The organism is Shewanella basaltis, assembly GCF_023283885.1.
Classification (GTDB): Bacteria; Pseudomonadota; Gammaproteobacteria; order Enterobacterales; family Shewanellaceae; genus Shewanella; species Shewanella basaltis.
The window spans coordinates 230687-288357 of sequence record NZ_JAKILA010000003.1 but is presented as its reverse complement, the minus strand read 5'-3'; the positions used below and the strand labels follow the sequence as shown (position 1 = coordinate 288357).

The following is a 57671-nucleotide window of genomic DNA, read 5'->3' as shown; positions in this document are numbered from 1 at the left end:
TTGCGCCTAAATTAGCCGCATTTACGTTCTGGGGTTGGCAGGCAGTTATTATTGCAGCTGCAATTACTCTTCCAATGGGTTTCACCCAGGGTAAAGAGTACGCAGAATTAGAATGGCCAATTGACATCGCTATTGCGGTGATTTGGGTCAGCTATGCAATTGTTTTCTTTGGCACAATCGCTAAAAGAACTACTTCACATATTTATGTGGCTAACTGGTTCTTTGGTGCCTTCATTATCACTGTTGCGGTACTTCACATTGTTAACTCAATGGCTGTTCCAGTAAGCTTGTTTAAGTCTTACTCACTGTATTCTGGTGCCGTCGATGCGATGGTTCAGTGGTGGTACGGTCATAATGCTGTAGGCTTCTTACTTACTGCTGGTTTCTTAGGGATGATGTATTACTTCGTACCTAAGCAAGCTGGTCGTCCTGTTTATTCTTACCGTTTATCGATTGTTCACTTTTGGGCATTGATTGCGTTGTATATTTGGGCCGGTCCTCACCACTTACATTACACTGCCCTTCCTGACTGGACACAGTCTTTAGGTATGGTGATGTCATTAATTTTATTCGCGCCATCTTGGGGCGGTATGATTAACGGTATTATGACCCTATCTGGTGCTTGGCATAAGCTGCGCACAGACCCAGTATTGCGTTTCTTAGTTGTTTCATTGTCTTTCTATGGTATGTCTACCTTTGAAGGCCCAATGATGGCAATCAAAACGGTGAATGCGTTATCTCATTACACTGACTGGACCGTTGGTCACGTTCACTCTGGCGCGCTAGGCTGGGTTGCAATGGTGTCTATTGGTTCTTTATACCACTTAGTGCCAGTGTTATTTGGCCATGGTCGTATGTATAGCACTTCGCTTGTTAACGTACACTTCTGGTTAGCCACTATTGGTACTGTATTGTACATCGTGAGTATGTGGATTTCTGGTGTTATGCAAGGTCTTATGTGGCGTGCTGTAAACTCTGACGGTACCTTAACGTACAGCTTTGTTGAGAGTTTAGAAGCTTCATACCCATTCTACTTTGTACGCTTTCTTGGTGGTTGTTTCTTCTTAACCGGTATGTTGATTATGGCTTATAACGTGCTTCGCACCGTTAAAGCGCCTAAAGATTCATTACCTGCGTTAGCAGAAGCTTAAGGAGCAGATTCGATGAAATTTAATCATGAATTAATTGAAAAGAATGTGGGCCTACTCGCCATTTTCACTGTTATCGCCATTAGTTTTGGTGGTTTAGTGCAAATTACTCCGCTAATTTTCCAAAAAGACACCACTGAAGCCGTTGAAGGATTAATTCCTTACACTGCGCTACAGATTGAGGGTCGTGATATTTATGTGCGTGAAGGTTGTTATAACTGCCACAGCCAGATGATCCGTCCTTTACGTGCCGAAACTGAACGTTACGGTCACTACTCTGTTGCCGGTGAATCTGTTTGGGATCACCCTTTCCAATGGGGTTCTAAGCGTACAGGTCCAGATCTTGCTCGTGTTGGCGGTCGTTACAGTGATAAATGGCATGAAGTGCATTTAATCAACCCACGTGACGTGGTTCCGCAGTCAAACATGCCAGCTTTCCCTTGGTTAGCTGAAAACACGCTAGACGGCAAATTGACCGGTGAAAAGATGACTATTCTGCGTAATCTGCACAAAGGCGGTTACAAAGGAAATGATCTTTACACTGACGAAGAAATTGCTGGCGCTCAAAAAGCGGTTGAAGGCAAAACTGAACTACAAGCACTAATCGCGTATTTGCAATCTTTGGGTCATGCACTCAAGTAGGAGCAATGATGGATTACGGTACTTTTCAAGGCATTTTAACCATTATTGTAATGGTGACCTTTGTCGGTATTTTTTACTGGGCATACAGTAAGCACAGCAAGTCAAAATTTGACGAAGCGGCAAACTTAGTATTTTCAGAAGATGAACTGGCAAAAATGTCTAAAGACTCGGGAGATCAGAAGTAATGATTATGAGTAACTTCTGGAGCATTTGGATTTCTGTTCTGACTATTGTGGTCATTGTGGGTTGTTTTGTTCTACTTAAACTTGTGAATAAAAATTACACAGGCGTAGAAGAAGGCAAATCAATGGGCCACGAGTTTGATGGTATTGAAGAACTCAATAACCCACTACCAAAGTGGTGGGCCTATATGTTCTATCTTACTATCGTATTCGGTGTGATCTATTTAGCTCTGTATCCAGGCCTTGGTAACTACAAAGGTCTATTTGGTTGGACAAGTTCTAACCAAAGCATTGGTACTGAAAAAGGTCTAAAAGCCGATTCAGCTGCCGCATTAGAAGCTGCAAAAGCAGAAAATCGTTTATCACAGTATGACCGTGAAGTGGCTCATGCTGACGAAAAATACGGTCCTATTTTTGCTGCTTATTTAGCGACTCCGTTAGAAGAGTTAGTTAAAGATGAAGAAGCATTGAAAGTGGGCGGACGGTTATTTTTACAAAACTGCGCTCAATGTCATGGTTCGGATGCACGTGGCTCTAAAGGTTTCCCTAACCTTACAGACGACGACTGGTTATATGGTGGCGATCTCGCCACAATTAAAACCACGTTAATGAATGGTCGTAACGGTATGATGCCGCCTAAAGGTGGTTTACCTATCGAAGACAGCGAGATTAAAGGTCTAGCTGAATATGTGATCAAACTGTCTGGTGGCGAACACGACGAAGCACTAGCTGCTCAAGGTCAAGGCTCATTCATGAAAGGTTGTTTTGCGTGTCACGGTATGGACGCAAAAGGCAACAAGTTTATGGGTGCCCCTAACCTAACAGACAATGTGTGGTTATATGGCGGCAGCCGTGGCAACATTGAAGAGTCAATCATCAATGGCCGCGCGGGCGTAATGCCAGCATGGAAAGACATTCTCGGTGAAGAGAAAGTCCATGTGATTGCTGCTTATGTTTATAGCTTATCAAACAAATAGTTATAGATAGCTAATATGAAGGCCTCGACTCATTCGAGGCCTTTTTTTTAAGTGATTATTAAGCTGTTACGCGCTAAAATAGCGCAGTCAATTTTTACGGTATTTTTAGGATATTTCCATGTCAAAACAACTTCCTTGGTATAAACAATTCTGGCCTTGGTTTTTAATCGTTTTACCAATGTGTGCTGTTGTTGCCAGTATAACAACATTAAAAATTGCGTTAGATAATTCTGACTCATTAGTGGCTGAAGAATATTACAAAGAAGGCAAAGGCATTAACATGGACCTGCGTAAGATAAAATACGCACAGCAAATTGGTATGAAATTTTTGGTTAAAGTCTCTGACCAAGAATTACAAATCACTCAGCAAGGCGGCCCAGAATATCGCGCAGCCTTAAATGTGCAATTTTATCACCCCACTCTAGAAGACAAAGACTTTAGTATTAATGCCACTGCCGATGCCAATTATGTATACCGTATTCCGTTATCTGCTGCCATTGCAGGACCATGGGAAGTGCGTATCGAGGGATTTGATGGTAAATGGCGGATTCAACAACGCATCGACATTAAAGATGATGTTGAATATTGGCTAAATTAATCTATGACTTCTTGTTTTCACTGCAATGAACCTGTCGTCACTGGTGATCAATTTACCACCATCATTAATGGGCAAGCACAGCCCATGTGCTGCCCAGGTTGTCAGGCTGTATCGCAAGCCATTATTGATGCAGGCTTAACTAGCTATTATCAATTTCGTAGCGAACCTGGCCAACGGCAATCGGCTTTGGTGCCAGAACAATTAAGCCATTACAGCGCATATGATCTGCCTGAGGTTCAGCAAGATTTTGTTCATAAACAAGGTGACATTGACACTACCTCGTTATCAATTGACGGCATCACCTGCGCAGCATGTGCCTGGTTAATTGAGCACAAGCTTAAGCCGGTAAACGGCGTGACAAATGTATTAGTTAACTCAACAACTCAACGCGCTATGGTCAGTTGGGATAATCACATCATTAAGTTGAGTGAAATCTTACAACTGATCAGCCAAATTGGTTATCAAGCCGCGCCATATCAGGTAGACGAGCAAGAAAAACAATCAAAAGCTGACAGCCGCAAATTTTTACTTAGACTCGGTTTAGCAGGCTTTGCAACCATGCAAGTCATGATGTTTGCCCTTGCCTTATACACAGGCTATTTTACCGATTTAGACGTCGAATTTAGGGATTACTTCCGCTGGGTGAGCCTCATTTTTGCTGCGCCAGTGGTGTTGTATTCTGCTCAACCTTTTTATTTTAGTGCGCTGCGCAGCTTATTAAGTGGCAAGTTGAATATGGATGTCTCTGTATCAATTGCTATCGGCGGTGCGTTTATTGCCAGTTGTGTTGCGACAATACAAGGTACGGGAGAAGTGTATTTTGAATCCGTATCTATGTTTACCTTCTTTTTATTATTGGGCCGCTATTTTGAGCAAACCGCAAGGCAAAAAGCCTCTGTGAGTTCGAGCAATTTGCACAAATTAATCCCGCTGACAGCCCATCTGTTCAATGACGGTGAAACCACTGAAATTGCAGCCAAACGTTTGCGTATTGGCGATATTATTTTAGTAAAACCGGGTGAAGTGATAGCTGCTGATGCCATTATCGTGTCTGGTAAATCCAGCATTAATGAAGCCATGCTCACCGGTGAGCAAATGCCAATCATCAAGCAGGTTAACGACACCGTTTATGCAGGCACAATTAATGTTGAGCAACCGCTGCAACTTAACGTCATCGCCCTTGGGCAAGACCAATTGGTTGCAGAAATTATCCGCTTGCAAGAGTTTGCTTCTAATAACAAACCCGCCATTGCATTAATTGCAGATAGGTTAGCGCGCTATTTTTCAGCGACCATTTTATCAATTGCATTGCTTACTTATATTGTGTGGTCGTTTATTTCACCCGATGATGCATTTTGGGTGACATTATCTGTGCTTGTGGCCACCTGCCCTTGTGCACTTGCGTTAGCAACACCTACGGCGGTGACATGTGCAACAGCGATATTCACTCGTTTGGGGATTATTACTCGCAAAGCAGGTGTTTTTGAAAAATTAACCCAGATAAATCATGTTGTGTTTGATAAAACGGGCACATTAACCTGCGGTCATCTTTCTATTGGTGACGTAATCGTTGACACACATCATACCAAACAACAGGTACTTGCCCTTGCTGCCGCAATAGAGCAAGGTTCTTTGCATCCAATCGCTCAGGCATTTACTCCTTACTATAATAATCAATATTTAGTGACAGATGTAGACCATCATATTGGCGAGGGTATTTCGGCTAAGATTGATGGCCAATTAATCAAAATCGGCAAGCGAGACTTTGTAACCACAACCCCTTTAGCAGCTGCGCCACAAAACTCGCAAGTGATTTACTTATCGATAAATAATGAGTTAGTTGCACAAATTGAATTGCTTGACCAATTGCGTGATGACAGCAAGCGTACTGTAGATGCACTTGCACAAAATAACATTGCCTTAAGCATTGCCAGTGGCGATAACTCGGGGCATGTAGAATACCTCGCCCAAAAACTGGGGATAGCAGATGTGCATTCAGGCTTGTCACCTCAAGGTAAATTATCACTCATTAATCAGTTACAGCAAACAAAACAGGTCGCCATGTTTGGCGATGGCATTAACGACGCTCCCGTATTAGCTGGGGCCAATTTATCTGTTGCAATGGGCAGTGGCAGCGCAATTGCAAAAAACAGTGCAGATCTCATATTGCTTGGCGATCACTTGTCACGCTTTAACGATGCCATTACTGTAGCCAAACAAGCTCAGCATATCATTCATCAAAATTTATTATGGGCGTTTGCCTATAACGTGATTATTTTGCCGCTTGCAGTAACGGGACATGTTGCCCCCTATATTGCGGCAATTGGCATGTCAGTGAGCTCACTAATAGTAGTGAGTAATAGTTTACGGCTTCTTAGGATAAAACTATGAGTATCATCTATGTATTAATCCCTATTGCAATGTTGTTTGTACTGATTGCCGTTGCCATATTTTTCTGGGCAGTAAAATCAGAACAATTTGACGATTTAGACAGACAAAGCGTATCAATATTATTTGATGAAAAAGAGCCCAAATCGCCTATCAACAAGAGCGATTTACCCAACAAAACAGAGTAATTAAGGTGATTGAGTACAATATAGGTGGTGCATTTATTGTTGGTTTAATGGGCGCAGCACATTGTTTTGGTATGTGTGGTGGGTTAATTGGGGCCTTTTCAGCCAACATTCCTGACAATGGTCAAAATAAACTCGCAAATCAATTGGCATTTTTATTGAGCTACAACCTGGGGCGCATTAGCAGTTACACCCTTGCAGGTGCTTTTGTGGGCGGGAGTGCTTCTGCATTAGGCCACTTATTTGATGCCGATATGTATTTACTCAGTTTACGCCTACTGGCAGGCGTAATGATGATACTGACCGGCTTGTATATTGCACAAATTTGGTTTGGTATTGTGCATATAGAAAAAGTCGGCAAGCTGTTATGGCGTTACATACAGCCATTAACACGTAAAGTATTGCCCATACAGCGGCCATCTCAGGCGTTACTTGCTGGTATGGTTTGGGGGTGGTTACCTTGCGGATTAGTGTACAGCACACTCACTTGGTCTGTCGCATCAGGCAGTGTCATACAGGGGGCTTTGATCATGTTGGCTTTTGGTTTGGGGACTTTACCAGCACTTTTTGCAGCAGGAATGGCAGCTAAAACCTTAGCCAAATGGGTACAAAAACGTGCAGTAAGGTTGTTTAGTGGCTTGCTGCTCGTGTTATTTGGTTTACAAACACTTTATATCGCGTTTAGTCAGCTAAACTAGTTAGTAAGAGTAAATTGGTTTACCATAGATAAGTTTATAAAAATTGAGAATGGGTATGACTTCTGAACTAATAAAAGCTCGACGTCCATCGACCAGCGGCTGTGCTATTCATTGCCACGACTGCAGTATGGAGGCATTGTGCATCCCTTTTACCCTTAACAATGATGAACTAGATAAACTTGATAATATTATTGAACGTAAAAAACCCATTCAAAAAGGTGATTTGATTTTTAAGTCAGGTGATAACCTTAAATCGCTTTATGCCATCCGATCGGGCACCATCAAAAGTTACACGATTACAGAGCAAGGTGATGAACAAATTACCGGTTTTCATCTTGCTGGAGATGTTATTGGTTTTGATGGTATCCACAGCCAACAACATCAAAGTTTTGCCCAAGCATTAGAAACCTCGATGGTTTGCGAAATTCCATACGACACATTAGACACTCTTTCAGGCTCTATGCCTAAACTGCGTCAACAAATTATGCGCCTAATGAGCAGTGAAATCATGACAGATCAAGAAATGATTTTATTGCTGTCAAAGAAAAACGCCGAAGAACGTTTAGCTGCTTTTATTAATAACCTATCAAAACGATTTGGAAGCCGTGGTTTTTCATCCAAAGAATTTCGACTAACCATGACACGTGGCGATATAGGCAATTACTTAGGGCTAACAGTAGAAACCATTAGCCGTTTGCTGGGGCGTTTTCAAAAGGCAGGATTAATCGAAGTCAATGGTAAATATATCATTATTGCCGATAATGTTGAGCTGGCTAAGTTGGCTGGTAACGCCCGTATCGCAACTTAAATTGAATTAGTATGATCTACTTCAAGGTTTATTTATTAGGAAAGGGTAATACTATAAGCAATTAATATAACAACAAAATTCAACAGCTTTGGAGGTTTTATGAAGGAATATAAAAAGATTTTGGTGGTGATAAACCCAACAACCGATCACCAACCCGCATTGGCTCGCGCAGTAGAACTTGCCAGTAAAAGCCATGCCACCATCACCGCTTTTTTATCTATATTTGATTTCTCATACGAAATGACCTCAATCCTGTCAAGCCAAGAGCGAGAAGCGATGCGTCAAGGCGTGATTGACCAGCGTGTCGCTTGGTTAGAAAGCGCCATTAGTGGTTATAGCAGCAAAAACCTCACAATTAATACCGAAGTGGTTTGGCACAATCGTCCCTTTGAAAGTGTGATTAATTTTGCCATGAAAGGCGACTTTGATCTTATCGTTAAAAGTACTCACCAACATGATAAGCTCAAAGCGGTTATTTTCACGCCGACAGATTGGCATTTAATGCGCAAATCTCCTGTACCTGTTTTAATGGTAAAAGAGCACGATTGGCCGGTACAAGGCAAAATTGTTTGCGCGGTTAATGTGGTGTCTGAAGATGATGATCATCAAAATCTTAATGGCAAAATCATTAATCATGCCCTTGATTTAGCAAAAAAATTCTCTGCTAGTGTCCATCTTGTAAATGGTTATCCAGGAACCCCTGTTAATTTGGCTATTGAACTGCCAGATTTCGATGCCAACATTTATAACAACACGGTCAGAATGCAGCATGAACAACGTGTGCAGTACCTAGCTCAAGCGTACAATATTCCGCTTGAGAACTGCCATGTTGAAGAAGGCTTACCAGAAGATGTTATCCCTGAACTAGCCGCTAAATTAGATGCTGAACTTGTTGTTTTAGGTACCGTGGGCAGAACCGGTTTTTCTGCTGCATTAATCGGTAACACCGCAGAACATGTTATCGATAGCATTAACTGTGACTTATTAGCAATTAAACCTGACGGTTATAAATCACCTTTACAAGATTAGTTGATAAGGTTTAGCGAAAACCTTTACCCTGCCCTCGATTACTGGAATAATACGCGCCCTGAAACACTTGGTTACTGGGCGCATTTTTATGTCTGAAGTTGAAGTCGATACAATCGCAAAAAAAAATATTACTCGTATGAATAAACTGCAAAAACGTTTACGTCGTGAAGTCGGCTCAGCGATTGCAGATTACAATATGATCGAAGACGGTGACCGTGTCATGTGTTGTTTATCTGGCGGTAAAGACAGCTATACCATGCTAGATATTTTATTAAACCTTCAGCAACGAGCCCCAATCAAGTTTGAGATTGTTGCCGTTAACCTGGACCAAAAACAGCCCGGTTTTCCTGAGCATATTCTGCCTGCTTATCTTGACAACATTGGTGTGGCATACCATATTCTTGAAAAAGATACCTATTCTATTGTTAAAGAAAAAGTCCCTGAAGGTAAAACAACCTGCGCATTATGCTCACGCCTTCGCCGTGGTACCTTATATGGCTTTGCACAACATATTGGCGCAACCAAAATCGCCTTAGGGCATCATCGTGATGACATTATCGAAACAATGTTTTTGAATATGTTTTACGGTGGGAAATTAAAAGCAATGCCGCCAAAATTATTGTCTGATGATGGCGCCAATATGGTGATCCGTCCTTTAGCCTATTGCCGCGAAAAAGATATTGAGGCGTACTCTACCCTCAAAAAGTTTCCTATTATTCCGTGTAATTTATGTGGCTCACAAGAAAACTTAAAACGCGCTGAAATAAAAAACATGTTGCAACTATGGGATAAACAATCTCCGGGTCGTTTAGAAACCATTTTTACGGCAATGCAAAATACAGCGCCATCGCAAGGTGTTGATCGCGAACAATTTGACTTTGTCTCTCTCACCAGAAACCCAAATGCCGAAAAGAAAGGTGATGTTGCAGATGCAGATTTGCCTGCATTCGATTTTGTCGATATCAGTAATAACGGCCATATTAATTTAGATATTAGTAATCGAATTGATGTAGTTGCAACGTTTAAACCTTAACAAACAAGGTTACATTAAAAAAGGTGTTGATTTGATTCAACACCTTTTTTTATACCTACGACAGCCATTAGGTTATTGGTTTAGCACAAGTGGGCTCACCACACTGGGCGCCTCGCTAAAGGAGATCTGCGTAAGCTGGTTGATTTGCTCGTTATTTAGCGCAAATGTGCTGGCAAATGTTTGCTCAATACCGTCGATGGTAATGACCATTTCTTGCGACATAAACTCAAATGTCATCCCATCAATCGGTTTACGAAAGTACTTCATTGGAAAACCTTGTAAGCCATCAAGTAACCGGTTCATGTCATCACGTAATGCGAGTAGTTGCGTTTGAGTATATTGATTTTGTGTACTGCGTGCTCTAACTTGCATTGCGATGGCGCAACGAGTTGGATCTCCTTGCACATTAATATTCACTAATGCTCTGTCTGATTTTAATTGTGCATCAAAAGGAATAAACAACCTTTGTGCTTTAGTGTACGTTAATGGAAAAGTTTCGTTTTCTGTTGTGATATTACCCGATAATATTTTGCAATCATCTGTAATAGGAACACTAAAGGCAAGTTCGGCTAACGGATAATTTTTTTTGTTCACTTGCTTTAAGCGATCATAAAAACCGACGTATTCTAATGACACGGTTTCGGCTAGAGTACTAGTGCTAATAAACAAGCCTACAAGTAAAAATAGACCTTTAGGTAGCTGATAATTCAACATTATCTGTGTTTCCTGTTAAAAGTGATTGATTATGCTTAAGCATTTCAAGTAACTCATCGATGTAGGCTTCTTTACGTTCAGAGTAATTAATTAGTCCAAATGCCAATTTCTCAGCGGTAGGCTTTATTTTTTGCGCTCGCAAGTCTGCCCTTATCGCTCTAAATAGTCGATATGCAGGATGTGTATTTAAGTTAACCATATAGGCTTTGATTGAATCTTTGGGTGACTTAAAAACCGCCACTTCATGATGTTTATCGTTATCTCTTTTTGATGGCACTAATCCGCAACCTTGAGTGAAACACCATTGACCAAAAAAATTATACCCTTCTTTTGTAAAGCGAGAACTGCCCCAACCACTTTCATTGGCGGCCTGTATTAATACCAAATCAACTGGAATGGTATCAATTCGCTTAAGCAACGGCGCGAGTGTAGCTCGGGTGAAGGTATCGATGTCTATTTGATATTTTTCGATGATGAACTGCAATTTTTGCTCATCATCTTTACTAAAACCTAAACCATTATCGATTTGATTAAGTAGCAACAGAATAAACTGACGTTCATGTATAATAATCTGGTTTTGTGCTTCAATTGCCGGCCTGAGGTATTGGAAAAATGTTTGTTTCTTTGTGGTAATATCATCAATCGTAGAAAAGTCAGGCATTTTCCCTAACTCTTTGTTATGTATGTTGCCTTTAGCCGTTAGCGTGATTGAGCTGCTAGTGTGTGGTATAACGAATAGTCTAATAGCAAATAACACAATGATAGCTAATCCTAACGCAAATGTAATTTGTCTAACATTACCTATTTTCAAAGATACCTACCTGTTAATAACGCTATGTATAACTTGATAATTATAACCTTAAACACAAATGGATTCATCTAAGATGCTTAAACAATAAAGATCGAGCAATCTGACAAATCATGATAGCTTTACTCACAATAAAATCAAAATAATGACACTTTTTATCGTTACGCAGTTAATCTCACATGCTGCTCATTTTGGGCTGGGGTAAATCAGTCTTCTTGTGTTATTGAAACAACCAACAATTGAGTCAATTTATGCTGAATCAACCGTTTTTTACTATCAATCATGTCGTTGCCATTGGCGGCGGACATGGCTTAGGCAGGGTACTGTCTGCCTTATCCCCCTTCGGGACAAAACTCACAGGTGTGGTTGCCACAACTGACAACGGCGGTTCAACTGGCCGGTTGAGGCAAGATCAACAAACCATTGCATGGGGCGATTTAAGAAATTGTTTATCTCAACTGGCACATAGGCCATCTTTAGGCACTCTATTATTTGACCATAGATTTACGGGAGATAACGAGCTTGCAGGCCATAACCTGGGCAATTTGGTGTTGCATGCACTCGATCAGTTATGTGTTCGCCCCCTTGAGGCCGTTAACTTAATCCGTGGCATTTTAAAAATCGATACTCAAATTATTCCGATGTCGGAATCGTCCACTCATTTAGTGGCTTTAAGTCATTGTGGCGAAACAATATTTGGTGAACTGAATGTAGACAGCATGACCGAAGCACCCATTGCATTGTCTTTACAACCAGAAGTCACAGCAACACATGAAGCATGCGAAGCAATAAAAGTGGCTGACTTAATTATATTAGGGCCAGGTAGCTTTTTAACCAGTGTGTTACCGCCGTTATTATTACCAGAAATTTGCCAAAGCATAAGAAAATCAAATGCGCATGTTATATTAGTGGATAATTTAACAGCAGAATATTCGCCCGCGAGCACGTTTAGTATTGAAGACAAGATAGTATGGTTAAATCAACTCATAGGTAAAGCGGTCATTACCGACGTGATACAACATGCACTAACACCTGTTATGCCAAATCAATTTAGCGATACGGTACGATTTAATCAGTTTAATTTAGTCAGTAAACATCACCCAGGCTTACATGACAAACAGGCGCTAGCCGAAGCAATTAATCTGGTTCATCAAAGCTATATTAGTGCTCGGTTGTCGCCCGCACCATGCTAGTAAAAAGTTTGTGCAGTATTAATGAATATCAGGATAAAATGTGATCATGCTTACCCGTTATCACTGTTATCATTTAGTTAGCAATATTAAAGGTAGAAGGCTCGCTGCAACTTTTGCCATATTCTAAGTGATTTGCATACACAATCTCTGTTGACTTATTTACCCGAGTGATTGGTATTAAAGCAAATTTTCATTTAGCACCAGCAAACAAAACCCTGCCCCTAGAGTCGATATGGCAACGCCCAATAAAAAAGGCTGCAAATGCAGCCTTTTATCATCAACTTATACCAATCAGCACAAAAATGTGATCATGCTTACGAGTTTATCGCTTAATGATCCTGATGTGTATTACAACACTTGTGCAATTGCTTTACACACTGCAGGCATATTGCTTTTTGTTAATCCAGCAACGCTAATTCGACCAGAACCAACGATATAAATGGCAAACTCATCTTTTAAACGTGCCACTTGTTGTTTGTTTAAACCAGAAAAGCTAAACATACCATTTTGACGAGAAATAAAGCTAAAGTCTTGCTCTACGCCTTCTGCTTTTAAACTGTCTACAAATAATGTACGCATTTGTGCAATACGCTCACGCATTTCAGTCAGCTCAGCTTCCCACTCTTGACGTAACTCAGCATTAGACAAAATAGTGCTAACAATTAACCCACCATGCGCTGGAGGGTTTGAATAATTTGCACGAATGGTTTTTTTGATTTGGCTAAAACTGTTTGTAGCTGCGTTTTCGTCTTCGGCAACAACAGTGACCGCACCAATACGTTCATTGTATAGGCCAAAATTCTTAGAAAACGAATTGGCGATTAACAGTTCAGGTAAAATGGCAGCAACAGCACGAAGCCCTTGCGCATCTTCTTCAATACCGGCACCAAAACCTTGATAAGCAAAATCAAATAATGGTAAAAGTTGTTTGGTTAAACAAAGCTGTGCAACCTGTTCCCATTGCGCTAAAGACAAGTCAATCCCCGTTGGGTTATGACAACAGCCATGCAACAACACGACATCACCGGGTTGAGCAGTCGCAAGATCGGCTAACATGGCATCAAAATCCATGTCATGGGTTTCTGCTTTATAGTAACGATACTCTTTAACAACTAATCCAGCTGTTTCAAAAATATTTTGATGGTTAGCCCAAGTTGGGTTGCTCACCCAAATGGTGGTTGACTTAGTATTGCGTACCAAAAATTCTGCAGCAACACGCAGTGCACCTGTACCACCTGGCGCTTGTGCAGTAGCTGCACGTTTGTCGCTGATGATTGGGCTGTCTTGACCAAATAATAAACCTTGAACAACCTGGTTATAGGCTTGTACACCTTCAATACCTAGATAATTCTTACTCTTTTCTGTTTCAAGCAGAATGGCTTCAGCTTTCTTTACTGAGTTCAGCACAGGCGTTTGCCCTGCTTCATCCTTATAAATACCAACGCCTAAGTTAACCTTGTGCGCACGTGGATCAGCTTTAAAAGCATCAGTTAAACCTAAAATGGGGTCTGCTGGGGCTAGCGTTACTTCAGAAAAGATCATTACAACTATCCTAAGTGATGGAAGAGACATATTTGGCTTAGTTATACCATTGTATCGACAAGCTGAGTAGTGAGTTTTTTGATTGTTGAGATAAAATTACATAATCAATAATTTTTTTGAAAAAAAATGAGATTACATCAATGAAATTGTCTGTTGTTATGCCATTATTTTGGTTAAAAACAAATGTGTGAAGTCTGAATATAGTATTGAATAAAATGTGTGCTAGGACCGCAACTCATTCAATCCTCGCCGCCAGAACCTTCGTTATTCTACCAACTGATTTGATACCGTATAATGCCGGTTTTATTGATTATGCCGTTACGACTAATACCTTGAATCACTATTATTTAAACAATGAGCCCAAACTCTATTGCATGAATGGATTAAGGATAATCAAAAACGCCTGGAAAGAACCTCAGTGTCATTTATAACAACAGATTATCTGCTTTGGCTGATTGTTTTTCGTGTCGCTATGTTAACCATAAAAAAAGGAACCCGAAGGTTCCTTTTTCCAAAGCGATTAACTCATTACTTAGTTAATGCTTCTTTTGCTTTTTCAACTAATGTTGCAAATACAACTTTGTCGAAAACAGCGATGTCAGCCAAAATCTTACGATCGATTTCGATAGACGCCTTTTTCAAACCGTTAATGAAACGGCTGTAAGACAGACCATTTTGACGAGAAGCCGCATTAATACGTGCAATCCATAATTGACGGAATTGACGTTTTTTCTGACGACGGTCACGGTAAGCATATTGACCAGCTTTAGTTACTGCTTGTACAGCAACGCGGTAAGTACGGCTACGAGCGCCATAATAACCTTTAGCTAATTTAAGTACTTTCTTGTGACGAGCACGAGCGGTTACACCACGCTTAACTCTAGGCATTGTTCATATCTCCTTTAATTAAGCGTATGGTAGTTGACGTGCAATTGCTGGCACATCAGACTTAGCAACTAAACATTTAGCACGTAAGTGACGCTTACGCTTAGTGCTCTTCTTGGTCAAAATATGACGTAAGTGTGCTTGTTTGCGCTTGAAACCATTAGCGGTTTTCTTAAAACGCTTTTGTACACCCTTGTCTGTTTTCATTTTAGGCATTTCTAAAACTCCGCATTGGGACGTTAATAAACGTAAGGCGAGCAAAAGCCTCAAGAGACTTTTGCTACTTTAGGTTGCCCTACTATTTCTTTTTAGGTGCTAGCACCATAATTGCTTGACGACCTTCCATTTTCGGGAAAGATTCGACAACCGCATACTCTTCCAAATCACCTTTGATACGGTTCAAAAGATCCATACCTAAGTTTTGGTGTGCCATTTCGCGACCACGGAAACGCAGCGTAATTTTCGCTTTGTCCCCATCTTCTAGAAAACGAATCAGGTTGCGTAGTTTTACCTGATAGTCGTTTTCATCAGTGCCTGGACGGAATTTAATTTCCTTAACCTGGACCTGTTTCTGCTTCTTTTTTTGTTCCTTTTGAGCCTTAGCTTTATCAAAAAGGAACTTACCGTAGTCCATTATGCGACAGACAGGAGGCTCAGCATTAGGGCTAATCTCTACAAGATCGACACCTGCTTCATCTGCAATACTCTGAGCTTCTTTAATGCTAACGATACCAATTGATTCACCTTCTAAATCCGATAAACGGACTTCAGGAACACCAGTGATTTCTTCATTGATTCTATTAGGGGCTGGCTGTCGCCCTGCTGTTCTTTTGATCTTTATGACCTATTCCTCCAACAATTTGAGACTACGGAGCGAAATTTGTTGACGTATCTTAGAGGCAAAATCTTCTAATTTTAACTTGCCTAAATCAATACCGTCACGTGTACGCACCGCGACTTCCTTATTTTCCATTTCTTGATCACCAACGACCAACAAATAAGGCACACGTCTTAGTGTGTGTTCGCGTATTTTAAAGCCTATTTTCTCATTCCTCAAGTCAAAAGATGCTCGAATACCCTGTTCTTTGAAGAATTTAACGATTTCTTCAACATAATCAGCTTGTTTATCGGTAATATTCATTACAACAACTTGCATTGGAGCAAGCCATGTTGGGAATTTACCTGCGTATTCTTCTATCAAGATACCTAAGAAACGTTCTAACGAGCCTAAAATAGCACGATGGATCATTACCGGCGTTTGGCGGCTATTGTCTTCTGCGACATATGTTGCCCCTAAACGAGTTGGTAATGCGTAATCGAGCTGTACTGTACCACATTGCCATGCACGATCTAAACAATCATGTAAGGTAAATTCGATTTTTGGGCCATAAAACGCACCTTCGCCTGGTAATATCTCAAATTCGATATTATTTGCGGCTAATGCTTGCTTAAGCGCTTCTTCTGCGCGGTCCCACATGGCGTCATCACCAATTCGTTTTTCTGGACGAGTTGATAATTTAACCACAATGTTTTCAAAACCAAATGTGGCGTATGTGTCATATACCATTTGAATACAGGCACTGACCTCTTGTTGTACCTGATCGTCGGTACAGAAAATATGCGCATCATCTTGGGTAAAGCCACGCACACGCATTAAGCCATGCAAAGAGCCCGATGGTTCATTTCGGTGGCAACAACCAAACTCTGCCATACGCAATGGTAAGTCACGATATGATTTCAACCCTTGGTTAAAAATCTGTACGTGGCCTGGGCAGTTCATCGGTTTAATTGCGTATTCACGGCTTTCACTGTTTGTTGTGAACATTGCTTCTGAGTATTTATCCCAATGGCCTGAACGCTCCCATAAAGAACGATCCATCATTAATGGGCCTTTTACTTCTTGGTAAGTATATTGGCCTAACTTCTGACGAATAAACTTTTCAAGCTCTAGGAATAAACTCCAACCATCATTGTGCCAAAACACCATGCCAGGCGCTTCTTCTTGCATGTGATACAAGTCGAGTTGCTTACCAATTTTACGATGGTCGCGTTTAGCCGCTTCTTCTAAACGCACTAAATGCGTTTTAAGCGCTTTTTTGTCTGCCCATGCAGTACCATAAATACGCTGTAGCATTTTGTTTTCAGAGTTACCACGCCAGTAAGCACCAGCAATACTCATTAACTTAAAATGTTGGCAAAAACGCATGTTAGGCACATGAGGACCACGGCACATATCAATGTACTCTTCGTGGTGATAAAGCGCTGGAGTGGCATCTTTACTGATGTTTTCATCTAAGATAGCCATTTTATATTCTTCGCCACGCTCGCTAAAGGTGTCGCGAGCCTCTTGCCAAGAAACCACTTTTTTAACCACATCATAGTTCGTTTTAGCTAAATCTAGCATGCGCTTTTCTAGCGCTTCGATATCTTCGTGGGTTAATTTGTGTTCTAAATCGATGTCGTAATAAAAACCGTTGTCGATAACTGGGCCAATCGCCATTTTTGTTTCAGGCCACATTTGTTTGATCGCGTGACCTAATAAATGTGCACAAGAATGGCGAAGGATTTCAACACCCTCGTCGTCTTTAGCCGTAATGATAGCTAACTCTGAATCTGCTGTGATTAGGTCTGTTGCATCTTTAAGCTCACCGTTAACACGACCAGCAATACAGGCTTTCGCTAAACCTGGGCCAATGTCTAATGCAACATCAAGAGTGGATACAGGATTGGCAAACTCACGTTTGCTACCATCAGGCAATGTAATAATAGGCATGAAATTTCCTTGTCCAGTGGTGACCCACACGTAGGGCCACATGGTAATAATGTATGTTCTTTTGGAACGAGAGACACGTTAATGAAATCAAGACAGTACAGGAGTCTTAGTTACCCAAAAACGTAAGCTGGTATTCTATGTGATAAGCGGTTTATGGCGCAACCACAGTGAAGTTAATAACGGTAATATTTCGCCGTTTTAGTTAATTTGATTTTTTAACCAAAAAATTTACGTTCAGATCTCAATGTGACTGACTAAAATAATGTACCTAATTTACAAGACTTTATCGTTAGTGCGGACCAAACGCTGATTATAGTGATAGCAAACCAATCATCCTGAGTGAAACATCCAGAACATTTAAGTCATTGAATTAAAATTAATTATCAAAACAAACCTAAATTGAATAAATCTAGACTCAATTTAATTCAACACAAAAGATCAAGGTCACGATTAAAACACAATAAAAAATTCCCACTATAATAATGTTAACGACAACCGTGGGAGGCTATACAATGAGATTATTGTCACGCGCAATTTGTTGCCCGCATTGCGGTCATCATCAACATATCACTATCGATGCAAGTGCTGGCGATCAGGAATACTACGATGATTGCCGTATTTGTTGTAACCCTATCCATATCCGTATGCACCTAGACGATAACCGCCGCATGATAGAACTGCATGTTGATTCTGATGACGAACAAATTTATTAAATTTGTTTTCTAAGGTGCTCACACTATGTTTAGGCCAATAGCGTGAGCACATAGCACCGCTTTATCTATCAGTAAGCTGCTTTTTTGCTAAAATGCGTTCAACGGTATCCACTATTACCTGTGTCTGACTGTCAATCTCAATATTGACGTTATCGCCGACACTAAACTGACTTAAGTTAGTTAATTTGAGTGTCTCTGGTATGAGATGCAACATAAATCCTGTATCGCTCACCTGGCCTACAGTTAAACTACAACCATTAATACCAATAAACCCTTTGTAAAAAATGTAGTTCATCCACTTAGGCGCTATTGCTATCTCAATATTGTAATGCTCAGCGGTATTACTTATCGATTTGATTTGAGCCTGCGTGTGAATATGCCCAGACAAAATATGACCACCGATTTCGGTTCCAAATGTCAGTGAGCGCTCTATATTTACGTTATCGCCCACCTGCGTTTGCCCTAAATTTGTCAGCGTTAATGTTTCTTCCATTACATCAAAAAAAACCTTATCATTTAGTATCTTGGTTACCGTAAGACAAACACCATTATTGGCTACGCTTGCACCTGTTACTAATCCCTTTGTTAACTCTGGTGTCATTGCGACTTCAAAGGTTTTTAGGCCTGCTGCTTGTTGAATTGATACCACCTCACAAGTGGCTTGAACTATACCAGTAAACATATTTCTTTCGTTCCGTAATAGGCTTTTTGATGAATAATACAGGTTTTCAAATTCAGCGCTTAATTAAATTAGCGCTTCCGGTACTTATTGCCCAAGTAACGCAAACCATGATGGGATTTATTGACACTGTCATGGCGGGCCGAGTTAGCGCCGTAGACATGGCTGCGGTTGCTGTAGGCACAAGTTTATGGTTGCCTGCTATTTTATTTGTGCAAGGCTTATTAATGTCTTTTACGCCTGTGTTTTCTCAACACCATGGCGCTAATAATCAAGGTGTTATTCCTTCACTCATTTTCCAGGCAGGTTATATTGCCATAATAGGGGCAATAGGAGTGATGATCTTTCTCGCATCTTCAACCTATTTACTCGATTTAATGAACCTAGAACCGCAGCTTCATGCATTAACGGTGGGATACATCGATGCCATTTTATGGGGCGCTCCAGCGTTTGTTTTATACCAGGTATTAAGAGGTTGCAGCGAAGGGATCTCTTATACTATGCCAACAATGGTAATTGGATTCATTGGTTTAGCTGTAAATATACCGGCAAACTACATTTTTATATACGGTGGCTTTGGTATACCGGCTATGGGTGGTGCTGGATGTGGTGTGGCTACAGCGTTGGTGTTTTGGGCCATGTTAGCCGCGATGGTAATTTATATGTTAGTTGATAACACATTTAAAGAACTTGAGCCTTTTAAACATTTTTACCGCCCTCATTTAGCTAACATGTGGTCTATGACAAAGCTTGGGATGCCTATCGCGATGGCTTTATTTTTTGAAGTTAGCTTGTTTGCGGTGATTGCATTATTCCTTGCGCCATTGGGCTCTAATGTTGTGGCCAGCCATCAAATAGCGCTAAACTTTTCATCAATTGTATTTATGTTGCCATTATCAATTGGTATTGCGGTTTCAATAAGAATTGGGTATTACCTTGGTCGAGAACAACCAGAAATCGCCGCCCTAGTTGCAAAAGTCGGTTTAGGCTTATCATTAGCATTGGCAGTTTGTACGGCTATTTTAACTGTCACCTTTAGGCATGAAATTGCCATGTTATATAATGATAATCCAGAAGTAGTCGCATTAGCTGGCAGCCTAATGATGTTAGCGGCTTTTTATCAAATATCAGATTCAGTACAAGTTGTCGCAGCAGGCGCTTTAAGGGGTTATAAAGACACCCGCAGCGCATTTTATATCACTCTCTTTTCGTATTGGTTTGTTGGTATGACAACAGGATATGTTTTAGGCTATACCCACTTCATTATCGAGCCTATTGGTGCACATGGATTTTGGATTGGCTTAATTGCAGGATTAACTGTAGCGGCAATACTATTTGCAATAAGGTTAAAGTATATCCAAAAGAAAGGATATGAGTTTCAACAAATTGGCTAATGTGAACTACTTATTTTAAGGTTTACGCTGTTTCATTGCTTAAGCTTGAATCAAGTTGCACAGCAAATCACCATTTAGTCATAAAAATGATTTTTTTACTTGCAAGCGGTAGGCTATCCCACTTAATATAGCGACCGCTTTGAAGCAAAACATAATTTGTGTTGTTAAAAAGCAATACACCCGTAGCTCAGTTGGTAAAAAAGAGTAGCACTACCTACTCATTTTAAAAGCTGTGGTAGGGGCCCGTATTCTCGATGTAGAAAGCAGTCCACTCGGGTATACCACTCTTCTGACAGAGTCTAAACAGTTAGATTTTGTTAAAAGTAAACAATACACCCGTAGCTCAGTTGGTTAGAGCACTACCTTGACATGGTAGGGGTCGGTGGTTCGAGTCCACTCGGGTGTACCACTCTTTTCAAAGAGTCTAAACATTGAAATTCAAACAATACACCCGTAGCTCAGTTGGTTAGAGCACTACCTTGACATGGTAGGGGTCGGTGGTTCGAGTCCACTCGGGTGTACCATTTCTTGTTTTATATCAATAACTTACACCTTTTCTTTATTATTTCGGTTGTGCCTAAATACAATTTTCTTGATATTTTTAGTTAACTTATTCAAACAAGCTCATTAGTTAACCCATTCATTTACACTATTCGTTATTACAACTACCAAATTCGCTTTGAACCTACCCTGGATTTCAACGAAAAAATTATTACTGTTATTTAAGAGCTCACAAAGTTTAAAAATGACTAGATAAAATTATCAATGAGCAATGAGTATCTATCTGCTGGTTAATCAATATTTTATAAAGCATAATCAACATTTATGCTCGCTTCAATTGATACTTCAAGCTAGTTTAGAATTATTTTCTTTCGTTATAGCCTGTAATTATTCACAATATTTAATAAAACTGCTTGATTTATTAGCAATAATATTTTAAGGAACGAGATTTGTTAATTACCTTTCATACACATCCTAAATGAATAACGTTTGAAGTATTATGGAAAGTTATAAAGAGCAATACTTAATCCAATAGCATACCTGAACTTTGTTTTGGCGTCTTAGGTTACATTAGTGAAATTGATAGCCACATCGTTATAGTTGTGGCCATCATGCTTACTATTTAACCAAAGTTAATTGTAAAACTCTACATGCTTTCGAGTTGTTTACCTTTAGTTTCAACCACAAACCATAATACGAAGATGATTGAGATAAAGGAAAAAAGAGTGTAAATAGAATAAGTTATTGCTAATCCAATACTGGTTAGTAATAGAGGGAACGTCATCGTGATAACAAAGTTAGCTATCCATTGAGATAGACCAGCAATGGCTAGACCCGATCCCCTAATTTGATTAGGGAACATTTCACCCAACATAACCCACATTACCGGGCCCCATGATAAGTTAAAAAAGAACACGTATAAATTAGCATTAACTAATGCTAAAAATCCCCACTCTGCGAGTTGCAATTGTCCTTGCGCATCAACTGTTCCGTTTGCAAAAGACACCACTAAACCAATCAAGGAGAAACACATGCCTAAAGACCCGACTAACAGAAAAGGTTTACGTCCAATTTTATCTATTAAAAACAAGGTAATGACGCATGCAAGTATACTCACACCACCACTGATTATATTAATCAAAAGTGAGTCAGTTTCAGAAAATCCGACTGCTTGCCACAATACCGCTCCGTAGTAAAAGACCACATTGATACCAACTAATTGCTGTAAAACAGCTAGTCCGATACCTACCCATATTATCGGTTTCAACTTTTTAGTATTAGGCTGTAATACATCAGATAATTTAGGTTGATGTTCCGCGTCTAAAGATAATCTAATGTCTTGCCAAAGTGACTGAGCTTTGTGCGATCCAATCAATCTTGTTAATACAGCTATGCCCCCTTTTTCGTTATTTTTAATCGCCAAATAACGCGGACTTTCAGGAATTAAAAATAACGTAACTAAGAATAATATTGCAGGAATTAGTTCAACCCAAAACATCCAACGCCATGTTTCAATATTTAACCAAAATTCTGCTGATGATGAACCAGAGAATTTAACTAATGTATAGTTACTTAGAAATGAGATAAATAAACCAGAAATAATCGCAACTTGCTGAATAGACGATAACATTCCTCGTAAACGAGCTGGGGCGATTTCACTGATGTAAGCTGGTGTGAGTACCGATGCAGCGCCAACAGCTAAACCACCTAATAATCGGTAAAAAACAAACTCCCATGATGATGTGGCTATTCCAGAACCCAAAGCACTAATGATAAATAGTACTGCGGTCACAATTAAAATGCTTTTTCTGCCATAGATATCGGCACTTCGACCAGCAATAAATGCTCCCAAAGCACAACCTAACAGCATACTAGCAACATTAAATCCTGTTGCCACGCTGTCAGAGTCAAAGGCCAATTTAAGGCCATCAACCGTGCCATTAATTACCCCACTGTCAAACCCAAATAGAAATCCACCTATAGTAGCTACTCCAGCGATTAAGAATATTTGAAGTAGGTTTTCTTGACTAGAATGAGCATCTTTGGCAGATAAATCGTACGTTGCGGTTAATTTTTTTGTTATTGTCATCATTTTATTCCCTGAAATTGATTATTGAGGCAATAGTATTTCTGTTGTTAAATAACTACTCTTTGACATTTTTATTCCTTGTCCTGCTCCCATTGTCACAATTAACCGGCCTTTATAGGATTGAGCATTCCCATTATCATCAACATACATTAACTTATCTCGAGTTATAGTCATTTCAACCATCTTGTCGGATTTTGCGTCTATTGTTATGCGTTTAAAACTTACCAATTGTCGTTGCGGCGTTATGATAGGTGCGTCAGGCATACTCAAATAGACTTGTACAACTTCATCTGCGCTAAAGTTACTCAAATTAGATAAACTGGCATTAAGTATTAGCTCATTCGTTTCTGTATCAAAATTATGATCTAATTTGTTATAATGAATGTCGGCGTAACTTAGTCCATGGCCGAATGGGTATAGTACTTCACCTTGGTAATATCGATAGGTTCTGTTTTGCATTGAGTAGTTTTTAAAATCTGGCAAGTCGTCAACTGACTTATAAAAAGTAATTGGGAGTTTGCCAGAAGGGCTGTAATCGCCATACAACAATCGAGTTAATGCCGTTCCAGTTGCTTCACCTGGATAAAAACCTTGAATAATGGCATCAACGTTTTTATCTGCCCAATTAAGCGCCATAGCACTGCCACTCATGTTAACCAGCACTATAGGTTTACCTGTTTTTTTTAATTTTTTAAGTAATAATTGCTGACTTGCAGGTAAATTAATATGTGTCCTGTCACCATGTGAAAAACCATCTAACTCAAGTGGCATTTCCTCACCTTCTAAATTAGCGCTAATACCACCCACAAACACCACAACATCTGCCGAATTTGCAGCCTGCAGTGCATTATCAGTGAGGTTTTCAGAGTTATTTAACCAGGATAAACTGGCAGTTGGTTGAATAACATTACTGTGCCAATAGTGATTAAATTTAGCTTCAGCGGTAAATTCGTACAGCTTATTTTTATGTAAGGTGATCGCACCATCTACATTTTTACCATCTAATGTAAAACGTAAATTAGTGGCCTTAAAAAGGTAATCAGCTGTCTCCAGTGGTGTAAATAGTCCGCGCCACTTAACTGCAAATTCCTGTTCAATATCGTTATTTATTGGAGAACGTAGCCACTGATGGTCAATGTTTTCTTCAATGACTCTTTTTGTCGGTTGAATATCAAAATGATTACTTGGATAGTATTCTGCAATTAACCCTGGTTGTTGTTTTCCAGCATGATCAATATGAAAAAAATGATCGGCTGACACAGGTTTAAAGTGCGTATAAATGTTTGATGTCAAACTTGAGCCAGGAGAAAACAAAACGTTTTGCTTACCCAGACGTTGCTCTAATGCTTGCTTTGGCGTAACGGGGTTAATTGGCGTGCCATGATAATTACCAACTAATATCGTTTGGTTATCTGCATTTGGACCAATTAATGCAATTTTTTCGTCGCCTTTCAATGGTAATAGCGCATTATTTTTTAACAAAACTAACGACTTTTCTGCAGCCTCTTGGCTTAAAGCTAAGTGAGCCTGAGAACCAACAGCCTCTTTTGATATGTTTGAAAATGGAACATTTTCAGACTGGTCAAACATTCCCAATTTCACACGAGCAAATAATAAACGCTTTACTGCAACATCAATATCATCTTCAGTGACATAACCTTTCTTCACAGCCTCAGTTAAAAAACTAAATGTGTTTCCGTGATGATCGCCACAATTAAGATCGGTTCCTGCTTTCAACGCTATCGCCGCAGCTTCAGCTTCACTTGTTACGACATTGTGTGATTTTCTGTCGTAGAAATCGGCAATCGCACCACAGTCAGAAACCACATAACCATTAAACTTAAATTCGCCACGCAGTTTATTTTGTATTAACTCATTATTACCGCAAGCTGGAGTTCCATTAACACTGTTATATGCACACATTACCGACGCAACATTGGTTTCTGCAATGACATGTTTAAAAGCATATAAATAGGTTTCTGTTAGATCTTTGGCAGATGCGGTATAATCATCACTATGGCGAGATACTTCAGGTCCGCTATGTACTGCATAATGCTTAATAGTTGCAACTGATTTAAAATACTTATCGTTATTACCTTGCAAACCATTAACAAAATTTATTCCTATACGACTGGTTAAATATGGATCTTCTCCATAAGTTTCTTGACCACGCCCCCACCTTGGGTCTCTGAAAATATTGATGTTGGGTGACCAGTATGTTAATCCGGTATACATAGACCGATTGTTTTCAGCAATAAATGCATTATGCTTTGCTCTGCCTTCATCAGAGATGGCATTTCCAATATCATGAATTAAATCCTCATCAAAAGTAGCAGCTAACCCAATTGCCTGAGGAAAAACTGTTGCATTTCCTGCTCGCGCTACACCATGTAAAGCCTCATTCCACCAATTATATTCAGGGATACCCAACCGTTCGATTGTTGGCGATTTATCAAATAACTGACTAACTTTTTCTTTCAGTGTCATCTGTTCAACTAATAAGTTAACCCTTTGTTCAATAGGTAATGACTCATTTTTGTACACTAGTTCATTGTTCGGTTGATGTTGCTTGATATCAATATCAGTTGTACAACTTGTTAGCGATACACTTAAGGAAAGTCCCAGTAATAAATTATAATTATTCATATTGTTAAACACTGTTTATGATAAAAAAAATATCTTGCGGTATTAATTAACTCCTTTCGACAAAGAATCCGTAATTGACTAATTTGAACGTTCAAGTAAAAGTTGACACAATACTTGAACGTCACTCTGAATGTGAAAATGTGATACAAGGTAGGCTTCAGCGAATAAAATAATTTTGCATAAGAGTTTAGGAAGGTACAAGAATATGAGCTTTCAAACTACAGTTTTCGCAACATTTTACTTCATAAGTTAATGAAAAAAAGGCACAAAGATGGCGTCATCCTTGAAGTGTTGATTCAATTACTGTTATTGCTATAACTAGCTTTCACAATTTACACTGAGTTTATACGAACCAATTATAAATCATCGCTACATAAGCCAAACCAGCTCAATAACATGTAAAAACTGTTTTAGAAATTGTATATATAAAGATGCTCACACATCGTTATTCTGACCTTTCCAATAATTTTTTCTGTATTCTGTTGGGGTAACCCCAGTTACTTTTTTAAAGAAAGTATTGAAAGTAGCTTTACTATTGAATCCTGCCATGTCCATGATATCAAGCATAGTTGCTTTACGATTATCCATATACTTAAGTAAGTTTTTACTTTCTTCAATTCGATAATGATTAATAAATTCAAAGAAATTTTTATTAAAATGACGATTGATAATTGTAGATAACTGACGAGGCGCTATGTGTAGTTGATTTGCCAAATTTTCTAAAGTAAGCAAATGATTCAAATATGGTTTATTCGAAGTCATGTATTGCGTTATGTACTCTATTTGTTGTGGGTCAAAGTGGATTTCTTTGTCTTCATGCTCATTAGCTTTTAAATCATCTCTGAAGCCTTTAAAAATAGTCGAATAACCCGCACTAAAAAAAACTAAACCAGTGATGAGAAATAGTACAACATAATTTGATGTTAATCCTAGCGTCTCATGGTCAACAATAATGCCAATGTTATATGACATCACAATAGCTATTGCCACGAAAATTGCGTTAATATGAATGACAAAGAATCCAATAACCAGCACTTTTAGCCAGGTTAAATCTACACTTTCAATGTCTGCAACCTCTTGCTTTATGTGCTTATTGTATCTATGTAATTCTATCAAACAAAGAATGCTAAACACACATCGCAAAAATTCCCTTACCACATGAAGAACTCTGTCAATAATAGGTGTGGTTTGGAGGCTCTCACCAATCAAAATGGATAACTTTACACCATTATCAAGTATTAGCCATTGTGAAGTAAAATAGATGCTAAACAAAATAAAAGGTAAAAAATATATCCCATCTCTTAATTTCAGCTTGAAATCTTTATAAATGATCGATCGAATGTACAGTAATAATAAAGGAGCTTCAAGCCAATAGGCTAAACCAAAAGTGTAAAATAAATTAGGAGAAAGTTGTAATGCAAAAGGTCTAAAAGCTTCACCGAATATAATCAAGTTATCAAGAGGAATAGCAGCTTGAGTCAGTAAAAATGTGGCCAATAACATATGGCTAAGTCGCTTACCTTTTTTTAGAGTAACTAAAAAAAGAGAAAAGAGCAGACATAAAAATATAGTGAAAATTAATGCTAAATCATGTGTATTGAATAAGACTGTTTTCATTTACTTGTATGACCCTATTGACTGTTATTCGAAATTGAATATCACAGTTCTTTTTATATTTAGAAATGTTTGATTGACTAATGCCATTCAAACATTAACGCCCCCGACCAAGGCTGCCACATGAGTGTGTTTTTTTCGCTCACCATGCCACTACACTGGTTAACTTCAATCGTGACGCGATAATTTACTGAACAAATACAGTTGTTAAAACATACTAAAAGTGTTAGCAAAATGTTCACTGTTTCGCCCCCCCCCCAGAATCCATAACGTAATCAACAAACCATTTTAAAATTACGTATAGTAGCAGTTACCTTCCTTGAAACTGACTTAGTGTAAAACCATGGTCTAAATGCAATGATACATAACTTTTTAGCCAATGGATGACCATTTATAATTTTTTATCAAATCAGATCTAACGACAACCTTTAATTGTAACTCTATGCGTGTTTGCTCTTGATAACGCTAGTTCAGGCTTCTCATGTACAAATATGCCTGATTCTTTTACATAATTTGAGTATCAAAGCGTTCAAATACTCGAATTTACGTAAGGTTGAACGCCAAATACAATAACTTGAACGATTTACTTTAAAATTTATACAACAATTCTCTAACAGTATCTTTTGTCGTAGGTTAGTGATGAATAAAGTAAAGCAAATCGTGTTGTTAACGTCTTTTCTAGTTAGTAGTTTGAACTCTACAGCCTTTGCCAATGATTTAACATTATGGCCAGAATTAAAACCACCTATAGAAAAAAATCCTCAGATTGAAGATAAAATTACCACCTTGATTAACAAAATGTCACTTGAACAAAAAGTTGGACAAATGGTGCAGGCAGAAATCACTTGGGTCACAGCTGAAGATGTTAAAAAGTATCATTTAGGATCGGTGCTCAATGGCGGCGGTACTTTTTTAAATGGCAATAGGGCCGCTAAAGTGAGTGATTGGGTTGCATTTATGGACAAATTGTATTTGGCATCAATGGATACCTCTGATGGCGCGTTAGCCATTCCCGTAACCTATGGTATCGATGCCGTACATGGTAATAATAAATTTATTGGTGCAACTTTATTCCCACATAATATTGGTTTAGGTGCAGCCAATAACTCCCAATTAATACATCAAATTGGCGAAGCAACAGCTAAAGAAGTCTTGCTCGCAGGTATTGATTGGACATTTGCCCCCACATTGGCGGTAGCTCGTGATGATAGATGGGGACGCACCTATGAAAGTTACTCTGAGGACCCTGAAATTGTTGCTAAATACGCCAAGGAAATGATTGAGGGCCTCCAAGGCAAAGTATCAACCGATGAGTTTTTAAATGAAGACCACATCTACTCTACTGCTAAGCATTGGGTGGGAGATGGTGGCACTGTAGATGGAATAGATCAAGGTAACAATATTGATACAGAACAAGCCTTAATTGAGCAACATGCAGCAGCTTATCTTCCCGCAATTCAAGCAGGGGTTCAAAGTATAATGGCCTCCCATAATATGTGGCAAGGTAATAGATTACATGGCAGCAAATACCTGCTAACCGACGTACTTAAAGGTAAATTAAATTTTGACGGTTTTATAGTTGGAGATTGGAATTCTCATGGCAAAATTCCAGGTTGTACTAATGATAGTTGCGCTCAAGCGGTTAACGCTGGTTTAGACATGTTTATGGTCGTTGAAGATTGGCAGGCTTTTATCGTCAATACCGTAAAGCAAGTCAATAATGGTGAGATTCCTATGTCTCGTATCGATGACGCGGTACGAAGAATTTTACGAGTTAAAATACGCTCTGGGTTATTCGACAAAGGGCTACCTTCAACAAGAAAGTATGCTAACAAAATTGAATTTTTGGGCTCTACTGCACACAGGAATATCGCTAGACAGGCTGTTCGTGAATCACTTGTGTTACTAAAAAACAATGACAACATACTCCCACTAAGTCCGAGTAGCAAAGTACTTGTTGCGGGTGACGGTGCAGAAAATATGAGTAAACAGACTGGTGGGTGGACAATTAGTTGGACCGGTGAAGGTAATGTTAAATCAGATTTTCCTGGAGGAACATCAATTTATGATGGTATTAAGTTAGCTGTAGAAGCTGGCGGCGGTTCCGTTACTCTCAGCCCAGATGGCCGTTTTGATACTAAGCCTGATGTCGCAATTGTGGTATTCGGCGAGGAGCCTTATGCAGAGTGGATTGGAGATATTAAGTCAATTGCATACCAGCAACAGACCCATCGCGATGCAAAACTGCTGGAGTCACTGCAAGCTCAAGGAATTAAGGTTGTGAGTGTCTTTCTATCTGGCAGACCCTTATGGGTTAATCGTGAGATAAATGCTTCCGATGCTTTTGTAGCGGCTTGGCTTCCTGGTAGTGAAGGGATTGGAGTAGCAGATGTGTTATTTAAAAATAACAATGACGAAATTCTACATGATTTTACAGGCAGACTCTCATTTTCGTGGCCTCAATATGCGTCGCAAGTTGTCTTAAATCGTTTCGATAAAAATTACAAACCGCTGTTTCCATATGGCTATGGATTAACTTACAAAGATACATCAAACCTTGCTCAACTCAACACCGAAAATGACTTTACAATGAGCGTTGATGAAGACTCCCCATATATCGTTATGCGAGGACGCACTAATGATAATTGGCAATATCAGTTGCGTACTAATGGCGTCACCACGGATATAAACACAGCCATTACACAGATTGACGGTTTTTCAATGATTGAAGCTGATAAAAACATTCAAGGAGACGCCAGAGAGTTTACTTGGGATGGTAACAATGATGTGGCTGTATTAGTTGGATCGAACTGGTTCCGAGAGGACTTATCTAACTATCTCTATAATAACAGCAAACTCACTTTTGAGATCCGTGTTGAAGATCTTCCTACTGGTCCTTTGTTGGTTAAAATGGGCTGTGGTGGTGAGCTCTGTGGAGAAATAGATATAACACCTTTGTTAAGTAAATTATCGTTACGGAGTTGGAATACAGTATTCATCGATTTGCAGTGTTTTGCTAATGCCGGTGTTGAGTTTGAAAGAATGAGTTCGCCCTTTGCACTTGAAAGTAAACACGCAGCCAAAGTACGGGTAACAAATGTTCAATTAGTATCTAGCGGAACTGATGCTACTCAAGCCAATTCGGTCATTACCGATGCTATAAATGCCAATTATTTAGATCCTTATTCTGCCCATGTTAAATGTAAACAATAACGATCGGCACTGGTTTCATCATTAATTAACGCTCGAAGCGAACATTAACATTACCAAGGGTAACATATGCGACATATTAATTATTCTATACTTATCTTACTAACATTTTTTGTAAGTGCATGTGGAGGTGGAAGTGATGGAAAAGAAGAACCTCAAGTCAATCAAGCTCAATTACCACCAGAGCCGATTAGTAAGGCAAAGATTAAATTAAATCAACTGGGATACTTACCCAACGCAGTGAAGATAGCCATTGTACCGAATACGAATCAAGCAGAGTTTACACTGGTATCTATGCCATCAGGCAATATTGTATTTGCTGGCACATTATCAGCCGCATTAAGTTGGCCACTTGCTGGTGATGATAAATTTAAGCAAGCTGATTTTTCCTCATTTAGCACCGAAGGTTCTTATATTATAAGAGTTAACGGGTTAGAAGACTCAAGTATTATAAACATTAACACTAACGTTTATTCAGCTCTACATGATTCAGCATTAAAGTTTTACTACTTCAATCGCGCAAGCACTGCGATAACATATCCTTATGCTGATCAATGGTCCCGCAATGAAGGACATAGTGATGATAAGGTAATGGTTCACACCTCTGCGGCAAGTACACAACAACCTGCAGGTTCAACATTTCCTTCAACCAAAGGTTGGTACGACGCAGGTGATTATGGAAAATACGTGGTAAATTCAGGTATCGCGACTTACAGCCTACTTGCCGCATATGAGCACTTCCCCGCTTTCTATCGAGATAGAGAGATTAATATTCCTGAATCTGCCGATAGTGTACCAGACATTCTCAATGAAGTTTTATGGAATATAGAATGGTTGACCACTATGCAATCTCCTGATGGAGGCGTTTACCACAAACTGACCACTTTAGATTGGCCTGGATTAGAGATGCCAGATGAAGACACCAGAGACCGCTATGTTATTGGTAAGTCGACAGCTGCAGCACTAGATTTTGCGGCAATATTGTCAATGGCAAGTCGTATCTATCAGCCTTATGAAAGTACCTTCCCGGGCAAAAGTGAGCAATGGTTAAAAGCGGCAGAAAAAGCATGGCTGTGGGCACTTGAAAATGAAAATCAGCCATATCGTCAACCACTGGATGTTACTAGTGGTGAATATGGTGATTACACATTTAACGATGAGTTTGCTTGGGCTGCTTCAGAGTTATTTATGACCACCAAAAAGATTAAATACCTTGAAAAATATATGGAAACAGCAGAGCAGCCATCGGTACCGTCATGGGCTAATGTGTCTTATTTAGCAACAAGTACATTATTACTAATAGGTGAAGAAGATATTGAACCGAGTTTATATCAAAGCTTAAAAGAAGCTCAGTTAGCATTAGCCAATAATATTGTTGCTCAGCATAAAAATAATCCTTATCGAGTTGCCATGGTTGAAGCTGATTTTGTTTGGGGCAGTAATGCTGTGGTACTAAACAAGGCACTAGTGCTTCTACAAGCATACCGTTTGTCAAAAGAGGCTATATATAAGCAAGTGGCATTAGAGCATGTAGACTATATCCTCGGCCGTAATCCTACAGGATATTCATATGTCACTGGTTATGGTAACAAAACTCCTCTGTTTCCACATCATAGAATCAGTGCCAGTGATGGTATTGATTCCCCTATTCCGGGCATGTTGGTTGGCGGTCCACATAATGGAAATCAGGATGGTTGTGTCTATCCAAGTCAGCATTCTGCTAGTGCTTATCTAGATGATTGGTGCAGTTTTTCAACTAATGAAGTTGCTATAAATTGGAATGCGCCTCTGGTTTATGTACTTGCTGCTCTACTTGATCAATAGACGCTAACTTAAAATACAAATAGACGTGTCACTTACCGTGGCCAAATTTTTAAATTCTACTTAATTGACAGTTGAATATTATGAATAACTTTTTTAATGCACATCACTCCCCAATAGGTGCTTTTGCCTCGTTTACGTTAGGATTTCCTGGTGCAAAAGGCGGGATTGGTCAGGAGCTTGGAAAACCTGCCAATCAAAATATTTACATTGGACTTCAAGATATCGCTAAAAATGAATTTACCGCGTTACCGTTCTTCCAACCGACTCAAAATAAATTAGCCGATTTTGCCAATTTTGACGATAAGCCATATGACGATAGCAAATATCTTAAAAGCTACAACAAACAAGATATTGAACGTCAATACCAAATGGCAACAGATACTTGGCGTATTGACGAACTCTCGTTTTCAATCATCTCACCTGTTGAGAGTATCGAAGATCCAGCTCAAGCAAGTGAGTCTGAACTCAAAGAGGTTCTACTACCAGCAGTATTTGTTGAATTGACGGTAGATAACACCAACAGTCAACATCAAAGAATGGCCTTTTTTGGTTACGAAGGTAATGATCCCTATTCCGCCATGCGTTTTTTACAAGATTCAAATAGCGAGCTAATCGGAATAGCTCAAGGAAATGGTACTGCAATTGTCAGTTGTGACAGTAATCATCAAAGTGAGTTATCTACCCAAATCGTGACGGCAAGCGGCTTATCAATTGAGCATATTTTGTTTTCAACTTCCCCCGAAGCTAATCAGTTCTCTATTGGAACAACCAAAGCATTTTTACTCACAGTTCCAGCTGGTGTAACACAAACCTTTCGTTTTGCCGTATGTTTTCATCGTTCAGGCGTGGTAACAAGTGGACTTGCGAGTCAATATTTTTACAATAGATATTTTACGACAATTGAAGCTGTTGCAAGCTACGCCAAACAACACCATTTAGCACTTATTAATAAGTGGAAAAAAAGTGATTCATTGGTTGATAATATTCAACTTTCAGACGACCAGCGTTTCATGTTGATCCATGCCACTCGAAGTTACTATGGCAGCACACAGCTCTTAGACATTCAACATAAGCCGCTTTGGGTCGTTAATGAAGGGGAATATCGAATGATGAATACCCTTGATTTGACAGCTGACCACCTATTTTTTGAACTCAAGATGAATCCATGGGTGGTCAAAAATGTGCTTGAAATGTTTATTGAGCGATACAGTTATGAGGATGAAATACATAACGGTGATGGTAACAAGTATACTGGTGGGCTCAGTTTTTGTCATGATATGGGTGTGGCAAATGTGTTTGCTAAACCACAACATTCAGCCTATGAAGTTTATGGCAATAAAGGCTTATTCTCACACATGACCTGTGAGCAATTAGTCAACTGGATATGCTGCGCTAGTACTTACACCTTTAAAATACAAGACTTCGACTGGGCTGAAAAACAACTGAATATTTTTGAAGCGTGTTTAAATAGTTTAGTCAATCGAGATAATCCGCTCGCTTCGGCCCGAGATGGTGTAATGAGCTTTAACAGTTGTAGAACCATAGAAGAAATTACCACCTATGACTCTTTAGATGCATCTTTAGGCCAAGCATGCCGTAATATTTATTTGGCCAGTAAAACTTGGGCTGCTTACATATTAATGCATCGTTTATTTTTGCAATTAGGCAAATATTCATTAGCAGATAGCGCCATTAAACAAGCTGATTTATTAGCCAATACCTTATATTCATCTATTAACGAGCAAGGTTTTATTGCCGCAGTTTTAGACGGTAGCAACCAATCAAAGATCATACCTGTGATTGAGGGGCTTGTTTTCCCCTACTTTTCCGGCATTTTGCATGAAGTAGAACAGCGCCCTTCGACGAAGGCACTAATAAATGCATTAACTAAGCATTTTAATGTTGTTATAAATAACGGCTGTTTATTTGAAAATGGCGGTTGGAAATTATCTTCAACCAGTGAGAACTCGTGGTTAAGTAAAATTTATTTATCACAATTTATTGCCCGTAAAATATTAAAAATTGACCTTGCATCGAATACAGCATTAGCCGATAGCATACACGTTGCTTGGTTAACCGATGAAGAATTAAGTTACTGGGCATGGAGTGACCAAATTGTTGCAGGTAAAATATCGGCGAGTAAATATTACCCTCGTGGTGTAACCGCTTGGTTATGGTTAGAAGAGTAATTATTTAGGTAGTCCACGTCCTAGTTAAAAGTTGTGTATTAACTTGCAATAGGTTTACTCTTACCAAGTTAATACACCACAATCCAAGTGTATCCGCAGTTGTACGTTTTCTATTTTTATTCACTGCGATGCTAACTTAAATAATAGTTCAAGTGATCTCTATGGTATGAATTCAGGAATTAACTTCATTGCTAACCCAAGTGCCATTTCTGGTATTAATATCATTTTTATTTTTGTTCTCATTACTGAGGTTTAAGCCAAATTTTGTAGCGTGTAACGCGTTAAAATAACTCTAAGGCTACAAAATGCGTCTATCTATCTGCATAATCATGAATTTGAACGTTCAATGTTGATGTTTTGTTAAATATAGAACGATTATTAAAAATTTTTTATCTAGTCTGATACTGCAATAAAAAAAGGCTATCACGTTCTACTTGTGATGAGCTTCGATGAATACCAGGGGAATATTCAACATGATAAACACATTTATACATGACACTAGATACAAAAAAAAGTCATTCAAATATTCAGTTTTAGCTTCAGCAATTATAGCGTTAATGTCTCACTCAGCATTAGCTGAAGAAGAACAAGTTAATCAAGAAGAAACACAAGAACAACAAGACACAATTGAAGTAATAAAAGTGTCTGGTCAACGTGGTAATATTATATCAGCTCAAAACATGAAATTAGCAGCTGATACTGTTGTCGATGCCATTTCTGCAGAAGACATTGGTGCTTTACCTGATAGAAGCGTATTAGAAGCAATATCTCGTTTACCAGGTGTTGCTATTGAACGTTTTGCCGCTGCAGATGATCCTGACCACTTTGGGGTTGAAGGTGGTGGTGTTGTAGTTCGTGGTTTGACTCACGTTCGAAGTGAATTTAATAACAGAGATGCATTTTCTGCTGATTCTGGCCGTGGATTAGGATTTGAGGATGTTTCACCAGAATTGATGGGGTCTGTTGAAGTCTTTAAAAACCAAACCGCAGATATGATTGAAGGTGGAATTGCAGGATCGGTTAATCTAAATACGCGCAAAGCCTTTGATTCATCCGGTCGTGTTTTTGCTTTTAGCACTGATGGTACCTATACCGATCTTAGAGAAGAAGTTTCACCTACATTTTCGACTCTCTATAGCGATATTTGGGAGTTAGACTCAGGCAGATTGGGCCTGTTATTGAATTATTCAAATTCAGAAATAAAAGTTGAGTCTAATGGGACACAAGTTGGCTTGTACCAGCAGCAAGAGTGGGATGATACTAAATATGTTCCACGCTCTACTCGCTTAAGTAAAAAACAAGATAACAGAAACCGTGAAGGTTTTGCCACTTCGTTACAATGGGAAAATGCAGATCGAACATTACTACTAACCGGTGAGTTTATTCGTTCAGAAGCTAGGCTCGCTTGGAATGAAAACACTATCGAAATGGATGATACTGATTCACACTCTAATATGCTTCCAATTGAGGGAACAGAGTTTGAATTTGATGAAAGTGGCTACTTTGAGAAGGGCATTATAACATCGGAAGCAGGATGGCGTGGTGATGGTTCACCTCAACGTTACGGTATGCAACATATAATGCAAACTCGCGCTAGAGACGAAGAGTCAATTGTTAACGATTACAGTTTTAATGTAGCTTATACTCCAAATGACTCATGGGCCTTTAATTTTGACATTCAATATGTAGATGCCTCTATGGGGATCGAAGACATATCTGTAATGGGAGCAACCAGAGCTGTTGTCGATATGGATTTAACTGGCGGTGGTATTGTTGATGTAACTCTACATAGTCCTGGTTTTGACGGGCAATCTAATTTTATGTCTTCTAATCCATTTACCGATCCGAGTAAAAACTTTTTTAGAAGTGCGATGGACCATATTTCTGAAAACGACGGTACAGAGTTGGCCTCTCGCGCAGATACTGAATATACCTTTGATCATGGCATATTATCATCGATACAAATGGGTGTTCGTTATTCTAAACGTGAGCAAACCACGAGACAGTCAGTGTATAACTGGGGAGTATTATCAGAAGCATGGGCTGGGGGAAATATATGGTACTCAGATACAGACGTACCTTATGACCAAATAAATTTTGATAATTTTGCCCGTGGAGGCGTATTAACCACAGAAGGCGGAAATAACTTTCTATTCCCGTCACTTGAAATGGTTAAAGATTATCGTAATTTAAATAATGCTTTAACTAACGCCAAAGCTGTTGATTGGGGTTGGAATCCACTAGCTAGCAGAGAAGGAGCTACTGGCAATTTTATTCCAAACGAAATCAACAAAACGACAGAAATAAATAATGCGGCCTACATCAGATTTAATTTTGAAGGTCAACTAGCTGATATGGACTACCGAGCTAATTTAGGTTTTCGCTATGTTAAACTAGAGAATGAAACGGCTGGTTTTACTATTTTTCCGGACAACGCACCAAATGACCCAAATGACCCTACTGATTTAGGTAACGTGTTAGTCGCAGATCAAGCAGCATTTGGAAATTCTGGGTCTGCAAAGACTAATGCAACAAGCGATTATTCAAATATACTACCTAGCGTTAACTTCAAACTAAACTTAACTGAAGAATTATTACTTCGATTTGGTTTTTCAGAAGCAATTGCTCTACCTTCACTTGGTAACTTACGTAATTATGTGAATATTCAAGGTGAAGACATATCTGTCATATATGATCCTAATGTTGCTCCTGGTGGTGTGCCTGTGCCTGTTTCTGCATCTTATGATCGGTATACAGCAAGCTCAGGTAATCCATTCTTAAAACCAATGGAATCTTACAATTACGATCTTTCACTTGAATGGTACTTCGCTCAGGGAAGCTCGCTTACTGCATCACTATTTTATAAAGATCTTAGTAATTATTTTATTAACGGAGTTACAGAAAGAGAGTTCACAAACAATGGTGCAACTCAAACTGTACAAGTCGCAGGTGCAACTAACGGCGATAAAGGAACTGTCAGTGGTTATGAAATCGCTTATCAACAGTTTTATGACACATTACCTGGTGCATTATCTGGGTTAGGTTTACAACTCAATTATACGTATATTAATGAAGATGGTTCTCCGAATAGTGGTTTAAACGATTCTGTTAATGACAACAGTGATGTCGGCAATTTTGCTTTCGATGATTTACCTCTTGAAGGCTTGTCAGAACAAAATGCAAACGCTGCTGTGTTATACGAAAAATACGGTTTCTCAGGTCGCATAGCTTATAACTGGCGCTCTGAATATCTGTTAACCACACGAGATGTGATTACCACATTGCCTATTTATAACTCAGCAAATGGTCAACTTGATGCATCATTATTTTGGAGCATTAATGATAATTGGAAAGTTGGAATACAAGGTACCAACCTCAATAATAATATCACAGAGACTTTAATGCAGATAAATGAAGAAGGTGACAAAAAAACCCGGTCTTGGTTTGTTAACGACCGACGTTACAGCTTTATTGTTAGAGCAACATTCTAAAATAAAAAATTAATTTAATATATTACTGGCTTATAATAAACAGATATAGATTCCCTGTATCTGTTTATATTAACTGGGTCGTAAATTATTATTTTAATTAGTTTCATCTTAATTTTGCTGAGTAACTATATCAAGCTAGCAACCATATCAAAGAGTTACTATCTAGCGAAATCCCCTTAATAGACTGTAATTTTTTCGAGGTTTTATATGGGTGTTACATCAAAATCCAATGGCATTAAAAAGATAATTATCGTTGGTGGTGGGACCGCGGGATGGATGACCGCGGCCACTTTTTCTAAAGTACTGACAAACTATGATTGTCAGATCGTTGTTATCGAATCTGACCAAATAGGCACTGTGTCGGTCGGTGAAGCCACAATCCCTCAAATAGCCTTGTTTAATAAAATACTGGGGATTGATGAAAATGAGTTTATCGTCAAAACCCAAGCAACATTTAAGCTCGGCATCGAGTTTGTTAATTGGAAACAAAAAGGCCATAGATACATGCATCCTTTCGGCCGTTATGGTGTCGATATGGATGCGATTCAATTTCACCATTATTGGTTGAAAATGTATCAGCAAGGCAAAGCTCCTGATATTGAGAAATATTCTTTAGAAGCACTTGCTGCAAAACAAGGTAGATTTAACCGCCCACAGAAAATGGGAAATTCCCCCTTATCTAATATTGCTTATGCATTTCATTTTGACGCAACATTGTACGCCAAATACTTAAGAAATTTTGCAACGAATAACGGGGTAACTCGAAAAGAAGGAAAAGTTGTTGATGTAGTGTTACGTCACAATGATGGTTTTATTGAATCATTACGATTAGAAGATGGTGAGCTGATTGAAGGAGACTTATTTATCGACTGTTCTGGCTTTAAAGGATTACTAATAGAAGGCGCGTTAAAAACCGGTTTTAATGATTGGAGCGACTGGTTACCTTGTGATCGCGCTGTTGCAATGCCCTGCACGAGTACAGAAAAGATTAAACCATACACAATTTCAACGGCACAAGATGCAGGATGGACATGGCGTATACCGTTACAACATCGTATTGGTAATGGTTATGTTTACCCAAGTCAATTTGTTAGCGATGATGAAGCTGTGGCCTTGCTAACATCACAAATGGAAACAGCCCCCCTAAGTGATCCTAATTTTTTACGTTGGACAACAGGTACAAGAAACAAAAGCTGGAATAAAAACTGCGTTGCTATTGGACTATCTGCAGGATTTATTGAACCGTTAGAATCCACTGGGTTACACCTCATTCAACTAGGAATAGCAAAATTATTAAGCTTGTTTCCTTCTAAAGGGTTTGAACAAGTTGAAATCGATACCTACAACCAACAACTTAATCTTGAGATGGAACGGATAAGAGATTTCGTAATTATGCATTATAAAGTCACAAACAGAGACGACACTGCATTTTGGCGTTTTTGTAAAAACATGTCCATTCCAGACTATCTCAAGCAAAAAATTGAACTGTATCAAAATAATGGTCGAATATTTAGGCAAGATAATGAATTGTTTAATGAAATGTCATGGTTAGCGGTTATGCATGGCCAAGGCTTGCAACCAAAAGGCTACCACCCGTTAGTTGATACGTTGACTGAATATGAAATTGATCGTCGTCTTAAACATATACAATCTGTAATTGATAAGTCTGTATCAATTATGCCATCACAAGTTGATTACATTAATCAACACTGCAAATCACCAACATACACTTTTTAAATATGTATAGCCATGCTGTAAAACAGCATGGCTAAAGCGTAATAAAATAAGTTTTCATATTCGCCACAGACTTATATAAAATAATGCTGAGCATTAAATACTCTCACTATTGTGTTTTAGCTTTCGAGATTTGAAACAGCGACTGCCATTGTACAGAGTTAAATACTGACGGGTCATCATCGTTGACAAACCATGCAGATAAACATTGATTGAGTGATTAATTCAGTGACTATGGCCAAAACAGCATCAGATTTTGCATTGACATTATCTATGCTGTAATCGTTATAAAACACTTAGCTTTAGGATCTGCGGCATCGGCTCGGGTAAATGCATCAGCAATAAAGCTTTTATTTAACTCTGCAAAAAAAATACCAAGTCACGATAGTTAGCGTCGTCCTCATCACTTAATTTGCCACATCTCACGCATATATTTGTCCGCTATAACCCGCAGCCGTAACATCAATATGGGCATTGATTAGAATCATTAAATCTTTAGGCACTACATCATCAGTAAAAATATTAGGGGCTTGGCGATACCATACTAAAGCATGACCTTTAAATACCATGTCATTTTCTTCAACAAAATCAATCATGCTATCTAAAGCAACAAAGTTACAAATATCAGAGGTTGACGTTTGTAAAGAGCCCCATTTTACCGCATTTTCTGGCGTAACATAGTTAAATTCTTTTTTACTATGTCGAGATAATCTGTCTCATGATTGCGCTGTCAATATGTATTTATTCGGCTTGTTTGCCGCTTCAACTAACGTTGCCATGGTGTAGGTTCGGTTCTACTACATCAATTGGAGGTACTTTAGTAGACGCTTTGTTATTGTCAAAACATCCCGATAATAAAAGTAGCATAGGGCTAATAACTAACGATGACTTAATCCACTTGAGTCTATTTTTATATGTTTTATTTTGTTTTGTTGATTCTTATTTAGAATCAACACTTTTAGATCATAATGACTATAACGTTACTTTGAAACAGACTACTCGCTTGAAATCATCTACTATTATATTTACATGATTAGTAATTTAATTTTTCACCGACTTGTACATTTGAGTCTGTGAAGACCGGAATATTCGAGTGAATAAATGTGTACAAGCTACTTTTAGTTACCGATTTAAAATGATTTATTACCACTTTAGCTCTGATAATATACTGGCCAAATTTAAAAAAAGCCACTTACATCAATAATATGAGTGGCCTTACTCGTTATACGTTTACATTACTTACCATTAAGGATGTGATTACAAGCTGTCGACAAAGCCTTTTATCTGCATGTTTCTATCAATTAATAAGGGATAGTCGGTACGGCCTTGCATTGGCCAACCATTACGCCAAGTTTGCTTGTCACTCACGCCCCAAAATGTGACTCGCCCAATACTATTACTGTGTTTTTTATAGATAGAGAATAAAGCTTGATATCGAGATGCTAATTGTTGTTCAACGGCATTAGGAAGGCCTGTTGCATAAGGGTTATACTGCTGCTGCAATGCGACATCTAAAGATACATCGGCACCTTCCGCGAGATTCTCTGGAAAAGGTAATACCGAAATATCAAGCTCAGTAATCATCACATCAACACCGGTTGCAGCAAGAGCCACAATAGAGTCTTCAACTTCTGCAAAGTCTGGCGAAGCAAGTGAATAATGTGCTTGCATGCCGACACCATCTATCTGAATGCCTTTTTGCTTAAGTCGTTTTATCAGTGCGATGGCTCCTGCTCTTTTGGCAGGTTTAAACATGTTGTAATCATTGTAATATAACTTGGCTTTTGGCGCTGCTTGGTGGGCAAACATAAAGGCATGTTCAATGAAATCATCACCAATTATTTGTTGCCATTTAGATTCACGCAAGGTGCCGTCTTCGTTTAATGCCTCATTCACTACGTCCCACGCAAATATTTGGTCTGCGTAACGCCCTGCTACTGTTTTAATATGATGTTGCATGCGTTGTAATAATTGATCTCGATTAAGAAGATTGCCAGAATCATCTTCAAAGACCCAATCTGGTGTTTGGGAATGCCACACTAAGGTATGCCCGACCAATTGCTGCTTATTTGCTGCTGCAAAATTAACTAATGCATCGGCAACTTCAAATTGATATTCATTCGGTAATGGATTGATAGATTCCCATTTCATGGCATTTTCTGGCGTGAAGGTATTGAAATGCTTTGCCGCTAACAATAATTCAGGATCGCTCGCATTAAGAACTTGAGCCTTACTAATTGCTGTACCAATTTTGAAATTATCTGCAAATTTGTCTTTTAATATAAGCTCTTTCGCGCCCGTTTGTGTGTTTACTTCTTCGCCGTTATAGATGTTACATCCCGATATTAATAAGGCCATAGAGGCACAACCTATCAATAAAGTGTTAATAAGTATTTTTTTTATCAGCATAGTTTGTTAAATCCCGATTATTGTTTTTTCAGGCCAAGTCTATTCATATTGACAAGCTTTAAAGTTGATGAATGTTAGCCCTGATGGCTCATTTCACAACACCGTCGATTAACCATAAACAAGTCAATAATCCGTCTATGTTTATCCCCTTATGTAATCTTGCTGTTCAAAATAATGTTGATCATTTTATTACGGCAAACATAACGCTAGCCGCCAGAACAAAATAGTCTTTTTGACAACAAGGCTAAGGTAAAATATACTACTTTTATCTTTTTGAGAACATATTTGTAATAAAAATTTATTTTTTTGTTGTCTACGATAATATATAAAATAATATAAATCATTAATAAACATGCACTTACTGTTTAATTCTAATGAAGATGGAGGGTTTAATATTACAAACAGCAAGCGTAACGCTAAATCGAACAGATTGTGCACCTTAGGGGGCTATGATAATTAGTACCTGCAGCGCCATCATGGCTGAGGCTAATCAAGAGGTAAGCCCTGAGATCACCTCAAGCATATTGTCACACGCAGACACTCATATTACTCACTATGATGGCAGCGTATTTAATACTTATTTTTACGGCGATACACATGAATCAACTCAGGTTATCAGCGGTGTGGCAATAATTGATCCCAATAACGAAATTCATCCAGCTCATAGACATGAAAGTGAAGAGTTTTTGTTGATATAAGAAGGTCAAGGCACATTGATTTTAGAAGGTAAAGAGTCACCGGCAAAGCAAGGTGAAATGCTTTTTGTGTCTTCTGGGGTAATCCATGGCATTTTTAACAGTGGCACCGAGCCGTTAAAATTTGTAGTTATTCATTATAAGAACAAGTTAACCCCTTAGATTTACGGCTTGTTCATTATTGAGTTTGTAGTTTAAGTAAGGCTTTTAATGCTGGTTTTAGTTGTAACTGACGATCCCACAATAACAGATAATTTATTCTTGCTGGGATTGGATAATCATTATTCCATGACATGCCATCATGTAATCCCCATAGGGTTACCCGATCAATTTTGTCACTTTTTATTGAATAAGATAAACAACTCAACATTCTTTGTGGTTAACTTTTGTTGTACACCAACAGGTAAACCCGCTTTTTTTTACGGGTCAAGGTAGGTTCAAACTCCTCTAATTGAAATTGTGAATGCATAAAGGCTTGGCCAAACACCTGACCCTCTTTGATAAACGGCAATACATCAATATCGAGTTCAGTAATCATTACCTTCACACCCGCTGCAGCATCGGCATCAATGGCTTGTTCAATGTTTCAGTTTTAGGGAAGTTTAGCCACTAATGCGCTTGTATCCCCACACCGTCGATACGGATCCCTTCAGTTTTAACATGTTAATCATTTTCTCAATGACATCCCGTTTTTCTGGTCGCCAGGCATTAAAGTCGTTGTAATACAGTTCAGTATCAGGGGCATAATAAGCGGCATACTTAAATGCTTTAACCAATGTATCAACATCACCTACACCGTTAACCCGGGTAGCCGGGCGGTATGAGCCGTCATTATCAATCAAGTCGTTTACCACATCCCACGCATGCACCATGCCAGCATAGCGACCTGCTACAAGCTTAATATGTTTGCGCATCACGTCTAATTTCTCAGCCGGTGTATTAGATTGATTAACTTTATTTTTAAAGAAAAAATCAGGTGTTTGAATATACCAAACTAAGGTATGTCCAACGTTGAACATATTATTGTCTTGGCCAAATTTGACATATGCATCTGCGGCGGCAAAATCGTAAACACCAGGTGTTGGGTTAACAATTTCCGCTTTCATCGCATTTTCAATGGTCACAGTATTAAAGTTATCAATGACCAACTGATTTCTTTGTCCATGGTGACATCTTCATTTACCGCAACGCCCACTTTAAAAGCATGTTGATATACATCATCTAAATGCGTTATCACGTTCGAATTAGTATCTGATTCAACAGCATGTATATTCACACAGAACAATAAAGTACTGTCGATGCTTAAACTAATCGTTGTTTTTATAACTAGATTCATTGGTATTACTTTTGTCAGTTAATGGTTGTTTACCATAAGCCAACAACTCAATAGTCAATTTGACCATTATTGTTTTAATGTCTAATCTAATTCACATTAACAAATTACAAGGAAGGACAATGCAACTGACGGCATTAAGACAGTCACAAATAAGAGCAAGACTCACCAGCGCATGTGCGTTAGTGCTATTGTTGCCACTGCAAGCTTATGCAGAAAAAAAGTCTAATAAAGATTTAGCGTTAATTGATCAATGCAGCAGTCACTATCAAGCTGCGGAACGTGATTCGCTTAAATTAATTACTCACAAATTGCTTTTTCTTGAAGGTCCTACTTGGTCAGTGACTGAACAAGCTTTCTATTTCTCTGAAATGAACTTCTCTGGTAGTCAGTTGAATGGTCCTGATGCCAATATTTATCAATACAAACTTAACGATAAGCCCACATTGTGGTTATCGCACAGTGGAAGCAATGGCTTGCTTGTCGACGGTAATGACTTGTATGTGCTAAAACACAGTGACAGATCGGTTAGCAGAATTAATTTATCAACACAGAAACAAACTATATTGGTCAACCAATTCAACGGTAAACCATTTAACTCTCCTAACGATATCAGCCGGCATTCAAATGGTGGAATTTATTTTACCGATCCTGATTGGCAATTGAGTGAGCGTAAAAATGAACTTAATAGCACATCAGTATTCTGGTTGCCTGCGCAAGGGAAATTAGTCGAGATTGACCAATTAAATAAACCTAATGGGATTGTATTATCGCCAGATGAAAAGTGGCTCTACGTTGGCGATAACAGTAACCATATTTACCGCTACCCAGTAAATGGTGATGGCAGTGTTGGACAACGACAGCCCTTTATTGACGTTGATGGCCCTGATGGCATCACCATTGACTGTGCCGGGAATCTTTATGTAGCTAGCCACAGTCAAGGAAAGCTTCAAATCTATTCACCCGAAGGGCTGTTATACCAATCTATCACGGTAGCGCCGCAAATAACCAATATGGACTTTGGTGGGAACGACATGAAAACGTTATTAATCACCACTGGAAATGGGTTATTTACTTTGCAAACAAAACTGTCCGGAATAGTACGCTAAAAAGCACGTTAATAAAACAGACTCATTAATAACATTGCATAGTAAGGAGTCTGTATTTCTTGCTGTTAATATTAAACAAACAATTTAAGGCGTTATCCCCTTACCAGTTGCCGCCCAATATATTCCACCATATAAATGTGTTTGAAATAACACGTCCTGATAAACCGCATCGGTATGCCCAAGGGCAGTGTAAAATACTCGCCCGCCATCAAATTCTTGATACCAAGCAATAGGATGAAACTCACCCATCCCTTCTCCCTGCTTATTTCCCCAATTTGAACGGGGAGCGTAACTGTTTTCGTCTACCGACAAAATGTAATGTAAATTAGGGTTACGCACTGGAGTAAAATCATACCACTCGTCTGTCCATAACAGACTGTCGGGCATCGATTCAAGGCCTGGAAATTCACGAGACTCGACCTGTAATTTTGCGGTTTGAATTTCAGGATGGATCACAAACGTATGCCCGACAAGTTGTTGATACCATGCCCAATCGTATTCAGTATCGGTAGCACTGTGTATGCCAACAAATCCTTTTCCTTGCTTTATATAACCCTCAAAAGCGGCTTGTTCTGCATCATTTAACACATCCCCAGTAGTGGCCAAAAACACCACTACATCAACGTTTTTAAGATATTCATCGTTAAAGTAGCGGCCTTCTTCATGCCAAACCATATTAAAAAAATGTTTGTCACTCATTTTTTGTAATGCATTAACACCGCTGAGAATAGAGGCGTGATGCCAACCTGCCGTTTTGCTAAACACAAATACATTAAATTGCTTTTTTGGCATATGTTCAAAACCAGTGGCATGTACGCCTTGGCCAAACATCATTAAACATAATGCATAGCTAAGCACTAGAGGCTGCAAAAAAGCGCTTGATATCCTATATGTCATTGCGTTTCCTTATACAAATTTGATAAACATATTGGTAATTAATCGGCCTGTTTTAGGGTTAGCATCTATATCGTTTTGATATTCAGCATGCTTGAATGCAGAAACATATCAGGAAATATGATTGGTATATTGGCTTTACAGTCATTTGTTTTATAACACTCAAATTCACTGTGATTATCGCTGCAATAGCCATAAATACTCTTACCATTAACGCTGCGACTTGCTACGGATAGGTTTATGTTATTAACGATCTGATTCATAATCAGGTTTTAGTAATGCATCAATAAACTTATATCTAGTTCGTTTATACTTAAAAAACCAATACCGCCATGGGGTTGATCGTTCAAATAATGAAGTGTAACCATCCCTTATATCGATCATGTTTTGAGAGAGGTTTCCTCATTTAATCGCTCATACATCTTGGGCGGTAGAACATTCAGTGATTCATGTGGCCGATCATATTTATATTTTTCAATCCAACTATCTGTGATTTCTCCCCGGTATTTCAACATAATTAAATGTTAAACCTAATCGATTATTCGTATGCTGTGATTGTTGAAATTCTTCCATTCTCGTCGTGCAATAGCTCCGTTTTCTTTATACATCGCAAGTGAGTTTGTCCTCCTGATAATGTTGAGTCATGGTAAAATAGAAACCATTTACCTTGATGGAATACAATTGAGTGATGGCTAGTCCATCCCAAGACTGGATTTAAAATCACTCCCTGATAGGTAAATGGCCCGTATGGGTTATCTCCTATTGCGTAAGCAATATTGTGGGTGTCACCGGTTGAATATGAAAAATAGTAACGTCCGTTATATTTATGTACCCATGATGCTTCAAAGAAACGGCGTTGATTGTCAGCAACTGTAATGGGCTTACCTGTTTCATCTAAAATAACAATGTCTTGTACTTCTTCTGCAAACGACAACATATCGACTGATAATTTTGCCATTTTTGCAGGTAATGCAGGTTCGTTTTGTGCTGGGTAATGTTCAGTTAAACTAAATTGACCTTGATGCCAATTTTGTAACTGCCCGCCCCATAAACCTCCAAAATACAAATAATAACTGCCATCATCGTCCTCAAACACCGCGGGATCAATACTGAACGAATTTACGATGTAATTTTGTTCGGCAATAAACGGGCCTACGGGTGAATCACTACTGGCAACACCAATTCTAAAAATACCTTCAAGATCACGTGCGGGAAAATATAAATAATACTTACCGTTTTTATGCGCAGCATCGGGCGCCCAAAGTTGCTTACTAGCCCACTTGATATCGTCAAGTGATAAGGCGACACCGTGGTCCATGACCTCATCGGTAACATTGTCGAGAGACAACACATGATAGTCACGCATTGCAAAATGGTCCCCTTGGTCATTTATACTGCTGTTATCCGTCTCGATATCGTGAGATGGATAAACATAAATTTTACCTTCAAACACATGTGCTGAAGGATCGGCAGTGTATATATGAGTCACAAGCGGCTTGTGTTTTTCTACGTACGAATGCGCTTTTTTTAGATCATCTAATTGTTTACGCTCTGCATCGCTGAGTTCATTAACGCTGTTTAGATAATCCTTCATGGCTTGTGCCATACATTCTCCTATTGTTACAGTCTGTGGTAATCACATTTAATATTTATCTGATCGCACCTGATTAAGGGAGCTCAGCCTGGATTTGTTTTACTTTTAGTTCAGTCAATTTATAGCGAGATACCACAACTAAACTAAGTAAGGTACACACCACCGGAATACCAGCGAACGCAAGTAAAATGCCTGACAATGCATGTTCGGTTTGTTGCTGATTAGGCACGTAATCAAAGCCTGATAATATCCAACCTGCTAATGCGCCACCGATGGCAAATCCAAATTTAATCGCTAATAAATGACCAGAAAAAGTAATGGCAGTTAGTCTCTTACCGATTTTCTTAACCCCATAATCAACCGTGTCAGCTACCATTGAAAACATGATCGGCGTAATAATCATGTGCGCGAAGTTGGCAATAAAGTAAACCGTAAAAATCAGACCAATTTGATCCACCTCAATCACATAAAACAAGCTATGAGAAATCACAACGACGAACAACGCGATGATAAAGAGATTTTTCTTTTCAAAGTATTTAGACAAAAAGTTAGTGGATATTGCGCCTAATACTGAACCGATTGCCGCTAGGGTTAAAAAGTTAGACAGTAATGACTCATCACCGACATAGTATTTAATGTAATGCGGCGCTACCGATGCCCTAATGCCTATTAAAATTAAGGTCACTACACTGATAATGGCAATAACAAGCCATTGATCATTCTTAAATAAGCAAAAAAAATCAGTAAACAAACTGCGGTAACTTTGCTTAACTGGCATAGTTTGGGTTTCTTTAGTCATCTTAAAACATAATAAAAAACACGCTGCAGCTAAAGAGCCCATAAACACCATTGCTAATGGATAACCCACTTGGTCATTACCTTGGCCAAAATAAGCAACCAATTTAGGTATTGCCCAGACAATGACAACAAGAGCGCCCATGGCCATGGCAAAACGATAAGATTGTAAAGATGTACGCTCTTTTGGGTCATTAACCATCACGGCACCTAACGCACCGTAAGGAATATTAATAGCGGTGTAACAAGTCATTAAAATACCGTAGGTGACATAGGCATAAATAAGTTTACCCGTGCTACCAAAATCAGGGGTGATAAATGCGATACAGGCAAAGAATCCATAAGGTATTGCTAAAAATAGGATATAGGGACGGTAAGATCCCCAACGAGTTCGTGTTCTGTCAGCAATGCCGCCCATTACAGGATCGGTAAAAGCATCAAATAATCGCACTGATAACAGCAATGTCCCCGCTGCTGCAGCAGACAACCCATACACATCGGTATAAAAAATGAGCATGAAATTGGCTACCATCTGAAATACGATGTTGCTGGCTGTGTCCCCAAGACCGTAGCCAAGCTTTTCTTTAATGGTCAGTTTATTATTAGTATTTTCCATTATCATTCCAACAAAATGTTATAGTCATAAAAACTATATCAATTTATTATTTATGTAAATAGATTTAATGTAATTTTAATGGGATGTAAAAAAAGACAGTGAATACTGTCTTTCTGTGGGAATGAATATGAGGTTTTATCCTGAGATCAGGGAATATTAATATTCGAATGTGAAACCAAATTGAGTCAGTTTTTCATAAACATGAACATCAAATCGATACAATGACGCGGCCCTGTGGGCAACATTTCGTTGCTTCTCATTACAGTCAATTAATAAGTTCATCTTTAATATTTTTCGACGAAAATTTGGTTTGTCTAATGTCACACCGAGAATAGATTCATATAAATCTTGTAGTTGCAATAAGGTAAATTTTTCAGGTAACAAACTAAAACCAATCGGTTCATGTCTGACTTTGTATTTTAAATGATTAAGGCAACTCGCCAAAATATGATCATGGTCAAACATCAGTTTAGGGACTTGTCTCACATCAAACCATTCACACTCTATGGCATTGGGACCATGCGATAAATTGGTTTCGTCAAAGCGGACCAACGAATAAAACGCAATGGTAATAATTCGTCTGGCTGGGTAACGGTCAACATCACCGAAGGCACCAAGTTGGTCTAAATACAAGTTTTCAACCCCAGCAGTATTTTTTACAACTCGAGATGCTGCCTTCTCAAGGTTTTCATCACTGCGAACCCAGTGACCGACTAAGCCCCATTTATTAGTTGCTAGACCTTTACTGTATTTAACCAGTAAAACTTTAAGTTTGCCTTCATGAAGGGTAAAAATAAGATTATCAACGGTTAAGTTACTAATACAATCAGCAGGGATGGTTTCTTCATCAATAACTTCGTTTATAAAATTCACAGGTAGGATCCAATTTAATATAGCGAGCTTGGTTGTACTTAAGCACTCTGGAGCTTGTCGTTGAACAACTGCATAGCAATGAAAAGTTCATATCTAACAAACATTAATAATCACTTTACTTACCAAAAACATAATTGTAAATGCATGCAACAAAATCAATTTGTACTCCACATGACCAATTCATAATATAATAACAATGTTTATGATCATGTCGGCTTAGATGCGCTTTATCAATGACCACCACAAAATAACACATTCAAACTATTGATAATATGTGTATTTTGATATAAAAACTTCATTTTACGTAGATTAGGTCAATACTAGATAATTGATTTACTCGATTCTCTTTGAATAATTTCAAATTCGAGAATATGACGCATCTGGCTGTTTTTTAGTCCTGAAAAGTCTTTGTTTTTATTTGAAGTAAATAAGCTGACAGCTAACGTTGCCATCTCATCAATAGGCTGTCTTACCGTGGTAATGTTTGGCCACACGATCGTTGCAAGGGTTGTATCATCAAAGCCTACAACCGATAAATCATTTGGCACATTAATACCCTGACTTTGTGCAATAGACATCACCGCTGCAGCCATATCATCGTTACCTGCAAAAATAGCACTGGGTTTATCAACTAGTGATAGTATTTTCTTCGCCGCAACCATACCAGACTGATACGTGAAACACCCCTGCTCTATGTATTCGGGGGGCGTATTAATTTTGTTGGATCGCAGAGCATCCAAATACCCTTGGTAACGTAAACGACTAACGCCTTGATTGGGATCGCCAATGATATGGCCTATTTTGCTATGGCCTTGCCTGATTAACGTTTCAGTTAAATCAAAGGCTGCTTGATAATCGTCCATACATATATAAGGTGAAACAGTTAACTGGCTGTCAGGTGCGACTCTGACAAAAGGGACACTAGCTGCAAGTAAACAATCAATAATTTCTTTTTGATCGCATACCGGTGGCAATAGAATCATGCCATCCACTTTTGTTTCGTTAATTAACTCATTAACTGATTGAAGTGTTTTATCAATATTTTTATCTGCTTCATCTACCACTAAATGAAAGCCATTTGAACGGCAGCTTTTTAAGGCGCTTAATAAAAATTGGCTGACATAAGCATCACTAGGGTTATCATACAACAATCCTAAAAAGTACGATTTATTACTGGCCAATCTTCGCGCCGACTCATTAGGTCTATAGTGTAATTGCTCAACCACAGCTAACACTTTACTGCGTGTTTTATCGCTTACTTTAGGGTCTTGGTTTAATACTCGTGATACAGTCATCATAGAGACGCCCGCTTGTTGAGCAACATCCTGTATTCGCGCTTTTTTAACTTCGACCATTATTTACCTACTAATAAAAACAACAAAGCGATATAAAATAAAGCATTTACGACGGTCTTTTAAAGACTGCACTTCAAATAATATCATTATTTGAAGTGGCAAATACAAATCAATCACTGTGAAATTATCGTTAAACACACATAACTGAACAATGAAGCAATTTAGCCGACTACAAATAGCGTGTTTTAGTAGGCGGTCATAGCGAGTTCAGTCGGCTTCTGTTTCATTCAAGCGCACTCTCAACATACCCTAAGTATTAAGACTCGATTAAATAAGGGCTTTCATCTTGGCTAATTTGGATTGAAACAACACACTGTGCTTATGGGATACTATCTGACTTTCTAATTCACCTTACAGGCTCAGTCGACAAGCCACATCAGCCTCAAAGTGATAGCCTAGCGATTGCCTGTTATCACTAAAACTATCGACCAGATCATCAAGATGATACAAATGGCATTCAGATGCTCTAAATGTATCAGGAATAACGATGTAGCCTTTATCACTAATTAAATAACCATTATTACTTAATCTGCATTGAAAGGATGTCGCTAAACTGACCATCACATCATCACTTTTACCAATAATAATGACATCATCTTCAACGCCGGTTTTACACGCATTGGATTGTACTTACAGATTATTAATATCAGACTTTAAAAAGTAATCGGCTATGGCTAAAGGATAAATACCCATATCCAAAAAAACACCCTCCTGCATGTTGCGGATTGTATTATCTTTCGCCTGCCGCAAAGGGAACTGGATAGCCGAAATCAACTTTGACATGTTTAAGCTGACCTATTCGCCCATCGTCTAACCACGCTTTTGCTTGCTGCATTGCGGGTAAGAAATATGTCCATAATGCCTCGATTAACAACAAACCTTTATTCTTGGTTAATGCCGTTAATATTTGGCATTCATCAAGAGTTACCTTCATTGGTTTTTCATATAACATGTGATTTGCTGCCATTAATGAATCATAGGCCTGTTGAAAATGAGAGTTATGCGGCGTGGCAATGTAAACAATATCGACATTAGGGTCGTCAAATAGTGTTTGATAACTTTGATAAGCTTTCTCTACATCATATTGTTTAGCAAACTCGCCAGCATCCGCTTGCTTCCTGGCAGTAACAGCATACAAGTGGCTGTTGGTTGAAACAGCCAAATCCTGTCAAAATAGCGCTGCTATTGTGCCTGCGCTGACAATTCCCCAATTTCATTTAGTCATTTTTACTTCCTATTCTGATTATTTAAGCTGGTTTTAGAAAAACAATATGACCATTCCCGTATTAACAGGCTAGAAGCCCGTTAATAGAGTTGGTCTGAATTCACAAGCCGTTAAAACATATTACATAAAATACACTTGATAGATTTAAAATCCAGTGATAATGTTAGCGCTAACAAAAAAATGATGTAACTTAACATTGGATTGGATTATGTATCTTGGTATCGACTTAGGAACCTCTTGTGTAAAGGTCATCATTTTAGACGGTAATGACCAATTACTAGCACAAGCCAGTTCAGCACTGACTGTATCGCGTCCACACCCTCAATGGTCTGAGCAAGACCCTAATGATTGGTGGCAAGCAACCTGTTTAGCCATGGCTGAACTTAAATCAGCGGCACCTGACTTACTTAGGCATATTAAATCTATTGGCTTATCAGGCCAAATGCATGGTGCAACCTTGCTTGATAATAATAAGCAGGTTATTCGCCCTGCCATTTTGTGGAACGATGGCCGCAGTGAGCAGCAATGTAAAACGCTCGAAGCTAACGAGCCTTATGCACGTAACATAACTGGCAACATTGCGATGCCAGGATTTACTGCCCCTAAATTATTGTGGGTAAAAGAGCATGAACCGGAGCACTTCAATAGAATCGCCAAGGTATTATTACCAAAGGATTTTCTGCGTTTAAAAATGACAGGTGACTTTGCTTCTGACATGTCTGATTCGGCCGGAACACTTTGGTTGGACGTCAAGAATCGTTGTTGGTCACAAGCCATGTTAGCGGCAACGTCATTAACACTCGATCATATGCCAACCTTATATGAAGGCACCGATATCACAGGCACACTAACCGCTGACATAGCAAACTTATGGGGCATGAATACAGTGCCTGTGGTAGCTGGCGCTGGTGATAATGCTGCAGGGGCAATAGGTATTGGGGTCATTAAACCTAATCAAGCCTTCTTATCACTGGGCACATCGGGTGTGTATTTTGTCGCTAATGAGCAATATTTACCTAATCCAGATAACGCAGTACATACATTTTGCCATTGTTTAAGCAATACCTGGCACCAAATGTCAGTCGTGCTAAGTGCCTCAAGTTGCTTAACCTGGGTTACCAAACTGACCGGCTATGACAATGAAGCAGCCTTACTGGATCAAGTCGCCAAATGTGATTTTAGGCAACCCTGTTCAGTGTTGTTTTTACCTTACTTGTCTGGTGAACGCACACCACACAATGCCCCTAGCGCAAAAGGTGTGTTTTTGGGATTAGATCACAACACCAATGCAGCCACTCTTGGCCGCGCAGTGTTAGAAGGCGTCGCCTTTGCCTTTGCAGATGGACAACAAGTGTTATTAGATGCTGGCGCGCAAATAGACCAAATTACCGTTATTGGTGGTGGATCTAAAAGCCGTTTATGGGGCGATATCTTAGCCAGTGTGTTAAACCGCCCGCTTTCTTATCATGAAGGTGGTGAAGTCGGCCCAGCATTTGGCGCCGCTAGATTAGCCAGAATCGCGATAGAGCAAGCACCAGCAGAATCAATTTGTACTAATGGAAAGCTGAAACACGTGGTATTGCCAAATCCAGATATGCAAGCGTACTACACCAAACAATATCAGCAGTTTAAAAGTTTGTACCAAGCAACCAAACATCTATTTATGTAAAGAACCCCCAGAAAAAGAAAATAAAATCACAGTTTAACTAAAATTACGGAGTCAACATGAGCGAACCATTTTTCCCAAATATAGAAAAAATTCAATACGAAGGTGAAAACAGTAAAAACCCTTTCGCATTTCGTTACTACGACGAAAATCGCGTGGTAATGGGTAAGACGATGAAAGAGCATTTACGTTTTGCTGCATGTTACTGGCATAACTTTTGCTCAACGGGTTTTGATATTTTTGGTGAAGGTACATTCGACCGCCCATGGATCCAGCCTGTTGGTGATCAACTGGCATTAGCTGAGCACAAAGCCAAAGTCGCATTCGAGTTTTTTGAAAAACTGGGTGTACCTTACTTTTGTTTTCACGACACAGATATTGCGCCAGAAGGGGCAACCTTAAAAGAAAGCCATGCAAACGTTAATCACATTGCCGACATTCTTGAAAAAGAAATGCAACGTACTGGGGTTAAATTGTTATGGGGTACGGCTAACCTATTTTCTAACAAACGTTTTTGTGCCGGTGGTGCGACTAACCCCAATCCTGAAGTTTTTGCTTATGGTGCAGCACAAGTAAAGCACGCAATGGAAGTCACCAACCGTTTAGGTGGTCAAAACTACGTATTATGGGGCGGCCGAGAAGGTTATGACTCATTGTTAAACACCGATTTAAAACAAGAAAGTGAGCAATATGCCCGTTTCTTAAAAATGGTGGTCGAACACAAACATAAGATTGGTTTTAAAGGCACATTATTAATTGAGCCAAAACCACAAGAGCCGACAAAGCATCAATATGACTATGATACTGCGACTGTAGCAGGCTTCTTACACAAGCATGGTTTGCAAGACGAAATTAAAGTGAACATAGAAGCCAACCATGCTACTTTAGCTGGCCATAGTTTTCATCATGAAGTCGCTGTCGCTTGTGCTGAAGGCATTATGGGTAGCATTGATGCTAACCGTGGCGACATGCAAAATGGTTGGGACACAGACCAATATCCAAACGATGTTGCGGAATGTACCTTAGTAATGTACGAGATTTTGAAAGCGGGTGGTTTTACCACGGGCGGTTTAAATTTTGATACTAAAATTCGTCGTCAATCATGTGAACGTGACGATCTATTCCATGGTCATATTGGCGGTATGGACACTATGGCAAAATCATTACTTAACGCCGCTCAATTAATTGAAGAAGCGCCACTGTCTTCCTTTGTTGAACAACGTTACGCGGGTTGGAAGCAAGGATTAGGTAAAGACATTTTTGATGGCCAGCACAGCTTAGAAAGTTTATCTAAACTGGTGCTTGAGAAAAACATTAATCCTACGTCGGTATCAGGACGTCAAGAGCTACTCGAAAATGTGGTTAACCGCTATATCTAAGGACTTATCTCCCATCTAATACATGGGGGATTTTTTTTATCATGAATATGTTGGAACAATTAAAGCGCATCACAACGGTTGTTGCTGATAGCGGCGATATTGAAGCGATTAAGCTTCATAAACCCATAGACGCTACCACGAATCCGTCGTTAATTTTACTAGCTGCTTAATTACCACAATACCAATATCTTATTACTAAATCCATTTCACAAGGTAACGGTTATATTGATAATATTTGCGATGATCTAACGGTGAGTTTCGGTTGTGAGCCTCAAATGTATCCCTAGGCGTATATCAAGTGAAATTGATGCGCGTTCATCGTTTGATACTCAGGCCAGTATCGAAAAAGCGCAAAAATTATCGCACTTTACGCCAATATTTGTAAAACCCCAAAAAATAAGACCATCAAACAAATGTGATGGCCTTATTTTTATGAGCTTTTTAAAACAAAATAAAAGGTTATGACGCTTAGTGTTTTTCTGTGTAGGTAAATAACTGAACTCTGCCGGTAAATTGGTGCCAGTCATATCTTGGCAACACATCCCCACAAACGCGCCAGTAAAGTTCGCACCTTCGCCCTTACCCGCTTCATTGGATATAAGGCTGTAATCCAATTCACAAAGAGCTAGCCATTCAGCACCATCAACAGAATAACTAAATATAAGTCGCCCAAACTCAACATCGGCTTTAAGGCTAATAGTGTTACTTTAAAGCGGTACTCGCTGTTCATATATAGGAAAATTCGCGGTTAACGTTTGGTCGCCTAAGCAACTCATAATGTCTAGGTGTGTTCCTTTTTAGTCATCAGAAGAAACATATAAATAATAAAATTTATCTGCGTTGTAGCAACAAATTAATCCCGCATATTGCTGAAAACTGCTTGGGTTAAAAGTAAGCTCTGTTTGCGCCAAAAAGTATAAATGCTTTTGCCTTCTAGCAATAAGCGCTTGCTTAAATGAACTTCCAACCGATTGCTTTCCATACAAGGTTAAGACACCTGGCTTCTTCGTTATGCTATACAAACCATTGGGATTAGGGATCCGCAACCATTGGAAGTGGTCAGGTAAAAATGGCGAAGAAAAGTCATCATAATGATGAATAGTCTTGAATAAGTGTAGTTGTTAAGCCTATTGGATTAACTTCATCATATATGTGTCCTGATGTCAGTCTAAACCAGCCATTGTGGGGAATTAAACACTGACGGGTGTTCATCGGTGATAAACCATGCAGATAAAGATTGAGTAATTGAATCTCCTGTGACGTTAACAAACTGTTTTAATAAAGGCCTTACAATATCATTGAGCATTAATAAATGAAGTATATCTTTATTAGGACGCCGAGGTAATACAATACAAGGTACTAGAGCTTTGGCATCACCAGCATATATTTTACACAGCTTTTGATAGGTCAATAATCCAGAAATTAAACGATAATAACCAGCCTCAGTTTTACTTGCTAACAAAGGTGCTTGATATGAGTCGAGCAATATTGATGCGGGGGATTCGACGCTATCATCTGAGCTTGGTTTTAGAGTACTAAGAAGGTTAAACGATTCACAGAAGGTTTTAAGCGAACGCTCAAGTTGAATTTGATTAAATGCAACCATCTCGAGTTTAACGTCGACTAGCAACTTATCTAAACTCTTATTGAAATGCTCAGCATGTACGTTCATCAATCCCCCTAAATGACAAAATAGTGGTCAATTTCGACATTTTTATATTGTGCCTAAATCGTGCCTAAATCAAGCGCAAGAAATACAAATATTCGCTTAAATTATCGAAAATGAGATGCTTGTTACGATGCTAAAATCAGATAAATAAAGGGATGTAGCTGAAAGATGGTGTTTGAAGGGATTTGACAAAATCAAATTTAAAACGTCTTGACATGGTAGGGGTCGGTGGTTCGAGTCCACTCGGGTGTACCACTCTTTCCAAAGAGTCTAAACATTGAAATTCAAACAATACACCCGTAGCTCAGTTGGTTAGAGCACTACCTTGACATGGTAGGGGTCGGTGGTTCGAGTCCACTCGGGTGTACCATT

General features: G+C 38.9%; 45 protein-coding genes, 3 tRNA genes and 4 pseudogenes (1 of these 52 cut by a window edge). 28 read left to right on the top strand and 24 right to left on the bottom strand.

The genetic code is table 11. The annotated features are described in order from the left end of the window. From ccoN to ttcA, 11 genes are all read left to right on the top strand, one after another. On the top strand, window positions 1-1151 hold the 3' portion of the coding sequence (gene ccoN / locus L2703_RS04430) for a cytochrome-c oxidase, cbb3-type subunit I (protein ID WP_248969918.1). It extends 277 nt beyond the left edge of the window; 1151 of the gene's 1428 nt are visible here — the last part of the coding sequence; its start codon lies beyond the left edge, outside the window; its stop codon occupies window positions 1149-1151. Window positions 1152-1163: 12 nt separating this feature from the next. Next, a complete protein-coding gene (gene ccoO, locus L2703_RS04425) occupies window positions 1164-1790 on the top strand; it encodes a cytochrome-c oxidase, cbb3-type subunit II (RefSeq protein ID WP_248969917.1) in 627 nt (208 codons plus the stop codon). Window positions 1791-1798: 8 nt separating this feature from the next. Continuing rightward, window positions 1799-1975 (top strand): cbb3-type cytochrome oxidase subunit 3, encoded by a 177-nt coding sequence (locus L2703_RS04420; protein WP_248969916.1) that lies wholly within the window; start codon window positions 1799-1801, stop codon window positions 1973-1975. A gap of 5 nt (window positions 1976-1980) precedes the next feature. Continuing rightward, window positions 1981-2949 carry a cytochrome-c oxidase, cbb3-type subunit III gene (gene ccoP / locus L2703_RS04415; RefSeq protein WP_248969915.1) on the top strand — a complete coding sequence of 323 codons (969 nt, stop codon included), beginning with the start codon at window positions 1981-1983 and terminating at the stop codon, window positions 2947-2949. Window positions 2950-3067: 118 nt separating this feature from the next. Then, entirely contained in the window at window positions 3068-3547 is a 480-nt protein-coding gene (locus L2703_RS04410) for a FixH family protein (RefSeq protein WP_248969914.1), read from the top strand. A 3-nt stretch (window positions 3548-3550) separates the two neighbouring features. Further along, complete coding sequence (locus L2703_RS04405; protein WP_248969913.1) at window positions 3551-5938, top strand: heavy metal translocating P-type ATPase; 2388 nt, start codon at window positions 3551-3553, stop codon at window positions 5936-5938. After that, complete coding sequence (gene ccoS, locus L2703_RS04400; RefSeq protein WP_248969912.1) at window positions 5935-6123, top strand: cbb3-type cytochrome oxidase assembly protein CcoS; 189 nt, start codon at window positions 5935-5937, stop codon at window positions 6121-6123. Before L2703_RS04405 ends, ccoS begins: the two co-directional genes overlap by 4 nt. A 5-nt stretch (window positions 6124-6128) precedes the next feature. Further along, window positions 6129-6818 carry a sulfite exporter TauE/SafE family protein gene (locus L2703_RS04395; protein WP_248969911.1) on the top strand — a complete coding sequence of 230 codons (690 nt, stop codon included), beginning with the start codon at window positions 6129-6131 and terminating at the stop codon, window positions 6816-6818. A gap of 55 nt (window positions 6819-6873) precedes the next feature. Next, complete coding sequence (etrA, locus tag L2703_RS04390) at window positions 6874-7626, top strand: electron transport transcriptional regulator EtrA (RefSeq protein ID WP_248969910.1); 753 nt, start codon at window positions 6874-6876, stop codon at window positions 7624-7626. Window positions 7627-7725: 99 nt separating this feature from the next. Continuing rightward, window positions 7726-8655 (top strand): universal stress protein UspE, encoded by a 930-nt coding sequence (gene uspE, locus L2703_RS04385; RefSeq protein WP_248969909.1) that lies wholly within the window; start codon window positions 7726-7728, stop codon window positions 8653-8655. An 88-nt stretch (window positions 8656-8743) separates the two neighbouring features. Continuing rightward, the gene (gene ttcA / locus L2703_RS04380) at window positions 8744-9688 is read left to right on the top strand and encodes a tRNA 2-thiocytidine(32) synthetase TtcA (RefSeq protein WP_248969908.1); all 945 of its coding nucleotides are present in this window, start codon (window positions 8744-8746) and stop codon (window positions 9686-9688) included. A gap of 72 nt (window positions 9689-9760) precedes the next feature. Here the strand turns inward: ttcA and L2703_RS04375 are convergent, their stop codons facing one another. Both L2703_RS04375 and L2703_RS04370 read right to left on the bottom strand, forming a co-directional pair. Beyond that, window positions 9761-10402 (bottom strand): DUF2987 domain-containing protein, encoded by a 642-nt coding sequence (locus L2703_RS04375; RefSeq protein ID WP_248969907.1) that lies wholly within the window; start codon window positions 10400-10402, stop codon window positions 9761-9763. Beyond that, window positions 10380-11063: a glucosaminidase domain-containing protein gene (locus tag L2703_RS04370; RefSeq protein ID WP_248969906.1), complete on the bottom strand. Its 684-nt coding sequence runs from the start codon at window positions 11061-11063 to the stop codon at window positions 10380-10382. The genes L2703_RS04375 and L2703_RS04370 overlap by 23 nt, the downstream gene beginning before the upstream one ends. A 398-nt stretch (window positions 11064-11461) precedes the next feature. On the opposite strand from L2703_RS04370, the gene yvcK reads away from it, so the two are divergent. Beyond that, window positions 11462-12403 (top strand): uridine diphosphate-N-acetylglucosamine-binding protein YvcK, encoded by a 942-nt coding sequence (gene yvcK, locus L2703_RS04365; RefSeq protein WP_248969905.1) that lies wholly within the window; start codon window positions 11462-11464, stop codon window positions 12401-12403. 348 nt (window positions 12404-12751) lie between these two features. Here the strand turns inward: yvcK and L2703_RS04360 are convergent, their stop codons facing one another. The 5 genes from L2703_RS04360 to thrS all read right to left on the bottom strand — a co-directional run bounded on the left by L2703_RS04360 (window position 12752) and on the right by thrS (window position 17603). Then, a complete protein-coding gene (locus L2703_RS04360) occupies window positions 12752-13945 on the bottom strand; it encodes an amino acid aminotransferase (RefSeq protein WP_248969904.1) in 1194 nt (397 codons plus the stop codon). 528 nt (window positions 13946-14473) lie between these two features. Then, complete coding sequence (rplT, locus tag L2703_RS04355) at window positions 14474-14833, bottom strand: 50S ribosomal protein L20 (RefSeq protein WP_011637486.1); 360 nt, start codon at window positions 14831-14833, stop codon at window positions 14474-14476. 18 nt (window positions 14834-14851) lie between these two features. After that, window positions 14852-15046, bottom strand: a complete 195-nt coding sequence (gene rpmI, locus L2703_RS04350) for a 50S ribosomal protein L35 (protein ID WP_011865828.1) — start codon at window positions 15044-15046, stop codon at window positions 14852-14854. A gap of 82 nt (window positions 15047-15128) precedes the next feature. Beyond that, the gene (gene infC / locus L2703_RS04345; protein WP_248969931.1) at window positions 15129-15671 is read right to left on the bottom strand and encodes a translation initiation factor IF-3; all 543 of its coding nucleotides are present in this window, start codon (window positions 15669-15671) and stop codon (window positions 15129-15131) included. A 3-nt stretch (window positions 15672-15674) separates the two neighbouring features. Then, the gene (gene thrS / locus L2703_RS04340) at window positions 15675-17603 is read right to left on the bottom strand and encodes a threonine--tRNA ligase (RefSeq protein ID WP_248969903.1); all 1929 of its coding nucleotides are present in this window, start codon (window positions 17601-17603) and stop codon (window positions 15675-15677) included. 512 nt (window positions 17604-18115) lie between these two features. On the opposite strand from thrS, the gene L2703_RS04335 reads away from it, so the two are divergent. After that, window positions 18116-18316 (top strand): CPXCG motif-containing cysteine-rich protein, encoded by a 201-nt coding sequence (locus L2703_RS04335; protein ID WP_188740315.1) that lies wholly within the window; start codon window positions 18116-18118, stop codon window positions 18314-18316. A gap of 61 nt (window positions 18317-18377) precedes the next feature. On the opposite strand, the gene L2703_RS04330 is transcribed toward L2703_RS04335, so the two are convergent. Further along, window positions 18378-18998 carry a riboflavin synthase subunit alpha gene (locus L2703_RS04330; protein ID WP_248969902.1) on the bottom strand — a complete coding sequence of 207 codons (621 nt, stop codon included), beginning with the start codon at window positions 18996-18998 and terminating at the stop codon, window positions 18378-18380. A gap of 29 nt (window positions 18999-19027) precedes the next feature. Between L2703_RS04330 and L2703_RS04325 the strand changes: the two genes are divergently transcribed. From L2703_RS04325 to L2703_RS04315, 3 genes are all read left to right on the top strand, one after another. Beyond that, a complete protein-coding gene (locus tag L2703_RS04325; protein ID WP_248969901.1) occupies window positions 19028-20389 on the top strand; it encodes an MATE family efflux transporter in 1362 nt (453 codons plus the stop codon). 332 nt (window positions 20390-20721) lie between these two features. Continuing rightward, window positions 20722-20798, top strand: a tRNA-Val gene (locus L2703_RS04320). A gap of 38 nt (window positions 20799-20836) precedes the next feature. Beyond that, window positions 20837-20913 (top strand) — tRNA-Val (locus L2703_RS04315). 623 nt (window positions 20914-21536) lie between these two features. Here L2703_RS04315 and L2703_RS04310 read toward each other — a convergent pair. The 3 genes from L2703_RS04310 to L2703_RS04300 all read right to left on the bottom strand — a co-directional run bounded on the left by L2703_RS04310 (window position 21537) and on the right by L2703_RS04300 (window position 27242). Continuing rightward, window positions 21537-22979 (bottom strand): sugar porter family MFS transporter, encoded by a 1443-nt coding sequence (locus L2703_RS04310; protein WP_248969930.1) that lies wholly within the window; start codon window positions 22977-22979, stop codon window positions 21537-21539. A 21-nt stretch (window positions 22980-23000) separates the two neighbouring features. Beyond that, window positions 23001-25625, bottom strand: a complete 2625-nt coding sequence (locus tag L2703_RS04305) for a glycoside hydrolase family 3 C-terminal domain-containing protein (protein WP_248969900.1) — start codon at window positions 25623-25625, stop codon at window positions 23001-23003. A 435-nt stretch (window positions 25626-26060) separates the two neighbouring features. Further along, on the bottom strand, window positions 26061-27242 hold the full coding sequence (locus L2703_RS04300) for a helix-turn-helix domain-containing protein (RefSeq protein WP_248969899.1): 1182 nt from the start codon (window positions 27240-27242) through the stop codon (window positions 26061-26063). A gap of 636 nt (window positions 27243-27878) precedes the next feature. Between L2703_RS04300 and L2703_RS04295 the strand changes: the two genes are divergently transcribed. The 5 genes from L2703_RS04295 to L2703_RS04275 all read left to right on the top strand — a co-directional run bounded on the left by L2703_RS04295 (window position 27879) and on the right by L2703_RS04275 (window position 39690). Continuing rightward, the gene (locus L2703_RS04295; protein WP_248969898.1) at window positions 27879-30452 is read left to right on the top strand and encodes a glycoside hydrolase family 3 protein; all 2574 of its coding nucleotides are present in this window, start codon (window positions 27879-27881) and stop codon (window positions 30450-30452) included. A gap of 66 nt (window positions 30453-30518) precedes the next feature. Further along, window positions 30519-32273, top strand: coding sequence for a glycoside hydrolase family 9 protein (locus tag L2703_RS04290; RefSeq protein WP_248969897.1), 1755 nt, complete (start codon window positions 30519-30521; stop codon window positions 32271-32273). Between the two features lie 80 nt (window positions 32274-32353). Next, a complete protein-coding gene (locus L2703_RS04285) occupies window positions 32354-34462 on the top strand; it encodes a glycoside hydrolase family 52 protein (protein ID WP_248969896.1) in 2109 nt (702 codons plus the stop codon). 473 nt (window positions 34463-34935) lie between these two features. Next, the gene (locus tag L2703_RS04280; protein ID WP_248969895.1) at window positions 34936-37953 is read left to right on the top strand and encodes a TonB-dependent receptor; all 3018 of its coding nucleotides are present in this window, start codon (window positions 34936-34938) and stop codon (window positions 37951-37953) included. 207 nt (window positions 37954-38160) lie between these two features. Beyond that, window positions 38161-39690: a tryptophan halogenase family protein gene (locus tag L2703_RS04275; RefSeq protein ID WP_248969894.1), complete on the top strand. Its 1530-nt coding sequence runs from the start codon at window positions 38161-38163 to the stop codon at window positions 39688-39690. A gap of 419 nt (window positions 39691-40109) precedes the next feature. Here L2703_RS04275 and L2703_RS04270 read toward each other — a convergent pair. Both L2703_RS04270 and L2703_RS04265 read right to left on the bottom strand, forming a co-directional pair. Beyond that, window positions 40110-40373, bottom strand: a pseudogene (locus L2703_RS04270) (endo-1,4-beta-xylanase); the annotation flags it as partial. Window positions 40374-40944: 571 nt separating this feature from the next. Further along, a complete protein-coding gene (locus L2703_RS04265) occupies window positions 40945-42045 on the bottom strand; it encodes an endo-1,4-beta-xylanase (RefSeq protein WP_248969893.1) in 1101 nt (366 codons plus the stop codon). 500 nt (window positions 42046-42545) lie between these two features. Here L2703_RS04265 and L2703_RS04260 point away from each other — a divergent pair, with 500 nt between their 5' ends. Then, on the top strand, window positions 42546-42794 hold the full coding sequence (locus L2703_RS04260) for a hypothetical protein (protein ID WP_248969892.1): 249 nt from the start codon (window positions 42546-42548) through the stop codon (window positions 42792-42794). A 12-nt stretch (window positions 42795-42806) separates the two neighbouring features. Beyond that, window positions 42807-42953: pseudogene (locus L2703_RS19085) on the top strand (cupin domain-containing protein); the annotation flags it as partial. 16 nt (window positions 42954-42969) lie between these two features. On the opposite strand, the gene L2703_RS19080 reads toward L2703_RS19085, so the two are convergent. From L2703_RS19080 to L2703_RS04245, 3 genes are all read right to left on the bottom strand, one after another. Beyond that, complete coding sequence (locus tag L2703_RS19080) at window positions 42970-43161, bottom strand: endo-1,4-beta-xylanase (RefSeq protein ID WP_283107793.1); 192 nt, start codon at window positions 43159-43161, stop codon at window positions 42970-42972. 9 nt (window positions 43162-43170) lie between these two features. After that, window positions 43171-43329, bottom strand: coding sequence for a hypothetical protein (locus tag L2703_RS04250; protein ID WP_248969890.1), 159 nt, complete (start codon window positions 43327-43329; stop codon window positions 43171-43173). A gap of 64 nt (window positions 43330-43393) precedes the next feature. Beyond that, on the bottom strand, window positions 43394-43939 hold the full coding sequence (locus L2703_RS04245; RefSeq protein WP_248969889.1) for an endo-1,4-beta-xylanase: 546 nt from the start codon (window positions 43937-43939) through the stop codon (window positions 43394-43396). A gap of 307 nt (window positions 43940-44246) precedes the next feature. Here L2703_RS04245 and L2703_RS04240 point away from each other — a divergent pair, with 307 nt between their 5' ends. Beyond that, window positions 44247-45233 carry an SMP-30/gluconolactonase/LRE family protein gene (locus L2703_RS04240; protein WP_248969888.1) on the top strand — a complete coding sequence of 329 codons (987 nt, stop codon included), beginning with the start codon at window positions 44247-44249 and terminating at the stop codon, window positions 45231-45233. Between the two features lie 84 nt (window positions 45234-45317). On the opposite strand, the gene L2703_RS04235 is transcribed toward L2703_RS04240, so the two are convergent. The 6 genes from L2703_RS04235 to L2703_RS04210 all read right to left on the bottom strand — a co-directional run bounded on the left by L2703_RS04235 (window position 45318) and on the right by L2703_RS04210 (window position 52522). Continuing rightward, window positions 45318-46130, bottom strand: coding sequence for a ThuA domain-containing protein (locus L2703_RS04235; protein WP_428848641.1), 813 nt, complete (start codon window positions 46128-46130; stop codon window positions 45318-45320). A 535-nt stretch (window positions 46131-46665) separates the two neighbouring features. Then, window positions 46666-47733 (bottom strand): glycoside hydrolase family 43 protein, encoded by a 1068-nt coding sequence (locus L2703_RS04230; protein WP_248969887.1) that lies wholly within the window; start codon window positions 47731-47733, stop codon window positions 46666-46668. A gap of 61 nt (window positions 47734-47794) precedes the next feature. Then, a complete protein-coding gene (locus L2703_RS04225; RefSeq protein WP_248969886.1) occupies window positions 47795-49132 on the bottom strand; it encodes a glycoside-pentoside-hexuronide (GPH):cation symporter in 1338 nt (445 codons plus the stop codon). A 156-nt stretch (window positions 49133-49288) separates the two neighbouring features. Next, entirely contained in the window at window positions 49289-50005 is a 717-nt protein-coding gene (locus L2703_RS04220; RefSeq protein WP_248969885.1) for an NUDIX hydrolase, read from the bottom strand. A gap of 320 nt (window positions 50006-50325) precedes the next feature. Further along, window positions 50326-51360 (bottom strand): LacI family DNA-binding transcriptional regulator, encoded by a 1035-nt coding sequence (locus tag L2703_RS04215; RefSeq protein ID WP_248969884.1) that lies wholly within the window; start codon window positions 51358-51360, stop codon window positions 50326-50328. 730 nt (window positions 51361-52090) lie between these two features. Next, entirely contained in the window at window positions 52091-52522 is a 432-nt protein-coding gene (locus tag L2703_RS04210) for a Gfo/Idh/MocA family protein (RefSeq protein ID WP_248969883.1), read from the bottom strand. Between the two features lie 271 nt (window positions 52523-52793). Here L2703_RS04210 and xylB point away from each other — a divergent pair, with 271 nt between their 5' ends. From xylB to L2703_RS19075, 3 genes and pseudogenes are all read left to right on the top strand, one after another. Next, a complete protein-coding gene (xylB, locus tag L2703_RS04205) occupies window positions 52794-54254 on the top strand; it encodes a xylulokinase (protein ID WP_248969882.1) in 1461 nt (486 codons plus the stop codon). A 56-nt stretch (window positions 54255-54310) separates the two neighbouring features. Continuing rightward, window positions 54311-55630 carry a xylose isomerase gene (gene xylA / locus L2703_RS04200; protein WP_248969881.1) on the top strand — a complete coding sequence of 440 codons (1320 nt, stop codon included), beginning with the start codon at window positions 54311-54313 and terminating at the stop codon, window positions 55628-55630. Window positions 55631-55671: 41 nt separating this feature from the next. Then, window positions 55672-55990 (top strand): annotated as a pseudogene (locus L2703_RS19075) (transaldolase family protein); the annotation flags it as partial. On the opposite strand, the pseudogene L2703_RS19070 reads toward L2703_RS19075, so the two are convergent. Both L2703_RS19070 and L2703_RS04195 read right to left on the bottom strand, forming a co-directional pair. Beyond that, a pseudogene (locus L2703_RS19070) lies at window positions 55960-56730 on the bottom strand (beta-xylosidase family glycoside hydrolase). The pseudogenes L2703_RS19075 and L2703_RS19070 sit on opposite strands and share 31 nt — an antisense overlap. 68 nt (window positions 56731-56798) lie before the next feature. After that, window positions 56799-57302, bottom strand: coding sequence for a hypothetical protein (locus L2703_RS04195; RefSeq protein WP_248969880.1), 504 nt, complete (start codon window positions 57300-57302; stop codon window positions 56799-56801). A gap of 290 nt (window positions 57303-57592) precedes the next feature. Here L2703_RS04195 and L2703_RS04190 point away from each other — a divergent pair. Next, window positions 57593-57669: transfer RNA gene (locus tag L2703_RS04190), tRNA-Val, on the top strand. Window positions 57670-57671: the final 2 nt, after the last annotated feature.

Excerpts from the sequence above, each read along its gene's own strand:
- L2703_RS04235 (WP_428848641.1), bottom strand. The coding sequence starts at position 46,130 with ATGACATATAGGATATCAAGCGCTTTTTTGCAGCCTCTAGTGCTTAGC.
- rpmI (WP_011865828.1), bottom strand. The coding sequence starts at position 15,046 with ATGCCTAAAATGAAAACAGACAAGGGTGTACAAAAGCGTTTTAAGAAA.
- L2703_RS04420 (WP_248969916.1), top strand. The coding sequence starts at position 1,799 with ATGGATTACGGTACTTTTCAAGGCATTTTAACCATTATTGTAATGGTG.
- L2703_RS04275 (WP_248969894.1), top strand. The coding sequence starts at position 38,161 with ATGGGTGTTACATCAAAATCCAATGGCATTAAAAAGATAATTATCGTT.
- etrA (WP_248969910.1), top strand. The coding sequence starts at position 6,874 with ATGACTTCTGAACTAATAAAAGCTCGACGTCCATCGACCAGCGGCTGT.
- ccoS (WP_248969912.1), top strand. The coding sequence starts at position 5,935 with ATGAGTATCATCTATGTATTAATCCCTATTGCAATGTTGTTTGTACTG.
- L2703_RS04195 (WP_248969880.1), bottom strand. The coding sequence starts at position 57,302 with ATGAACGTACATGCTGAGCATTTCAATAAGAGTTTAGATAAGTTGCTA.
- L2703_RS04375 (WP_248969907.1), bottom strand. The coding sequence starts at position 10,402 with ATGTTGAATTATCAGCTACCTAAAGGTCTATTTTTACTTGTAGGCTTG.
- yvcK (WP_248969905.1), top strand. The coding sequence starts at position 11,462 with ATGCTGAATCAACCGTTTTTTACTATCAATCATGTCGTTGCCATTGGC.
- L2703_RS04300 (WP_248969899.1), bottom strand. The coding sequence starts at position 27,242 with ATGAAAACAGTCTTATTCAATACACATGATTTAGCATTAATTTTCACT.
- L2703_RS04240 (WP_248969888.1), top strand. The coding sequence starts at position 44,247 with ATGCAACTGACGGCATTAAGACAGTCACAAATAAGAGCAAGACTCACC.
- L2703_RS04265 (WP_248969893.1), bottom strand. The coding sequence starts at position 42,045 with ATGGCCTTATTAATATCGGGATGTAACATCTATAACGGCGAAGAAGTA.
- L2703_RS04225 (WP_248969886.1), bottom strand. The coding sequence starts at position 49,132 with ATGGAAAATACTAATAATAAACTGACCATTAAAGAAAAGCTTGGCTAC.
- L2703_RS04330 (WP_248969902.1), bottom strand. The coding sequence starts at position 18,998 with ATGTTTACTGGTATAGTTCAAGCCACTTGTGAGGTGGTATCAATTCAA.
- L2703_RS04230 (WP_248969887.1), bottom strand. The coding sequence starts at position 47,733 with ATGGCACAAGCCATGAAGGATTATCTAAACAGCGTTAATGAACTCAGC.
- L2703_RS04295 (WP_248969898.1), top strand. The coding sequence starts at position 27,879 with ATGAATAAAGTAAAGCAAATCGTGTTGTTAACGTCTTTTCTAGTTAGT.
- L2703_RS19080 (WP_283107793.1), bottom strand. The coding sequence starts at position 43,161 with ATGTTGAGTTGTTTATCTTATTCAATAAAAAGTGACAAAATTGATCGG.
- L2703_RS04285 (WP_248969896.1), top strand. The coding sequence starts at position 32,354 with ATGAATAACTTTTTTAATGCACATCACTCCCCAATAGGTGCTTTTGCC.
- L2703_RS04335 (WP_188740315.1), top strand. The coding sequence starts at position 18,116 with ATGAGATTATTGTCACGCGCAATTTGTTGCCCGCATTGCGGTCATCAT.
- L2703_RS04410 (WP_248969914.1), top strand. The coding sequence starts at position 3,068 with ATGTCAAAACAACTTCCTTGGTATAAACAATTCTGGCCTTGGTTTTTA.
- L2703_RS04370 (WP_248969906.1), bottom strand. The coding sequence starts at position 11,063 with ATGCCTGACTTTTCTACGATTGATGATATTACCACAAAGAAACAAACA.
- L2703_RS04305 (WP_248969900.1), bottom strand. The coding sequence starts at position 25,625 with ATGAATAATTATAATTTATTACTGGGACTTTCCTTAAGTGTATCGCTA.
- ccoO (WP_248969917.1), top strand. The coding sequence starts at position 1,164 with ATGAAATTTAATCATGAATTAATTGAAAAGAATGTGGGCCTACTCGCC.
- L2703_RS04260 (WP_248969892.1), top strand. The coding sequence starts at position 42,546 with ATGATAATTAGTACCTGCAGCGCCATCATGGCTGAGGCTAATCAAGAG.
- xylB (WP_248969882.1), top strand. The coding sequence starts at position 52,794 with ATGTATCTTGGTATCGACTTAGGAACCTCTTGTGTAAAGGTCATCATT.
- L2703_RS04310 (WP_248969930.1), bottom strand. The coding sequence starts at position 22,979 with ATGACAATAACAAAAAAATTAACCGCAACGTACGATTTATCTGCCAAA.
- L2703_RS04280 (WP_248969895.1), top strand. The coding sequence starts at position 34,936 with ATGATAAACACATTTATACATGACACTAGATACAAAAAAAAGTCATTC.
- L2703_RS04250 (WP_248969890.1), bottom strand. The coding sequence starts at position 43,329 with ATGATTACTGAACTCGATATTGATGTATTGCCGTTTATCAAAGAGGGT.
- L2703_RS04325 (WP_248969901.1), top strand. The coding sequence starts at position 19,028 with ATGAATAATACAGGTTTTCAAATTCAGCGCTTAATTAAATTAGCGCTT.
- L2703_RS04290 (WP_248969897.1), top strand. The coding sequence starts at position 30,519 with ATGCGACATATTAATTATTCTATACTTATCTTACTAACATTTTTTGTA.
- uspE (WP_248969909.1), top strand. The coding sequence starts at position 7,726 with ATGAAGGAATATAAAAAGATTTTGGTGGTGATAAACCCAACAACCGAT.
- ccoP (WP_248969915.1), top strand. The coding sequence starts at position 1,981 with ATGAGTAACTTCTGGAGCATTTGGATTTCTGTTCTGACTATTGTGGTC.
- xylA (WP_248969881.1), top strand. The coding sequence starts at position 54,311 with ATGAGCGAACCATTTTTCCCAAATATAGAAAAAATTCAATACGAAGGT.
- ttcA (WP_248969908.1), top strand. The coding sequence starts at position 8,744 with ATGTCTGAAGTTGAAGTCGATACAATCGCAAAAAAAAATATTACTCGT.
- thrS (WP_248969903.1), bottom strand. The coding sequence starts at position 17,603 with ATGCCTATTATTACATTGCCTGATGGTAGCAAACGTGAGTTTGCCAAT.
- L2703_RS04215 (WP_248969884.1), bottom strand. The coding sequence starts at position 51,360 with ATGGTCGAAGTTAAAAAAGCGCGAATACAGGATGTTGCTCAACAAGCG.
- L2703_RS04360 (WP_248969904.1), bottom strand. The coding sequence starts at position 13,945 with ATGATCTTTTCTGAAGTAACGCTAGCCCCAGCAGACCCCATTTTAGGT.
- rplT (WP_011637486.1), bottom strand. The coding sequence starts at position 14,833 with ATGCCTAGAGTTAAGCGTGGTGTAACCGCTCGTGCTCGTCACAAGAAA.
- L2703_RS04405 (WP_248969913.1), top strand. The coding sequence starts at position 3,551 with ATGACTTCTTGTTTTCACTGCAATGAACCTGTCGTCACTGGTGATCAA.